The sequence below is a fragment of the Brevibacillus gelatini genome, from assembly GCF_050920745.1.
GTDB lineage: Bacteria > Bacillota > Bacilli > Brevibacillales > Brevibacillaceae > Brevibacillus > Brevibacillus gelatini.
The window spans coordinates 3391403-3449073 of record NZ_CP154342.1 but is presented as its reverse complement, the minus strand read 5'-3'; the positions used below and the strand labels follow the sequence as shown (position 1 = coordinate 3449073).

Sequence of the window (57671 nt, the reverse complement as noted above, 5' to 3'; positions counted from 1 at the left end):
CGTGGCTCTTTTGCGCCAAGAGGCGCAGCCTGTCGTGGTCGTGCCCGACCCGGACGCCCGCTTTGCTCCTTTTCCGCTGACAGATGTGCAGTCCGCTTACCTGCTGGGACGCTATGAGCTGTTTGGCTACGGCGGTGTGGCATGCCACATATACCTGGAGCTGGACTACCCTGAGCTGGACCCGGTACGGACAGAGGAAGCGTGGAATCAGTTGATTGCCCGTCACGACATGCTGCGGGCGACGATTGATTCCGACGGACAGCAGCGCGTTATGGAAACCGTGCCGCGGCTTGCAGTGCCCTACACGGACACGAGCGAACTGGATGCGGCAAAAGCCGAGGCTGTGCTGGAAACCATTCGCGAGGACATGGGCCACCGCATGTACGATACGGCCCAATGGCCGCTGTTCGGGATTGCCGTGACCAAGACAGCAGACCGTGCTGTGCTGCACGTCTCCATGGAGTTTCTGATCGCGGACTGGGCGAGCATTTGGCTGCTTCTGGGTGAATTTGAGGCGCTCTACAAAGAGCCGAACAAAGAGCTGCCGAAGCTGCCGATTACGTTCCGCGATTACGTGCTGGCCGAACGCAGCTTGCGCGAGACGGCTGCTTATTCCCGCGACAAGGCCTACTGGCAGTCGCGAATCGACGATTTGCCGCAAGCACCAGATCTGCCGCTTGCCCGGACAGAAGCCGACAGTGGGCCAGCACGGTTCCGTCGACAGTTCATCCGCTTAAATCCGGCAGAGTGGGAGCTGTTCAAGCAACGGGCGCAGAAGCGCGGGCTGACGCCAACGGCTGCGGTCATGACCGCTTTTGCCGCCGTGATCGAGCGCTGGAGCCAAAACAGCGCGTTTTGCCTGAACTTGACCCTGTTGAATCGCCAGCCGCTGCATGAGCGTGTGCATGATATCGTCGGTGACTTTACCTCCGTCAATTTGCTGGCGGTAGACTGGGGGGCCGAGCGATCCTTCCAGGGTCGGGCCAAGGCAATCCAGAAGCAGTTGTTCGAAGATTTGGACCATCGGCTTTATTCCGGTGTCGAGGTCATGCGCGAGATGGCGCGCAGGCGCGGGCGCGAAGCTGCTTTGATGCCGATTGTGTTTACCAGTGCGATCGGGCTGGTTCAGCCGACCGAAGGCGGACGCCTTTCCGGAAAAATCTCCGGACACGGCATCAGCCAGACGCCGCAAGTGTTTATCGATTGCCAGGCGATGGACAGCGCGGAAGGCTTGCAGGTCAACTGGGATGTGCGCGAGGGCGTCTTCCCTGAAAAAGTGGTCGACGATATGTTTGCGGCCTTTTCGGATTTGCTGCACGCTCTGGTAGACGACGAGCAGGTGTGGACAGAAGGCAGCGAGATTGCCCTGCCGCTCTGGCAGCAGAAGGAGCGCGAGCAAATCAATGACACCAAAGCGCCTTTGCCTGACTACTGCCTGCATCAGCCAATCGTGGCGCAAGCAATGGCGACGCCGGATCGTCCGGCTGTGATCGACAGCGAGGGTCAGCTCACGTATGCGGAGCTGGTGAAACGAGCTGCGGCAGTGGCCGGAGAGCTGAAGCAGCTCGGATGCCGCGAGCAGGATCGCGTGGCAATCGCGATGGAAAAATGCGCCCATCAGGTCACGGCAGTGCTGGGTACGCTGTTTGCCGGGGCGGTTTACGTGCCGATTGATCCCAAGCAGCCGCTTCCGAGGAGGCTGGCGATGGTGGAGCAGGCAGACATCCGCTATGTGTTGAGCTTGTCGACAGTGGCAGCCGAGTGGCCAGAGGGAGTGCAGATCGTGGCTGTCGATCAGGTCGTGCCGCAGCAGACGCCGTTAATTTTGCCTGACCAAAATCCCGACTTGCCAGCCTACATCATCTATACGTCCGGTTCTACTGGACAGCCAAAAGGTGTTGTCGTTAGCCACCGCGCCGCTGCCAACACGATTGCCGACATCAACCGTCGCTTTGCCATCAATGAAAACGACAAGGTGCTTGGGCTTGCCCAGCTCAGCTTTGACTTGTCCGTCTACGACATTTTCGGTCCGCTGGCGGTTGGCGGAGCGCTCGTTCTCCCGCAGGTCGACCGACAGACAGACCCATCCCATTGGGTCGAGCTGGTGCTTACCCACGAGATTACGGTATGGGATTCGGTTCCGGCGATGATGCAGATGCTCGTCACCTATTTGGACGGTATTCCAGAGGTATGCTTGTCCAGCTTGCGTCTGGCGCTGCTCTCGGGCGACTGGATTCCTTTGACGCTGCCCGATCAGATGACAAAACGTCTGCCGTTTGCCCAGACGGTCAGCATGGGTGGGGCCACGGAAGCGGCAATTTGGTCCATTTACCATCTATACAAAGGACTTATGCCAAACTGGTGCAGCATTCCGTACGGACGTCCGCTTGCCAACCAGGGCTTCCGGGTACTCGACTCGCAAATGCGTGATTGCCCCGTGTGGGTAACGGGCGAGCTGTACATTACCGGACACGGTCTGGCTCAAGGGTACGTGGGCGATGAAAAGCTGTCTGCCGAGCGCTTTTTCCTGCATCCGACAGATGGACAGCGACTTTATCGCACCGGAGATTTGGGCCGATACACGCCGGGTGGTGAGATCGAGTTTTTGGGCCGCGAAGACAATCAGGTCAAAGTTCGCGGACACCGCATCGAACTGGGGGAAATCGAATCAGCGCTGCTCAAGCATCCGGCAGTAGCCGCAGCAGGCGTCGTACTGGACGGGTCGAGCGATGAGCCAGTTTTGCTCGGGATCGCGGAGTTGGCCCGTAAAAAAGAACGTAACCGCACAGCTGAAGCAGCTGAATTTGCACAACTGACAAACGGTATCGGCGAGACAGCCGGGGAGATTGCCTCACACATTAGCGCCCGGCAAATCGAAGAAGCGATGGCCAGCCTTGATCGGGCCGTGCTCCATTCAATGCTGCGCGCGCTGCAAACGCTTGGATTTTTCGCAAAAGGAAAGGCGCATTCGCTGGAAGATTTGCTGCAAGCAGATAGCATCCTGCCAAAATACCACTGGCTGGCGCGACGCTGGGTGGCGAAGCTCGCCGAAGCGGGGATGCTGCTCAAGCAGGCGAATGGGCAGTACGAAAGCGGGCTTGTCGCAGACGACGAGCTAGTCCGCAATTACTGGACAGAAGCCGAGACGATTTGGACGAACATGCTGGGGACATCAGGCTTTACGGCATACGTCCGCAAAAACGCCGAAAAGCTGCCAGAACTGCTCGGCGGCCAGGAAGATCCGGTAGCGCTTCTGTTCCCGGAAGGCAAATTCGACCATGTCCATACGCTGTATATCGAGCATATTATGGCGAACTATCTGAACAAATGCATGTGCCTGCTCCTGCAGCGAATCGCCGAAAAGCATGGAAACAAGCCGCTGCGCATTTTGGAGGTCGGTGCCGGAACCGGAGCGACGACAGGACACGTCCTCAAGGCGCTCGAAGGCCACCAGATTGAATACGTCTTTACCGATGTGGCTCCGTTCTTCATTCCGGGAGCCAAACAGCGCTTTGCCCAATATTCGCACGTAAGCTTCGGCGTCTTTGACGTCGACCAGGACTACCGTGCCCAAGGCTTTGCGCCGAACAGCTTCGATGTCGTGCTGGCAGCCGGGGTACTGGAAAATGCCCGCGACATCCCGGCGAGCATGCGCAGGTTGCGGGAGCTGATTCGTCCGGGGGGCTGGTTCGTCTTCACCGAGCCGACGATTGAGCATCTGTGGATTTTGGCCTCGCAGGCGTTCATGATGATGGAGCCAGGAGACGAGTTGCGTCTGGAGACGTCTTATCTGGATCGCCACGATTGGCTGCGTCAGCTTCAGGAAGAAGAAAATGAACCGCTATTGCTGCTGCCGCAAGAGGACGACAAGCTGACCGCGCTCGGGTTCCATCTGTTTGCCAAACGGATGAAGCAAGATCGCCTGGCAGTGGAAGCGGCAGAGCTGGAAGAATTTTTGGCCGGATTGGTTCCTGCGTACATGCTGCCTCAGCATTTGCAGGTAGTCGATGCGCTTCCGCTGACCGGAAATGGCAAAATAGATCGGCGCACCCTGGCACAATGGCGTCCTGCAGCAAATGGGACACAGGTGACGGCAGCTGTGGTCGAAGAAGAGCTGGACCCGCTGGAAGCACAGCTTGCCCAGATGTGGGCGGAGGCGCTCGGTCTCGTGGCTATCGGCAAATTGCAAAGCTTTTACGAACATGGGGCCGACTCGCTCATCATGGCGCAGGTGGCAGGAAAGCTGCGCGACAAGCTGGCAGAAGATCCGGAACTCGAAGCAATTCCATTTGACGCCCTGCTGCGGCAAATGCTGAACTACCCGACTATCGCCGAGTTGGCTGACTTCATCCGCTCGCGCAGACAAGTTACAAAGAGCGAGAGCGAAGCGACGACATGGCCTGGCAAGCAGGATGGCGCAAGCAATGCCGTGCTGATTCCGTACGGCAGCGCTCAGGAGGGCCCGCTCCGCGTCGTGTTCCACGCCGTCTTGGGTACAATGGACATCTTCCGGCCTCTGCTTGCCCGCCTGCAAGCCCAGAAAGTGGGCAGCATCGTAGGTGTAGCCATTGCTGATATGGAAAAATACTGCTCCCTGGAGCCGTCCGAGCTGATCGAGACTGTAGCGGATGACTACGCTGAGTGCCTGATGGCAGGTGGTCACAGGGAAGTGCAGTTGATCGGGTATTCACTGGGTGGACTGATTGCCGTGGAGGTCGCCAGACGACTGATGGAGCGCGGCATTCACATCGTGGACCTCGCCCTGATCGACATTCCGCCGATTTTCACCGAGGTGGACGACGATGTGCTCGTTGAAACGCTGTTTGTGCCGAATTTGAACATTACGCTTGCACAGGCGGGCTTCGGTGAGGTCGATGAAAAAGATTTGGCGCGCGGCGTCATGCAGCTCGTCGAAAAGCATGGGGCGTGCATTCCGCAAGGAGCTGCTGTAACCATTGGCGGAGACGCGGGGCTGGATCGAGTCGGAGAGCTGTTCCGCAACATGGCAGCTGTCAGCAAGCGGGAGCGCTTCGCGGCGTATGTCAACGCCAAAGCCAAGGCAACCGGGGAGCAAATGCCGATCGAGATGGCGGAAGGCTTGTGCCAGGTGTTCCGCCAAAGCTTCAAGGCCGCTCGTTATACGCCGCTGCCGTACATGGGCGACATCCGCTTCCTTTTGGCGACCGAGCCGTTTTTGTTCCTGCCGCGCACCGATGATACGACTCTTGCGTTCTGGCAGGATGTGTGCCTGGGCGAGCTGGAAGTGACGACAATCGAAGGAAACCACTTCAGTTGCATGATCGAGCCTAATGTGAGCAAGCTGGCGCAACTGCTGGCAGCGCCGTTTAAGTCAAAATAAAAAGATGGCCATTACCGTAATGGGAAAACGCGAATGTGTATGGAGAGGGATGACGTAAGAGGGAGCGCATCCCTCTTCTTTTTTTACGGCAGGGCAGACGATACCGGGTAGTATTTCCCATGCTTCGCTCTCTGGGGAAAAAGCTGCATTGTCTTGGCATCCATGTACCCTATTACCAACGAGTCTAACGTATTTGGCCCCAGCAACGATTTTGCCAGCCAAATCGAGCGTATTTGCAAGCCCAATCGGCGTATAAGAAAGGATGTTACCGATGAGCAACAGCACCTCCCCACCACAAGGGCAGTTTCCCCTCTGTCAACGTACCAAGCAAATCAGCAACAAAATCTTCGTCGTGACTTGCCGGGAGTTTCTGGCGGAGCAGGCCGACTTTTTGCTCGATCTGTTTGCGGATGTGGAGCATGAGAACGGGCCACTGCGAAACGGTGCGAAAATCCAAGTAGGCTGGACGATTTTGATTGTAAAGGAACGCGAAGGGCACGAAGGCCAGATGGAAATTGTCGCACCGGACTATGACACGAATCCGTTTACAGAAACAAACCGCGACCTGTCCGTGTCGCTCTATATCCAGATGGCGCAAAACCACTGCCTGCAAACGTTGCAACTGACAGGAGAAGCTGCGCTGTTCCAGGACAAGATCGTGGTGGCCAAAGGGGCACTTGAAGAGGAACATGTCTATTTGCAGCGCGCCGAACAAAGGGAAGCAGGCGACTCCGGCTGGTATCTCGGGCCTGTGCGGGGCGAGGTGGACAGCGACGGGCTGGAATCGTACTACATTTTCCAACTGCTAAAGCACCGTCCGTCTCTTTTGCAGGCGCTGGCACTGCCGCGCGGCTACATCGCTGTGTTCAGAGGCGACCAGATTGAAGCGGTGCTGGACGAGCATGATGAGAACGTCTGGCCGACGTTGCACGAGCAGCGCTCAGGTGAATAGGAGCTGCTGAAAACGCTGATAAGCGATCTGGGGCCTTTGTTGAAGGCAGTTCATGGTGATGGTATCATGGGTGGGAAAAAGCGAGTGCGAAGAGACAGGCCAGTACAATTTAACGAGTGAATGTTTGCCCAACAACAAATTGACAAAAAACAAATCTGAAAAAAATGACACTGACAAAGAACAGGGAGGAGGCAGCAATTGTGAAAATCACAGTAGTAGGCAGCCTCAACATGGATCTCGTCTCCCACGTCCACCATTTGCCCAAGGCAGGTGAAACGATTTTGAGCCATGACTTCCGGCTGATCCCAGGCGGCAAAGGGGCCAATCAGGCGGTTGCCGCTGCGCGTCTGGGCGCACACGTTTCCATGATCGGGATGGTCGGCGAGGACGAGTACGGCAGCAAGCTGCTGAACAGCCTGACAGAGGCGCACGTTCACGTGGAAGGAATCAAGCGCTCGGGGACGACGGGAATGGCTTTTATTAATGTGAGCGACGACGGGGAGAACAACATTGTGCTCGTCCCGGGAGCCAATGCGCAAATGAGCGTAGAGCACATCGAAGAGAACCTGACCATCCTCGAAGAGAGCGACGTCGTGCTGCTGCAACTGGAAATTCCGCTTCCCGTAGTGGAATACACCGTGAAAAAGGTATCCGGACTGGGCAAGCTGGTCATTTTGAACCCGGCTCCGGCTCCGGCGCAGGCGCTTTCACCCGAGCTGCTGCAGCACGCCCACACCTTGACGCCAAACGAGACAGAGCTTGCGAGCTTGAGCGGCATGCCGACTGCAACGCTTTCAGAAGCGGAGACGGCGGCGAAAAAGCTCTTGGCAAGCGGGCCGAAGCGGGTTATCGTGACGCTGGGTGAAAAAGGCGCTCTGCTCGTGACGGCAGAAGGCGCTACACACGTGCCTGCCTGCCGGGTGGAGCCTGTGGATACGACGGCGGCCGGCGATTCGTTTACGGCTGCTTTTGCCGTCGGGATCGCAAAGGGGATGGCGGAAGAGGAAGCGGCGGCATTCGCCAGCAAAGTAGCGGCGATTGTCGTGACCAGACGCGGGGCACAGCCGTCCCTGCCGACGCTTGCAGAAGTAGAGGCATATACGTTTTAGACGACTGCAGATTCCGGCAGGCCAAACGAAAAAGCAAACGGTTTTTGGACAACGGTTCCAAAGACTCGTTTGCTTTTTTGCTTTTCGTTGTTCGTTATTCTATTCGCCCTTTTTGAGCAACTCCAGAACCCACTCGCACCAGGTGATGTCCTCTCTCATGCGCCGCGCTCCCCACGAGAGCAAAAGGTAATCGCCAAACGACGGATGATCCGGGTGGTCGGGAGGATGGGCATGGTCGACAGCATCTGCCTTGTATTCCTGGATGTAGTGCTCGTACATGTCCAAATTCTCGCGGCATTGCTGGATGCGTTCAACAAACAAGGCTGCTGCCGCTTTTCTATCTGCAAGACCAAGGCAGTACGTTTTCAGCACCAGTTCGTCCCGGACGACAGGCTCGGCTGCCGGCTCACTGAGCCAGACTTGCAGCGCGATCTGTCCTTTTTCCGTAATCGAATACACTTTTTTGTCCGGACGATCTGTCTGGTGGATGCGAGTGAACTCCAGATAGCCCTCCTGTTCCAGCTTGGCCAGCAACGGGTAAATCTGGCTGTGTTTGGCCTGCCAAAATGGTTGCAGCTTGAGCATCAGATCATAGCCAGAGCTGGGTGTGCGGGCGACCAGCCCCAGGAGTCCATACGCGAGTGTGTTCAAGTGAGAAGCCCCCTGACTTTTACGAATATCAAGATCATTATAGGAAGGGTTCTTCGGCGAGGCAATAGCGAACCTGCGTCCTGCATAGCTTTTCCCAAACGTATGTGCAAAATCCAAGCAAACCCACTTGAAAGTCAAAGAAGGTCAAACTATAATAAAGTCATCGAAGGTCAGAGAAGGTCAAACAACAATGGAACCTTCCAGGAATCAAAACGTGCACGTCTACATTCCAAAATAAATAAACATTTTGGGGGTATGAAAACATGCAATGCGAAATCTGCAAACAACGTCAAGCAACGGTTTCTGTTCATATCCAAATACAAAACAACCGGCAAGCCTACCAACTCTGCAAGGAGTGCCACGCCAAGCTGGGCAGCAAGTTGGGGATCGGCATGAACATGGGCTTCACGCCATTTTCCTCGTTCTCCGGTCTGGACGAGTTTCTGCAAGGCTTCGCCCAGGCGCAAGCGAAGGGCGGCAAGCCGAAAGCGCAAGAGCCGCAGGCACCGGACCGCGGCGGCATTCTCGACGAGCTGGGCCGCAATTTGAACGATGCGGCGCGCGCCGGGCTGATCGATCCGGTGATCGGGCGCGACCAGGAAATCGAGCGCGTCATCGAGATCTTGAACCGCCGCAACAAAAACAACCCGGTTCTGATCGGGGAGCCGGGAGTAGGGAAGACGGCGATTGCGGAAGGACTGGCGCTGCGCATTACCGAAGGGCAAGTGCCCGCCAAGCTGAAAAACAAGCAGGTGTACGTGCTGGATGTCGCTTCGCTGGTAGCGGGCACAGGAATTCGCGGGCAATTCGAGGAAAAAATGAAGCAAGTCATCGCCGAACTGCAAGCGCGTAAAAACGTCATTTTGTTCGTCGATGAGATTCACCTGCTGGTAGGCGCCGGCTCCGCAGAAGGCTCCATGGATGCAGGCAACATTCTCAAGCCTGCCCTGGCCCGCGGCGAGTTGCAGTTGATCGGGGCAACCACATTGAAAGAGTACCGCATCATTGAAAAAGACGCTGCACTGGAGCGCCGCCTGCAGCCTGTCATGGTCAAAGAGCCGACAGTGGAAGCCGCCATCGAAATCCTGCAAGGGCTGCGTCCGAAGTACGAGGCGTTCCACCAGGTATCCTACTCCGACGACGTAATCCGCGCTTGCGTGGAATATTCGCACCGCTACATTCAGGACCGTTTCCTCCCGGACAAGGCAATTGACCTGATGGATGAAGCGGGCTCGCGCCTGAACCTGCGTTCGTCCGGGGCAGACACCGCCCAGCTGCATGAGCGGCTCGCACAAATCAACCAGGAGAAAAAAGCTGCGACTGAACAGGAAAACTACGAGCAAGCGGCCCGTCTGCGCGACGAGGAAGCCGAAATTCTCGCCAAGCTCGATCAGCTGGATGGAGCGGCCAATCGCGCGCAAGTCGAAGTGGCAGACATTCAGGAGATGATTGAGCAAAAGACAGGCATTCCGGTCCGCAAGCTGCAAAGCGACGAGCAAGAGCGGATGAAAAACCTGGCGGCACGTCTCGAAGCCAAAGTGATCGGCCAGTCAGAGGCGGTCACACAGGTTGCCAAGGCGATTCGCCGCAGCCGCGCCGGATTGAAGCCGAAAAACAGACCGATTGCTTCTTTCCTGTTCGTCGGGCCGACTGGCGTAGGGAAAACCGAGCTGTCCAAGGCACTTGCGGAGGAACTGTTCGGCACCCGCGACTCGATGATTCGTCTCGACATGAGCGAGTACATGGAGAAGCATTCCGTCTCCAAGCTGATCGGTTCGCCTCCAGGCTATGTGGGCCACGAGGAAGCAGGGCAGTTGACCGAGCGCGTGCGCCGCAACCCGTACAGCATCATTTTGCTGGATGAGATTGAAAAAGCGCATCCCGACGTCATGCACATGTTCCTGCAAATTTTGGAGGACGGTCGCTTAACCGACAGCCAGGGCCGCACCGTGAACTTCAAGGAAACCGTCATCATCGCGACGAGCAACGCGGGTGCGACCGAACGCAAAATCTCCGTCGGCTTCGGAGCAGAGTCGCCTAAGCCTGGCACTGTGCTCGACTCGCTTGGCGCGTACTTCAAGCCGGAATTTTTGAACCGTTTCGACTCGATCATTTCCTTTGCTCATCTGGAAAAACAAGATTTGGTCAAAATTGTCGAGCTGCTGCTGCAAGATGTGGTGGCGAATCTGCAAGAGCAAGGCATGGAGCTTGCCGTCACCGATGCAGCCAAGGAAAAGCTGGCGGAGCTGGGCTACAACCCTGCATTCGGGGCGCGTCCACTGCGTCGTGTCATTTCGCAGTATGTAGAGGACGGCATCGCCGATCTGGTGATGGAGGAAGCGGATGTGCGCGCTATCGTGGTCGATGTCGAGGAAGGCGACATCCGTGTAAAAAAAGCATAAGGACCCGCAGGATCGCAGGTCCAAAACATGAGAAGGGGCTGTCTCAAACGTCGAAAACTCGACTTCGAGACGCCCCTTTTGTCTGTCAGAAACGTTGATAGAGCCATGTTTCTGCTTGTGAAACTGCCCTTTTTCGGACAGTCCCTTTCGCTTGGGCAAGCCTTACTCATTGCCCGTTTGCTTGTTTACCGTATGCAGCATCTGCCTTTTAGCCCGGATTTTTCGCACCAGAAGTCCGATCAAAAGAATCGGAATCATGAGCAAAAACACGTACAGGGAGACGTGACCGACCATGTTTTCCGCCATCCGCCCGTAAAAATAAAACAGGAAGCCGACGACGTAAAATTTGACAGCCCTCCCGATGGCTGCGTAGCCAATCAGCTTCCAGAGCGGATAGTTCAGGCAGCCGGACAAAATCGTAAACACTTTAAACGGAATCGGCGTAAACGAGCCGACAAAAATGGCGACTTCCCCGCGTTTTTGGAACAGCTCTGTCGCCGAATCAATCCACTCTTTTTTGAGCAGTTTGTACAAGACGGAGTGGCCCAGGAACCTGCCGAGATAGTAGCCGACCGGTGTTCCAAGCAGACAGGCGATATATCCTGCCGTAGCAATCCATAAAGCAGAGGATGGATCGATCAGGCTAAGTGATACCTGCAGAAAGAACACGGGAATGGGGAAGATGATGGCGTCTGCAAAAGAATGGATGACGACTCCCCAAATGCCGTATTCCATCAAAAAATCTAAAACGTTCTGAACCATTTCATTCTCCTTTATCCATCTCTCAAAATCCGCCTGCCGTAAGCGAAAAAATGGGTAGAGTCATGTTGCAAACCGCCAGTGAAGCTCGCGTCGGATTTTTGCCTTTCTTCATTATAACCGCATCGCATGCAATATCGCCATCAACTGATGAATTCCTTTTTCCAGCACTTCTTCTTTAACGTTGGATACGTTTAGCTTCAATATGTTTTCTTTAGGAAAATCAGGAAGATAATGCTGGTCAATTGCTTCCAGCAGGATCGAACGCTTTTTTGACTGCTGGATGAGACGGGAAACAGGAATCCGCTGATCGAGGACAAGATGCGTGTGAATTCCCGGATACGGTAACGGTTGAAACGTAAACAAAGCGTCCGGGCGCGAGGCATGCGCGACCAGAGCGTCGGTCAGCAGTTTCGACCTTTGCTGGTACGATTGGCGTATTTTTTGCCGATGCCGCTCAAACATTCCACTTTTTAAATAAATTTCCAACGCGGCCTGGGAGAGCATGGAACTGTCGATGTCGTGAAGGCCCTTGTACGCAAGAAATGTCTCGCAGAGCGCATCGGGAACGACAGCTGCGCCCAGGCGCAAGCCGGGAAAAATGATTTTGGAATAGCTTTTCAAATAAATCGTGCGGCCGAAGCGGTCGTAGGCGAACAGCGGGTCTGCCTTGCTGTCATGCTCCAGATCCGCCATATGGTCGTCTTCCACAACGTAAACGTCGTATTGCTGCGCCAACTCGACAATCTGCTGTTTTTCCTTGCGGCTGTACGTCGTTCCAAGCGGGTTGTGGAAGCGCGGCATCGTGTAAAAAAATTTGATTTTTTCGGTCCGAAAGATTAGCTCCAGCTGGTCCAGATCAATTCCTTGAGCCGTTCGCCGGATGCCTTTTACCGGAAGCTTGTGCAACTGCATATATTTGATAAGCAGGTGATAGCTCGGCTGCTCGATCAGCACGGTTTCCCGGCCGTTCGGAAACGGGATCGTACACAAGATGGACAGCGCCTGCTGAACGCCTGCCGTGATGAACATGTTCGCAGGCTTGGCAAACACCTGATGGTTCGCGAGGTGCCTGGCGATCACGGGGATCAGCGTCGGCAAGCCTTTGGGAGTGCCGTACAAAAACAAATCGTTGCGGTACGTCTCAATCGCTTTATTGATACAGTGCTGGAAGTCGAGATAGGGAAACACGTCCGGATCAGGGGCAGAGGTGGCAAAGTCGATGATGTCTGAATCCTTTTGCGTGGCTTCCAGCTCTTTTTTCACGACGTAGAAGCCGCTGCGGTCTACCGAGTAGATGAGGTGGCGCTTTTCCAATTCGTTCAAAGCAGAAATGACAGTGCTTTTGCTGCATTGATACCGGGCAGACAGCTTGCGGATGGAGGGCAGCTTGTCTCCGTCCCGGAGGTTTGCGATCAGCGACTCCAGTTCATTTTGCAACTGCAAGTATTTGTGCATAAAATCCCTCCCCGGCGGTGAATTTTGTATCGGTACAGATCGGCTTTTTTTGCATTGTAGCACGATTGGCACCGCTTTACTATGAAAGCAAAGATAAACAGTTGCATATGCAACGATAGAGGAGAGATTTGTTTGAAAGATCAACCAAAAGCGATACTGGCAGCTCTGCTGAATGCCCTGATTATCGGCCTGTCTTTTCTTTTTGTCAAAATGGCGCTCACGGCAGCAAGTCCGTTTGATACGGTGGCGCATCGTTTTACCGTGGCGTTTGTCACAGCTTCGATTCCGCTTGTGTTCGGCTGGATTCGCTTGTCGATCAAGCCGCGGGAAATGTTGGCCATTCTGCCGCTTGCCTTACTCTACCCGGTGTTCTTTTTCGGACTGCAAACGTTCGGGCTGGTCTACACGACATCGTCGGAGGCGGGCATTATTACGGCAACAGTGCCGATCTTTACCATGATAATGGCCGCCTTCTTCCTGAAAGAGACGTCGACCTGGCTGCAAAAGCTGTCCACACTCCTGTCTGTCGCGGGTGTCGTGTTCATTTTCGCGATGAAAGGAGCAGGGACCTGGACGGGCGACAGCGTCGGGGCGGTTTTGATCCTGCTGTCGGCGCTTTCGATGGCCGGATACGGCGTGCTCGCCAAGAAGATGACAAAAGCCTTCCATTATATAGACGTAACATATATGGTTTCGGTTATCGGTTTTGTATCATTTAATGTGCTGGCTTTGATCCAGCACGGCTCGGAGGGGACGCTGTCCGCCTTTTTCGAGCCATTCACCCAGCCAACGTTCGTCATCGCCATTTTGTACCTGGGAATCCTATCCTCGCTGGTGACGTCATTCATGACCAATTTTGCCCTCTCGAAAATGGAAGCGTCAAAATTAAGTGTATTCAGCAACCTGTCTACAATCGTGACGATTGCGGCTGGCGCGTTTTTCCTGCAGGAACAGATCGCCTACTACCATTTGCTCGGTGCCCTCATGATTATTTTGGGAGTCATCGGGACCAACTTTTTAGGGAAAAAACAGCGTGCAGCACAGGTTGGGCAACCGCCAAAATCGCTTTCGCGGTAGTAGGCTGCCTGACAGGTAACGGAGCAGAGAAGAGTGGTTCTGCTCCGTTTTGTTATTGTCCGGTTTTTTCTGTTGAAACTGTTTACAAAAACCAGCTAACACGATATAGTTACCTAGATTGCTATGAGTTTAATGACATATGGTGAGATGACGGAATGAAAACGATTATTCATCTGGACTCAATTGAAAAAAGCTTTCACGGTTCCATTGTTGTCCCCTCCTTTTCTCTCTCCATTGAAGAAGGGGAGTTTTTGACGTTGCTCGGCCCGAGCGGCTGTGGCAAGACGACGCTTTTGCGAATGATTGCCGGATTTGAGGAGCCGACCTCCGGGGAGATTTTTCTCGACGGAAAGCCACTCACCCATGTGCCGCCTTACCAACGGGACATGAACATGGTGTTCCAGCAGTACGCCTTGTTTCCGCACATGACGGTCGAGCAAAACATTTTATTTGGATTGAAAATGAAAAAGGTAAGTGCAGCCGAGCAGAAGAAGCGGCTGGAGGAAGTGCTGCAGTACGTGCAGTTGACCGAGCTGCGGAAGCGGACGCCAAAGCAGCTTTCTGGCGGACAGCAGCAGCGGGTAGCGATTGCCCGGGCAATTATCAACAATCCGCGCGTCCTGTTGTTGGACGAGCCGCTTGGCGCCTTGGACTACCAGCTGCGCAAAAGCTTGCAGCTTGAACTGAAAAACCTGCAAAAAAATCTCGGGATTACGTTCATCTACGTCACCCATGACCAGGAAGAAGCGATGGCGATGTCCGACCGGATCGCGGTCATGAACAAGGGACGGATCGAGCAGATTGCTTCCCCGGCAGAGATTTACAACCACCCGCAAACGCTGTTTGTCGCAACGTTTATCGGAGAAAACAACATTTTCCGCGAAAACGGCACGAATACGGCGGTCCGTCCGGAAAAGATCAAGCTGTATCAGCCGCAGACGGAGCCTGAGAAGCACAGGAAGCAGGGAACGATTACCGATGCGGTATTCCTTGGCAACCTGCGCAAAGTGTATATTCGCCTGGATGGCCAGGACATGACAGTGATGGCGCATCAGTATGCGGGCGACGGTCTGGACTGGAAGGTGGGAGATCGGGTCGCTCTTGGTTGGGCGCAGACGGACGAGGTGATCCTGACTTGTTGAACAAAAAGCCGGTAAAACTGCTCGCCGTCCCCGCCCTTCTGTGGTTGGGCTTGCTTTTCGTCCTGCCGATGTTGCTGATTGCGCTCTTGTCCTTTTTTAAAAGAGGCACATACGGGCAAGTTGTCTACGAGTTTACGCTGAACAACTACATTCGCATCTGGGACCCGCTGTACGGGCAAATTTTCGGAGACACGCTGGTGGTGGCCATCCTGACGACGCTTTTGTCCATCGTCTGCGGCTATCCGCTCGCGTACTACATCTCCCGCCTGGAAAAGTCTTCGCAGCAAATCTGGCTGCTTCTGGTGATGATTCCGTTCTGGATCAACTTCCTCGTTCGGTCCTACGCCTGGGTTATCATCCTGCGCTCGCAAGGGGTCGTCAATACGATCTTGCAGTCGCTCGGGCTGATTACAGAGCCGTTGCCGCTGCTTTACAATTCCGGCTCGGTGCTGCTCGGCATGGTGTACACGCTGTTGCCGTTCATGGTGCTGCCGATTTACGTGTCGCTGGAGCAGATGGACCGCCGCAAGCTGGAGGCTGCGTACGACCTTGGGGCGACTCCGTGGAAAGCGTTCTGGCATGTGACCTTGCCGATGACCAAAACAGGTGTCGTCACCGGATCGATTCTCGTGTTTGTTTCCTCCATCGGGATGTTCGTCGTCCCGGATGTGATGGGCGGGGCAAAGTCGGCCCTGATCGGAAACGTCATCCAGAACCAGTTCCTTTCGGCGCGTGACTGGCCGTTTGGTTCGGCGCTGTCCATTGTGCTGATGCTTCTGTCGATGCTTCTTATCCTTCTCTACTTCCGCGCGGTCAAAGCGGGCGAAGCGAAGGAGGGAGCAGCATGAAAACATGGCGCAGACATACGCTGACCGGCTACTCCTGGCTGATGCTCGTCTTTTTGTACTTGCCGATCTCGATTCTCATGCTCTACTCGTTCAATGATTCGCGGATCAATGCGACGTGGAGCGGCTTCACCTGGAAGTGGTACGTGTCGCTGTTTGACAACCGACAGGTGATGCAGGCCTTGATGAACAGCCTGTCGATCGGCGTTATCAGCAGCGTGCTGGCGACCGTTCTCGGCACGGCTGCATCGCTTGCCATCAAGCATTATTCCTTGCGCTGGCGCACGATTGTCAACGGGCTGATCTACTTGCCGATCGTCATTCCCGAGATCATGATGGGACTGGCCCTGTTGGTCTTGTTCAGCCAGGCGCACATCGAGCTTGGCAAATGGACCCTGATTATGGCACACGTCACATTTTCCATGCCGTACGTGATGGTCATTATCTCCGGCCGCCTCGCCGATATGGGCAAGGAACTGGAGGAGGCCGCACAGGATTTGGGCGCGACCCCGTGGCGGACGCTGCGCCATGTGACGCTGCCCTTGATTATGCCGGGAATCATCGCCGGATTTTTGATGTCGTTTACGCTATCGCTGGATGATTTCATTATTTCGTTCTTCGTGGCGGGTCCCAATTCGACCACTTTGCCGCTGTACATTTACGGTTTGGTGAAGCGAGGCGTGTCGCCGGAAGTCAATGCGCTTTCGACGCTGTTGATCGTAAGCACAGTGCTTTTGGTCATCATCGCCGAACTGTTCCGCCGCAAGGATTCCAAAAACGGTCAGATTCACTTTTAATCGACCAAAAAACATCAATTACTGATTTGGAGGTTGAGAAGAAAAAATGAAACGTTTCAAGTCCATGATGATCGGCGCCCTGACCGCCGTTCTCGCATTGACAGCAGTCGGCTGTTCATCGTCCGAGCAAGAACAGCAAGTATTGAACATCTACTCCTGGGCCGACAACTTCGACCCCGAGGTCATTAAAGATTTTGAGCAGAAGTACAACGTCAAGGTCAACTACGACATCTACGGCAGCAACGAGGAAATGCTGGCGAAAATCCAGGCGGGCGCATCGGGCTACGACCTGATCCAGCCGTCCGATTACATGGTCGCTACGATGATTCAGCTCGGCCTGTTGGAAGAGCTGAACAAAGAGAACATCCCGAACATGAAAAACATCGTGTCCACGTTCAAGACGCCGCCTTTTGACAAGGAAAACAAATACTCGCTCGTCTACACGTGGGGCATTACCGGGATTGCCTACAACAAGAAATATGTCAAGGAAGCCCCGACAAGCTGGAGCGATCTGTGGAACGAAGAGTACAAAGGCCGCGTCATCCTGCTGAACGACCCGCGTGAAGTCATGGGGATGGCCCTGATTAAAAACGGCTATTCCAACAGCACAACCAACAAGGAAGAGCTGGAAAAATCGTTTGCGGACCTGAAAAAAATGCTGCCGGGCGTCATGGCTTTTGATACGGACAACATCAAGCAAAAAATGATCGCGGAGGAAGCGTGGATCGGTACGGTCTGGTCCGGTGACGCGGCGATCATCAACGGTCAAAACCCGGATGTGGAGTACGTCATTCCAAAAGAGGGCGCGACGATCTGGGCAGACACACTGGCGATTCCAAAAGGAGCCAAGCACAAAGATTTGGCTGAGAAGTTCATCAACTACCTCATGGATCCCGAGGTCAGCGTGAAAAACTACGAATCGATCGGCTACAGCAACCCGAACGAGCAGGCATACTCCCTGCACAGCGAAGAATACCGCTCCAACAAGATGATCTTCCTGGACAAAGCAGACATTGATCGCGCCGAGTGGCTCGTCGATGTCGGCGATACGCTGCAAGAATACGACCGCTACTGGACAGAGATGAAGAGCGGCAGGTAACAAAGAAGACCGAGGCTGGGAGAATCCCGTCTCGGTTTTTTGTTACGAGCGTATGGCTAGCGAATGTTGTGCCTGTGTAAACATTAGCTTTACTAGCAAAATATGGAATAAGATAATGAAGGAAAGGGGGAGTAAAAAATGGGAATTGGACAAGCGGTCGACTCAGGCTTTATCGAAGCGAATGGAACACGGTTTTACTATGAAATGGCAGGCGAAGGTGAGCCGCTTCTGCTGATTCACGGGTTCAATCTGGACTGCAGGATGTGGGACGAGCAAGCAGCGGCTCTCGCGGAATCGTACAAGGTGATTCGTTTTGACCTTCGCGGCTTTGGCAAAACCCCGGCAACAACAGTGCCTTTTACGCTATACGATGATGTCCGTGCCGTATTGGATGGATTGGGCATCGAAAAAGCACATGTGGCAGGTCTTTCCTTTGGGGGAATGGCAGCCCAGGAGTTTGTCCTCGTTTACCCGAAAATGGTGAAGAGTCTGGTTTTGATCTCGTCGGGTTTGGTGGGACATCCAAAGAGTGAGCAGAGGGTGCGGGATGTAGAACAGTTTTCTCAACTACTGGAAGCGAAAAAGATAGAGGAAGCAGTGGAGCAATATACGCGGATGTGGTTTGACGGACCTGGCTGTGCGGCGGATCGCAAGCGGGCAAAAGCGCGTGAGCTGTATAAGACCATGAGTCGCAATGCCTTTTCCTTGCCTGAATACGGAGAAGGACTCGTTGTCCTTACCCCCTCACCACAAGAGCGTCTGGAGGAAATCAAGGCTCCTGCCTTAGTCATTGCAGGAGCGCGAGATTACGTCGACTTTTTGCAAATCGCTGACGAGCTGGCCGAGCGGATCGAGCGTGCGGAGAAGGTCATTTTGCCAGATTCCGCCCATATCCCGCCGATGGACGAGCCAGAGGCGGTAAACGAGCTCATTCTGCGTTTCCTCAAGCAGCATAGCGGCGAGTAACGTAATGAATATCTGTGCCGCAAAAGAAGCGTATCCAAGACACCGCGCGGGAAAAACGACCCGTCGGTGTCTTTTTTGTTCGGATTTTCGGCTGCTTCAAAAATTCGTCACAGCAGATAGCCCGATGTAGCCATACAGATTGACAGACGCATTTGATAGGATTAGTAACGAAAAGGCGAAGGAAGTAGGTGATTGGCTGATGCACAGCATGAAGCGACTATGGACCGTGCTTTCGCTGGCCTTTTTTCTCGTGCTTGCGATTGGAAATCATTCGGCCTATGCCCATGCAGGCATGATGGGCAGCACCCCGAAAGACGGCGAGGTGCTGCAGGCGAATCCGGGACAAATTTCTGTGCGCTTTACCGAGACGTTGGAGCCGGATCTCGTCATGGTTCGCCTGTTTGACTGGAACGGCAGGGAAATACCGCTGCAGCGTCCGACCTTGCAGCCGGGAGATGCTTCGCAGGTGAATGCGCAGTTGCCGCCAGATTTGGCGGAGGGGACGTATTCCGTGATCGTATCGGTCGTATCGGAGGACGGCCATCCGGTGGAGGAGCGCCTGACTTTTTCCATCGGGCAAAAAAGTGCGGTCGTGGTGCCGCCCGGTGAACAGCAGACGGATACGAAGTATATGATCGTCTATCGTTATCTTGCGCAAGGGATTATTCTTCTCGGCGGCGGGCTGTATCTGATTGCCGCTCGGGGACAGCGCTACGGCTTGCCGACGCTGGAGTCGCTGATCGGGATCGGCAGGCAGATCGGCTGGGCGCTCGCGCTCGTGGGACTTGTTTTTCTCTGGTTTTTGTACGACGAATCGTTGCCGGCTGTATCCTTGACGCAAGCTCTGTGGCAGTTTGACAGCGACTTGCTCTTGCAGTCTCCATTTGCGGTCATGCTGATCGTCTCCTTTTTGCTCCTGCTGTTATTGGCGATTCCGAACATGGTATCGGGCTGGTACGCGGGAGTTTGGGTGCTGCTGATTGGTGCGCAAGCTTTTGGCGGGCATGCCTGGGGGATTGCACCTGTCGGGCTGTCGATCGTGCTGCGGCTGCTGCACGTTCTGACCGTGGCGTTATGGCTCGGTGCGCTCGTCTACCTGCTTTTGGTGGCAAAAGAAACAGAGCGGGGCAATGAGTCGTTCAAAGCGTTCTTTTTGCGTCTGGTTGCCGCGGCGGCCGCGCTTGCCATCGTGACGGGAGCGCTTATGCTGATCGTGCAGACCGATCTGACGCTTATCTGGCAAAGCTCCTTTGCCTGGAGTTATCTGCTCTACGTCAAAATCGTCAGCGTCTGCATCATGCTCGCGCTCGCCTATCGGCAAACGAAGCGCTGGCGGGCGAACAACAGCCTGCGCATGAACCTGTTGCGCTGGGAAATCATGCTCGGGATCGTCGCTGTGCTGGCAGGGCTATGGATGAGCCAGAACAACTATCCGACTGAGATGAATGACACGACAAACACGCAAGCCGCAACCCAAACGGCGGCTGACTAGGAGGTTTTTTGCATGAAGATGAAAAAATGGCTGAGCAGTGTACTGGTGGCAGGAGCAGTCTTGACGCTCGCAACAGCGGCGCAAGCGCACGTCAATGTCTATCCGAAAGAAACCACTACCGGCTCTTATGAAAAATATACCGTTCGCGTCCCTGTAGAAAAGGACGTCAATACGGTAAAAGTGAAGCTGGAATTTCCGGCGGGCGTGAAAGTGAACACCGTGCAGCCAGTTCCAGGCTGGAGCTACGAGTTTGAAAAAGACAAGGACGGTGTAAACACAGCACTCGTCTGGACCGCGACAGACGGCGGCATCAAGGCGCATGAGTTCATGGAGTTCGCTTTCGTGGGCGCGAACCCGAAAGAGGAAGGCACACTGGCGTGGAAAGCGTACCAGACATACGCGGACGGCGAAGTAGTGGAGTGGACAGGAGACAAGGATTCCAAGACGCCGGCGTCCGTGACTACGGTGAAAGCAGGTGCTGGTGAAGCAGGTCACGATCACAGCCACGACGCTGCTGCGCCAGCGGCAGCACAAGCTCAGTCCCAGGACCAGGCGGCGGCAAGCGCAGGTGGCAGCAACACGTTGCCACTGGTGCTCTCCGGACTGGCGCTTCTGCTCTCGATTGTAAGCCTGTTCAGAAAAAAAGCGTAAGCACAGCAGAAAAACCGTGCAGCGAATCAGCAAGCTGCACGGTTCTTTATTTTTTCGTCGCAGTCTCTTTATTCAGCCTGTCCCAAAAGGGGAGCCGGATCATGGTATAATGTGAGTGAACACTGTATGGTCTCATACGGACAGAGAGGACGTGGACGCTCATGGATTTTGCTTTTATCTTCATCATTTTACTCGTGATTGCCGTATTTTTCTTTTCGAGCAAGGTCGCAAAAGGCAGAAAAGACAGAAAAGTAAGAAAAGACAGACGTTCTCGTTCTCGCTATGCCGCTTCCTCGAATAGCAACTGGTTTTACATGGACAGCAGCGATTATCACGACGACCATCATCACCACCACGACTCGGATGGACATGATTGCAGCCACGACAGTGACAGCGGAGATTGCGGAGGTGATGACTGAAGCTTTTTTCCACGCCCCCTGATATGTTACAATGATGGGGTAAAAAGTTGATTCCCAACCAGGAATGGTGCGGGCTTGAAAAAGGAGAGATGTATTATGGCAAACATCAAATTTGCAGAGATTGTAGGAACGTCCGTCGCAGGAATCCTCCTTTCAAGCGAACAGTAGCACCGTTCAAAAAAATGAGGATTCGACTGCGACTGGTTTTGGCGTAGGGCCAATCAAACAACCATTTGCAGGAGGAATCCGTTTTGAATCACACAACCAATCAAGCTGTTTTGCAATCATTGGGCTGGAATGAGCATTTTGCCAATCTTTTTGTTCCTTATGCCGAGCAAGGCTACAGCGTGGGCAGAATCACGCTGGAACATAAACGCATCTATCGTCTGTTGAGCGAGCACGGCGAGCTTCTGGGCGAAGTCACGGGCAAGCTGCGCTATGAGGCGACAGGCCGCGAGGATTATCCGGCGGTAGGAGACTGGGTCGTCATCACGGCGCGTCCCGAAGAAAGGAAAGCTTCGATCCATGCGGTGTTGCCGCGCAAAAGCAAGTTTTCCCGCAAGGTTGCGGGAGACAGCATCGAAGAGCAGATTGTGGCTGCCAACGTCGATACCGTATTTTTGGTGAATGCTTTAAACAACGATTTTAATATACGCAGGATGGAGCGCTACCTCATCCTCGCCTGGGAAAGCGGAGCCAATCCGGTGATCGTGCTCTCCAAAGCCGACTTGTGCGACAATCTGGAGCAGCGCATCGCGGAGGTGGAAAGCGTCGCGATTGGCGTGCCTGTGCACGTAGTCAGCGCTGAGCGGGGAGAAGGGCTGGAGCAGCTTGCTCCGTACCTGGGGCGCGGCCAGACAGTGGCGCTCATGGGCTCCTCTGGTGTCGGCAAGTCTACCTTAATCAACAAGCTGAGCAAAGAAGAGCGGCAGCGTGTAAGCGGAGTGCGCGAGGGAGACGATCGCGGCCGCCATACGACTACCCACCGCGAGCTGTTTCAGCTTCCGGACGGCGCTCTCATGATTGACACGCCGGGCATGCGCGAACTGCAGCTGTGGGAAGCGGATGAGGGATTCCGCGGAGCTTTTGACGACATCGAGCAGCTGGCAGCAGCATGCCGTTTCAACGATTGCCAGCATGGACGGGAGCCAGGGTGCGCCGTTTTGGCGGCGATTGAAGACGGTTCGCTGGAAAAGGCTCGCTTCGACAGCTATTTGAAGCTTCAGCGCGAACTGGCTCACCTGGCCCGCAAGGAAAATGCGCGGCTGGCAGCAGCAGAGAAGGACAAGTGGAAAAAAATCAACATGCAAATGCGAAGCAAAAAACCGAAGCGATAAAACGCAAGAGTCCTTGGACAACCAAGGGCTCTTTTCATTTGGAGGCAGGCAAGTGTGCACCGCGACTTTCATAAAATTACGCTTGATTCCAGCAAGCCAGTTGTGATAGATTGGGTCAAGACCCGGCAATCGTGCCGGATAAAGTGCATACGGAGTGCTCGTATAATTTTGGGAATAAGGCCCAACAGTTTCTACCAGGTGACCGTAAATCACCTGACTACGAGTGAAATTGCGTTCGATCGACTGCGCTGTTCGCTGCTCCCTGTTTCTCGTGACAGGAAGCGGATAATCTGCTAGCAAGAACGCTGACACGCTTTTTTGGCGTGTGATTCCCGAGGGAGAAAAGCCCCGAGGGACAGTTTCACTTGGCGTTGGTTTTATGACATGAGCCTGCCTGTGAGCTGTCCGTTCGGGGCTTTATTTTTTTTCGTCGATGCCATTTAATCCCCATGGCTGTCGACAAAAAGAACAACGCAGGCTCGCCAAGCAAATAGACGATGCGAAGTGTTCTCATACAGTTGGACTAGCGTCGTCTTCTGGCAGCGCTAGAGTTGATGGAGGAGGAAGAAACGATGAAAGAATTGCAGGAGCGCATCGTACAGGACGGGAAGGTGCTGTCGGAATCCGTGTTGAAGGTGGATGCGTTTTTGAACCATCAGGTAGACCCGCAATTGACGATGAAGATCGGCGAGCGTTTCGCCCAGCTTTTTGCCGACGAGAAAATTACGAAAGTGTTGACGATCGAGGCGAGCGGCATTCATTTTGCACTGGCGACAGCGGTTGCATTGGGAGTGCCTTTTGTCTACGCGAAAAAGAAAAAGGCAGTGACGCTGTCAGAAGAGGTGTACTCGGCTCCTGTCCACTCTTTTACCCGTCAGGAAACGTATCAGATCAGTGTGTCCAAACAGTATTTGTCGCCGGATGACCGCGTGCTGATCGTGGACGATTTTCTCGCGACCGGAGCGGCGCTGATCGGATTGACCCAGATTATCAAAGACGCGAATGCGCACCTGGTCGGCATCGGAGCTGTTATTGAAAAAAGCTTCCAGGAAGGCCGTGGACTGCTGGAACAAGCGGGTGTCCGCATTGAGTCTTTGGCCCGCATCGCGTCCATGTCTCCGGAAGGCATTCAGTTTATCCAGGCGGAATCGGTCCGTGTCTAAATACTATGACGAGAGGAGAGTAGAATACTTCATGCTATCCAAACAGAAAATCGTTACGTTAGGTTTGCAGCACGTTCTTGCGATGTATGCGGGTGCTGTCGTCGTACCGCTCATCATTGGCGGGGCCCTGAACCTGACTCCGGCGCAGATTGCCTACCTGATCGCGGCCGATTTGTTTACGTGCGGGATCGCTACCTTGCTGCAAGTCATCGGGACGCGCTACACAGGGATTCGTCTTCCGGTGGTGCTGGGCTGTACGTTTACGGCTGTAGGTCCGATTATCGCGATTGCTTCCACCAGCAATCTGGCCACGGCCTACGGTGCGATTATCGTCTCCGGTGTGTTCGTCGTACTGGCTGCGCCGTTGTTTGGCAAGCTGCTGCGCTTTTTCCCGACCGTGGTGCAAGGCTCTGTCGTGACCATCATCGGTCTGTCGCTCATTCCGGTGGCGATGAACAATGCCGCTGGCGGCCAGGGAATGCCGGACTTCGGTTCGCCGCGCAACCTGCTGCTCGCTCTCGGAACATTGGCGATCATTTTGTTTATCAATCGCTTCTTTAGCGGATTTATTCGCGCGATCTCCGTCTTGCTCGGCCTTGTCGCAGGAACAGTGATCGCCTACATGATGGGGATGGTCAGCTTCGCCAACGTGGCGGAAGCTTCCTGGTTCAGCGTAGTCGAGCCGTTTTACTTCGGCACGCCGCAATTTTCCATCGTGGCCATCGTGACCATGATTTTGGTCAACATCATTAGTATGGCGGAGTCGACTGGCGTTTATTTTGCCCTCGGCAAAGTAACCGAGACAAACGTAACGGACAAAGATGTGGTCAAAGGCTTGCGCGGCGAAGGCGTTGCGATTGTCCTGGGAGGCATTTTCAATGCGTTCCCGTATACGGCCTTTTCGCAAAACGTTGGGCTGGTTTCCCTGACAGGCATCAAAACCCGCGACGTCATGATCGGCGCTGGCGGTCTGCTGGTTGTCCTTGGCCTTTTGCCCAAGCTGGCGGCGCTGACGACAGTGATTCCCAACGCCGTATTGGGCGGTGCGATGATCGCCATGTTCGGAATGGTTGTCGCTTCCGGGATCAATATTTTGTCGCAGGTCGACCTTCGCCAAAATGAAAATCTGTTGATCGCCGCTTGCAGTATCGCCGTTGGCCTTGGCTCTGCGGCTGTGCCCAGCATGTTTGACCAGTTGCCGACCATGGTGAAAATGCTGCTGCAAAACGGCATCGTGACAGGCTCGCTGACAGCGGTCGTCCTGAACATTTTGCTGGTGCATACGAATAAAAAAGTCAACCAGGCTGCCGTTCCAAGCCCGATTTCGGAAGCATCCTGATTGACCTGAAAACCGCCATTCTCTCGCGAAATGCAGAGGATGGCGGTTTTTTCCTTGCTGATAAAAAAGGCTCGCCCAAGGTTGGCAAGCGTCCAGTGGTCTTGGCCAAGTCGGACATAGGATGCTATGTACGAAATCACTTGGGGAGGACAGATGCGTGTATGGCTACCTTTCAGGAAGCGTTGCGAGCCAAGAATCACCTGGTGAAGCGCTGGAAGCGCATGCCCGACGTCATGGGGATCGGGGTTGGATATGTAAACGGCAGGAACAACAAAAAAGGGGCCTGTGTCGTATTGTACACGCTGGACGCCAGTGCGGCCGCGAAAAAAGGCTGTCCGAGCTGCGTTGCGTTAAAACGCAAAAAAGGCGGGAAAAATCCCAAAATCACCTCGCGCGTCGCCGTTCCCGTGAGGACGATCACCTCCGGCAGATGCAGCAGCCATCAAAAGCTGAAGTCAGCTGCCAACTATCGCCGGAGAATCCGTCCGGTCGTAGCGGGCGTAAGCGTCGGATACCCCGGAGCTGCGGGGACGGCGGGCCTGATCGTTACAGGAGCGATCCGCCGCGCCCAGCGCTTTTTGTTGAGCAACAACCACGTCCTGAACCGGAACAACTCTGCTGGCTACTCCGAAACGATCCAGCCGGGAGGGGCGGACGGCGGGCGTTCCGGGCGCGATCGGATTGGACAACTATACCGATTCGTCCGGCTGCGAAAAAATGCACTGAATGAGATGGATGCCGCGCTCAGCATTCCCACCTCGAATGATTTGCTCGCTCCGCGCTATGCGAAAATCGGCACCATTCCGGGTTACGTCCGTTCCTACGCAATCGGGAGCAGGATGAAAAAGGTCGGCCGCACGACGGGCTTTGTCACGGGGGTCGTGGAATCGACACATACGGACATCAAGGTCGATTACGGCGACTACGGCGGTCTGGGAACGATCCGCTTCCGCAACCAGACGGTCATCCGCAGCGACACCCCGATTTCGTTGCCGGGCGACTCCGGCTCTGTCTGGCTGACGGCAAACAATTACGCTGCCGCCGTCAATTTTGCAGGCTCCGCCGATGGCAAGCTGTCGATTGCGTTTCCAATCCACCGGGCGATGCGCGCCTTTGGGGTGCGTGTAGCACAGCCGACTACGTCCCTTTCCAAAAAACGGGGCAAGCGCCGCAGACGGCGAAACGCCAGGAAGTGATCGGCAGCTCGGAAGCGAGGTCGTCCAGACAGGCGAGCACTTCGTCCGCTGCGTTCTCAATCGAAAAACGTCATATGCGTTTTCTCTTCCCGGTAGTAAGCCAGGCGATCCTGCAGTGTGCCCGTGTGCAGCTCGAACTTGTGCCCGTCGGGGTCTGTAAAATAGATCGAGCGTTTGTCCCGCTCGTCGCGCTCGCGGCCGGGGAGGATGTAAACGCCGTGCTGCTCCAGATGGCGCTTCCAGTCGTCAAAGTCTTCTTCGGCAACGGAGAAGGCGAGGTGCGTGTAGGACAAGGCGATTTCGTTGCGAGGGATGTCGCGCTCTTCGTTCAAGGCCAGCCAATAGCCGTTCCAGTCGAAGTAGGCCAGCTTTCTGCCGCGAACCAGCGGCTTTGCGCCGAGGACATCCCGGTAAAAACAAAAAGAACGCTCCAGATCGGAAACGGAAAACAGCATGTGATTCAGCCCTTTCAGCGGCTGCATGGCCATTGCCCCTTTCGCTTTTTTCTGACGTGACGAGATTATTGTACGTCATCGGTGCGACCGGCTGCCATGGCAAAACAGCCGCAAAAAAACAGGCATCCCGCAGGAAACGGTTTGCCTGTTTTTCATTTTCGCGGATCCGTTTCGTATTGTTACGACTGGCCTTGCTGCTGCGATTGCGCCTGTGTTTGCAGTGTGGACTGAACCTGCGACACCATCGTTTGCGCCTGGGCAATTTCCTGCGAAGCCTGCTTCAGCGCTTCTTCGGCGAGCTGCGGATTGGCAGCCGACTGCTCGATGGCTTGCGTAATCATATTTTTCGCGAGTGTGGTTGCCACTTCGGCTTTTTTCAGCGTATCGGTGTTGATCTGTGTTGGCATATCGTTTTCCTCCTTGCGAAAAAAATTGGTTTGACACACACCGTCATAATTTCTCCCGTTTTGCCGCGATTATGCATGCAAAGTCATCGGCCCAACCGTTTGCGGCGAGGGCTGCATACTTTTGTAGGAGGGGAGGAATGCGTGATGAAGAAAAAGTGGGTAGGGGTCGTCAGGCAGGTAGAGCAGGCGTTCTGGACCATTGTTTTTTCGGCGCAGCGGCGTGTAGGGGAACGGGGAAAAATTTTACCCAGGCGGTTCAATTCAAAAGCGAAAATTCGCCGTTTTTTGACCAGGTTCATGACGCCTTGCCTCGCGAGTCGTGTCATCGGCAACCTCGATCTGAGACGGGTCAACGGGAGGCTGGCTGTTCCGGTAGGAGACGGAATCGGTGCGCCGCCAATCGTCAAGGCGCAAATCCTGAAAAAAAGCGGAAAATGCGTGACGCTTGCTGTCTGGTTTCAATTTGACCGGAGCGATCGCTTTTTTAACGTCTACCAGTTAAAAAAGCTGCCGGATGGACGCTGGATCGTGGCGGGACGGCATCCGTTGGACTATCCGTTCAGTCGGCCTGGACACCTCTTTCGGACCGTGCCCGGCTGTTGCTCGCCTTGTGTGCGGGGCTGCAAGCAGGTGAGCAGGAGAGTCCGACGCAGGTGAACGGGGGAGAATTTTTTGACGGGAAATGGTAACATTTTGCGCCTGACTTCGTTTGTAGGTATGGGAGGTGGGAGATGAAGGCACAACTTTGGAGCGAATGGTTCGCCGAATATCAGCAGCCGTTGTACCGCTATTTGTACCGGATGTGCGGTTCGCGCGAAGTAGCCGAGGAGCTGTTGCAGGAGACGTTTTACCGTGCCATGCTCTCCCTCTCGATTCGCGATGCCCGGCAGGCGCGGGCGTGGCTTTACAAAGTGGCGCGGCATCTGTACATCGACTGGCTGCGCAAAAAAACGTCGGAAAAAAGTATGCTGGAAAACATCCGCCGTCTGTTCAGCGCGTCCTCGCGTACGTATGAACCGGAAACGATTTATCGCCAAAAAGAGGACAAGGAGCGGGCAGAGTGGATTTTGCAGCAACTGCCGGAGCGGATGCGAACGATCCTCTACTTGCGCGAGGTCGAGGAATTTTCCTATCTGGAGCTGGCGGAGACGCTGTCCTTGAGCATCGAGCAGGTAAAAGTCACCCTGCACCGGGCACGGAAAAAGTTTCGCGAGTGGGAGAAGCGAACGGAAGGAGGAATGGACGATGGAGGATGACAAGTTGCGCGACAGGCTAGACGTGTCCGAGGTTGCCTGGGACGAGAAAAAGGCACGTCGCCTGATCTGGCGGTCGCGGTTTGCTCTGTGGAAAAATATCGCACAAACTTTGCTTGCGATCTGGTTTTTTTACACGCTTTACATGATCGTCATTCAAATCGGCTATGCGAAGCTGAACAAAGAGGACGACCTGGTCCGCTACGCTTCGACCTTGATCGAAACGCATTACGCGGGCTTGATGGTGGACAAGTCAGGGCATACTCCGGTGTCGCTGTCTCCCTGGCTGACGCAAGAGACGACATTGACGCTGTACAAGCAGCTTGGCAAGTGGGAGGAAATTGTCGGCACGGTGACGGTCAAAAAACCGCTTTGGGGCAAGCTGGAGTACGAAATCCACTACCAAAAAAAGCAGCTCGACGACCGGGACGGGACTTTTCGCTTTGCCCTGCCTTTGTCGCTGCTCGGCCAAAAGCCGCTTGACGAGCGCAAGGAGCAGGACGAGCTGTGGGAGCAGCTTGCCCATATGGAGGACGGCTACGTGGCGGAGATGGCCTTTTCTACGCTTCAGCCGTATGAGCCGATGCAACTCTACAAACTGCTGGAAAAATACGATCTGTACCTGCTGCAGATGGCGGTGTACGGAGGCGAGCTGAAAACGTTCAAGCCGACGCATACGCGCAGTGAAAGCACGGTTTACGTCCCGAACCTGGTGCTGAGGCCGGCAGTTCACTATAGCGAGGGCGGAAGCATGAGCTTGGAAAAGGCGATGAGTTTGCCCGAATCGGTAGAGGACGCCAAAAACCAGCTCATCCCTGATTTGGAGTGGATGCAGTCTTACGCGCCAGATACATTCGATGCCTATGATGAAAAACGGCTCACCTATTTGCGCGAAAAAGGAATCGTCGTCTATGGCGCCGTAGTCACAGGCCCGGTTCGCGAGCTGGAGAAGCTGCGTGCCGAGACTGGGCTTCACGAGTTTCAACTGGGCAGAATCGCTGTGTGGAACTGGTAGCTGATTTTTTGCTAATCCGATCTTGATTTTGAAGCGACTTGTCTGTATAATATTTAAGTGTTGCGGCACCTTGCAGATTTTGTCGAACAAAGTGAAGCAACAGTGTGTGAGCAAATCGGGAAGTAGCTCAGCTTGGTAGAGTACTTGGCTTGGGACCAAGGGGTCGCAGGTTCGAATCCTGTCTTCCCGACCATTTGCACACAAACGGGCCGGTATGGCGGAATTGGCAGACGCGCGCGACTCAAAATCGTGAGGGAAACCGTGGGGGTTCAAGTCCCTCTACCGGCACCAGCAATCCATACATATGGTTTTTGTTTCAAGGTGGGAAACAGCGAGCAAATCCTGTTTCTCACTTTTTTCATTTTCGGGTGCGTCTCGGAGAATAATTTACTGAAAATGGCAAAAGAAAAAGTCAACGATGAGAGTTGACTTTCTTTAGGAACCAACTATCTTCTATTGAAGCCTCATAACGATCAAAGCGATTGTAATCAGCAGAAAGAGGACAAACAAAACTCCAAACACGATTGAGGTGTTTGCAGCCTTGTTAAATCGAGCAAGATCATCCCTCCCTTTTTGATTATAGCACTAGCAAAGCTTTCGGACTAAATTTACCGGAATTTTCTTCCATTCCTTCTTCAGAAAAGCGTCAACGCGCAAACAAAAACGACACGCTCACGGCAAAAAACAGCCAGGCGTGCCTTCCTTGTTTTATGAACTTGGCTTTTTGTTGTTTTTCCAGGGCGGGTCGCCCCATTCGTGGATTTTGTTGCTGACCTTGTAAAACAGAAACGGGATCAAAAAGGCAAGCAGCGCGCCGGCAAAGGTGAGAAACGGTGGCAGTGTACCGAAAAATTTCATCATGCTGGTCACCTTCCTTCATCTAATTCCGAGCGGTTGATGGAACCGATATTTCGCAAGTACACTTTGGCTTTTACCCGGATCTCGCTCTTTTCGTACAGGCGTTGTCCGTCTTCCCAGTCGTGCTGGATCTTCTTCCAGAGCGGGTAATTTTTCTGGCGGATATGGCTGCCCAATTTGATGACATCGACTTTCATTTCCTTGTGTACTTTCTGGAGCGTATCCTGGCACATTCGCTCGATTTCTTTCGCGAACGCTCGCTCCAGTTTTTTCGTTTCTTCCTTGCTGAGAAAATCCATAAGCGAGTAGGCTTCTGCCAAAATGCCCTCGCACTCGATATGGATCGTGAAAACAAAGCGCTGCTTGTCGCGCAAATCTTGTTTGATGGTATGTTTCGTTCCCTGGATGTTCATGACGACCAAATCGTTTTTGACCTTGGCTTTTAGCAGTCCCCCGCTAATATTCCCCGTCAAAAAATTCAAGCCCTCGGTTTCCTCTTCGCCGAGAAAGCCAACTAATTGGTTGTTATTGGAAAAAACAGCGCTGCCCGCCATTTTGATTTCGTTTTTTTCGGCGCGCACCCTTGGAATGACGAAGCCGAAGGGGCTGAGCAGCTCCTCGTGAACGTCACCCATCCTGACCTGGTGAAGCATGCGCGCGTTTCGATCAATGTGTTCGCCAATCTGATTGATGTAGAGCGCAGGCAGCTTTTCCGTTTTCGGCGTGACCTCGATAATGCTTTTGGCGGGTCCTTTGGAGATCAAGACTTTGCTGCCGCGTCTGGAATCGGGATCGCGCAACAGAAAATCCATGGCGTTGGCAAAGCCGTTCTCGGAACGGGCGACATCTTCCGAGATGACGATAATCTTGAGATGCTGGTAAAACGGAGCGCGACTGGTTCGCGTAGCCAACTCGCGGGAAACTTCAAAAAGCGAATCGCCCTCCGAAGTGAGGTTGAGAAACGCCTCGTTTGCCGTGTTTTGTCCGTCGCCTGCCTGGCTGCCTGCGATCAGTCCGCCGGGGATGACAAGTTGGTGGGTGACGAGAAAGCGTTCCTTGACCTTCGGTTTTCCCGGCGACTCCTTTGTTGCCCGCTTTTCCGCCTCGTTGGTGCGGGGGACATCAATGGCGACACCAAGGACAAAGCCGCGTTCTTCAATCTGTACCTGATCCCAGCAGCCTGTGACCAGCGCTGACAGGAGAGCGATCAGACAGGGCAGAACAAAGCGTCTATTCATGGCCTTTCACCCCGCGGAATACAGCGATCACCAACAACAGGATGGGACACAGGTAAACGATAATCATCCCGTAGTACGTCACATAGTCGGCAAAGGTAAAGAAGTCAACCAGATTTTGCGGGAGCATGGCGATGAAGTAAATAATCGGCGACAGAAGCAGGATCCAGACCATTTTTTTTACGTTGCGGAACATCGACGTCAAATTGATGATCGCAATATCGAACCACACCATGCACGTATCGAAAATCGTCATGATCCAGATGGCAAAAAAGATGGATTCGACTCGTTCAAAAAACCCGCCGGGAATTTCCACTTCCTTCGCGAGATCAATTGTCGGGTACGTCAAGTTTTTCACAACCTCCGCAGAAAATACGCCGATGACGAAAATGTAGATGGTCAGGTACAGGACCACCGGGATGAACAGCCCGAGTGCCATCGCCTTTGTTCCCTCTTTCGGCCTTTTCATCAGCATGGTATAGAAAAGGATGATTTCGAACCCGGAGTAAGAAAGCCCCACCGCTTGCGAGCCGTTCAGCAAGGATTGCCAGTCGGACGAGAAAAAGGGGCGGACGTTTTCGAATTCGATCAATTGCGAGGTGAACAGCAAGACGAGAAACAGCACGACAAGGACGACTGGCGAAAACAGCAAATTAAGCCGCAACATGGAGATGCGCGATCCTGCCATGGCGTATTGGACAACAAAGAGAAAGCTCAGGGTAATCATTTCGACAGGGGTATTGTAAAACAAATACTGCTTGGCAATGTTGCCGATCGCGCGAATCTCAAAAGAGACGAACAGCATCGAGTACACACAGACAAGAAAGGTAAGGACGTAACCGACCGGCTTGCTGGCGATCTGCGAGGTGTACTCAAAAAAAGTTTGCCGGGGGAAGCGGGCGGCGAGCTTGGCGAGCAGCCAGCCGATCAGAAAGGCGACCAGGCCGCTGAGGACGATGGAAATCCAGCCGTCGATTCCGCCGGTCTCTTTGGCGAGTGCGCGCGGGAAGGTCAGGATACCTACACCGATCATGACAGAGGTGATGTTGATGCCCATATGGTTTGTGCTGAGCATTTTATCCGACAAGGTTCGTGCACTCATTTGGAGTCCCCTGTTCTCATTCGAATTTCATCTTCCGCATGTAACATTTCGGGGCGGTCTTTCAGAAAAGTGACAGGCGCGCGCAAAATCAGATCTTTCCAGTCTCTGGCCATGTGCGGGGCAAACGGAGCCAGATACGGATGACCGATGCTGGTCAGATTGGACAGGTGTATCAGGATCGCGATCAGGCTTAACACGACGCCGTACACCCCGAAGATCGCGGCGGCAAACATGGCGAAAAACCGGATCATGCGAAAGGCGATCGCCAGGTGGTACGCTGGAATGGCAAACGACGAAATGGCTGTCAACGCTACCACAATAACCATGACCGGGCTGACGAGTCCGGCTGATACAGCGGCGTCGCCGATCACAAGACCGCCGACGATGCCGACTGTCTGGCCGATCGGTTTGGGGAGCCGCAGTCCCGCTTCCTGCAGCAGCTCCATCGTCGTAATCATCATGATCGATTCCACGAAAGCCGGAAAAGGAACGCCGTCCCGCGTGGCAGCGATGGAGAAAGCGAGATCGGACGGAATCAGGCCAGGGTGAAACGTAACCAGGGCGATGTAGAGCGAAGGCGAAAAGACAGCGAAAAAAGCGGCCAAATAGCGCAAAAGACGTGTCAGGGTGCCGACGATCCAACGCTCGTAGTAGTCCTCGGGAGAATGCATGAGCAGACCGAGCGTGACGGGGAGGATCAACACCATCGGGGTACCGTCCAGCAAGATCGCGACACGTCCCTGAAAGAGGGCGGCACTGACCTTGTCCGGACGCTCGGTATTGTTCGACTGGGGAAAAGGCGAGAGAAAATCGTCCTCGATCCACTGCTCGATAAACCCTGACTCTTCGACCTCGTCAACGTCGATGGTGGCGATTCTGCGCTGGACTTCCTTGACCAGATCGGGATCTGCGATATTCTCGATGTAGGCGACGAGCAGCTCGGTTTTGCTGCGCTTTCCTACCACCATGCTCTCAAAGCGCAGGTTCGGGTCTTTGACCCTTCTGCGAATGAGCACAGTGTTGTCCCGAAGGTTCTCGGTAAAGCCGTCGCGGGGACCGCGCACCAGCCCTTCGGAGACAGGTTCCTCGATGGCCCGGGACTTCCAGCCTTTGCTGTCAATGAGAATGATCTGGCTTGTGCCGTCGACAATCAGGGCGGTATCGCCGGACAAAATACAGTCGACGGCAGCTGCAAGCGACGTCTCTTTTTTTATTTCGACAACGGACAAGACCTCGTCAAAAAGCAGGCTGAGGATCTCATCCGGTTCAACAGGAACTGTCTTTTCTGCTATGGAGAGCATAAGCTGGATACGGCCCAGCACTTGTGTATGGAGCATAGCCGAATCGACCAGACCATCAATGGCGATGACGGCGCACAGATGGTTGCTGTTGCCGATGAGAAAGCTGCGAATCAACAAATCGTTCGGATTGCCAAGCAAGGTGCGAAACAGCTCCAGGTTTTCCTTAACACTGCTTGACAGTTCCTGGTCAGGTATTTGTGACTGTTGCATGCGTTGCATGAGGGGAGAGGTTTTCTTTTTGTTTCGGTGGGCGAAAAATTTTCGCATCATGGCATTCCCTCCCATTCCAATGGCAAAAAGCATGTTAGTGCGATTTTTTCCAGAACAAAGGGAATTTATGCGGATGAAAGTTCCACGACAAACTTTCACACAAAGAATTGAACAACCCTATGAGGTATGATACATTCGGCATGGTAGAATAGAGAGTTGAGAGAGTAGGAAAGACGGAGAAGGGTGGAATCGTAGTGCTTGACAGTCAAGTTTTGGTTCGGGAAACAGACTTTTCGAAACTCGCGCATACATGGGAAGAGCTGGCGCAAGCAATGGCAGAGCAGGGAGATACAACAACGCCAGCCAAACTGAAGCAACTGGCTGAAAAAACGCGGAGAGCAGAGCTGAACATCGCTTTCTGCGGACACTTTTCCGCAGGGAAATCCACGATGATAAATACGCTTTTGGGGGTCAGCCTTCTGCCCTCCAATCCGATTCCGACCAGTGCCAACGTCGTGAAGATTCGCGGGGGCGAAAAAGCCGCTCGCGTCTATACAATGAATGGCGACGTCGTGACGTTTGATCCGGATACAGAGATGGAGAAGCTCAAGCAGTTTGCCGTTGACGGAGATACCGTGGAGTCGGTTGAGGTGACGTATCCGGGGACGCTTCTTGATGAGCATTCCAGCCTGCTCGACACGCCGGGGATCGACTCGACGGACGCCGCGCACAAAATTGCCACGGAATCGGCGCTGCACCTGGCTGATGTCGTCATTTACATGATGGATTACAACCACGTCCAGGCAGAAGAGAACTTCAACTTTACGAAAACGCTGAAGGATCGCGGCAAGCCGGTCTATCTGGTTGTGAACATGATTGACAAGCACATTGACTTTGAGCTTGATTTTGAGAGCTACAAGGAAAGTGTCGAAGAAGCATTTGCGAACTGGAACATTCATCCGGACGGCATTTTTTACACCTCGCTCGCGGAGCCGGACCATCCGGAAAACCAGTACGCGGAGTTTCGGCAAAAGCTGCTTGAACTGATCGCCGGACGCGAACAGCTGGTAGGCAAAAGCGTGCGCAGCGCAGCGGAGCATTTGATCGAGGAGCACGTCCAGTCGCTCAAGCGAAGCCACGCAGGCAAGCGTCAAGAGCTGGAGAGCAAGCTGGACAGCCTGGAGCTGGCAGAACTGGACAGCCGCGATGCCCAAGCGGTATCCGCAGCGCTTGCACAGGCAGAGGCGCAGATGGAAGCGCTGAAAAGCAGCACAGCACAAGCGCGCGCCCAGATGGAAAAAGATTTGGGCTCTTTGCTCGACAATGCCCGGTTGACCTACTACAGCACGAACGAAGCAGCAGCGAGCTATCTGGAGAGCCGCAAGCCCGGCTTCAAGATGGGCTTTTTGTTCGCGGGGAAAAAGACAGAGGAAGAGCGCAAGCGCCGCGAGGAAGCACTGCTGGCCGAGTTCCGCGAAAAAGTGGCGGGCAATCTCGACTTTCATTTCAAGGAACTGATGAGCAAGCAATTGCAAGCGCATGACATCCGTGACGAGGAGTACCACGCGCGCGTGCATGCGACGCAGATCGAGATTACGGGCGAGTTTCTGGCGAAGCACATCAAGGACGGGGCGGCTTCCCGCGAGTATGTGATGAACTACTGTACAGACGTCGCAAACGCGATCAAGCTGGAGTACAGACGCGCGGGCCTCGCGTTCATCGAGGAGGTCGTCGGACGCCTGGCGAGCCGGATGGAACAGGAGAGCGCAGCGCAGCTTGAACGCATCGGCATCCTGCGCGAGATGGCCTCGCTGCATGAACAGCTCGCAAGCCTCACTGCCAGCGAAGAAAACACGAGAGAACGACTGCAGGCAATTATGCGTGAAGGAGAATAGGGATCATGAATCAGCTTCGAGACAAACTTGTCGCGGCGGCAGAGCGTCTGCGCCGCACAAGCCACGAAATCGTTACCGTACCAGGGATGCAAGCACAGGCGCAGGCGATGCTGGAGCGGGCAGATCGCCTGACAGCCAATCGCTTCACAGTCGCTTTGTTTGGCGCATTCAGTGCGGGGAAATCATCTTTTGCCAATGCGTTGATGGGCGATCTCGTCCTGCCTGTGTCGCCTAACCCGACGACAGCGGCGATCAACAAAATCATGCCGCCAAGCGCAGAACACCCGCACGGTACGGTGCGCGTGGTGCTGAAGGAAAGAGACGCAGTCGAGCAGGATGTGCTGCGCTCGCTGGCTGTATTTGGACTGCATGCCTCCAGTCTGGAAGGCGGGCTGTCCGAACTGAACAAAATTGACGTGGCGCAAATTCCGCCGACAGCCAAGCCGCACTACACGTTTTTGAAAGCCGTCACAAAAGGTCTTCCCGAGATGGACACTCACCTGGGCGGAGAGCTGATCGTGGACATGCAAGCATTCAAAAGCTTCGTCGCCAAGGAAGAAAAGGCGTGCTTTGCGGAATACATCGAGCTGTTTTACTCGTGCCCGCTCACCGATCAGGGCATCGTGCTCGTCGACACGCCAGGAGCGGATTCCATCAATGCCCGCCATACGGGTGTGGCCTTTGAATACATGAAAAATGCGGACGCTGTCCTGTTCGTCACGTACTACAATCACGCGTTTTCCCAGGCTGACCGCGAGTTTTTGCTGCAGATGGGCCGGGTCAAGGACACGTTCGAGATGGACAAGATGTTTTTCATCGTCAATGCGGCTGACCTCGCTGCTTCGGAGGAGGAACTGCAGGGCGTCATCGCGCATGTGGAGAAAAACCTGCTCTCCTGCGGCATTCGCCTGCCGCGCATTTATCCGGTATCGAGCCAGACAGCGCTTTTGGCACGCATGCACGAAAAAGGCAAGCTGGCTGCTTCCGCAGAAAAAGTATACCGCCAACGCACCCAAACGGCAGAGGGCGCTCCGCTCATGCCGGCAGAGGAAGCGTTCAAGCTGTCGGGTATGGCCGCTTTTGAAACAGCGTTTCTCCGCTTCACCATCGACGAACTGACACAGATTGCGGTGAACGCAGCGATGAGCGAAATTCGCCGTGCGCACGACACGCTGACCGAATTCATGCGTATGGCCCAGTCCGGCGAAGACGAACGTCTTGCCCGCAAGGAAGCGGCAAGCAAGGCCCAGTCAGACGCGTTGGCTGCGGTGGCGGCTCTGTCTACCGCTTCGTACGAGCGCGACCTGGCCAAAGAGCGCGAGGAGTTGCTCTACTACGTCAAGCAGCGGCTGTTTTTCCGCTTTAGCGAGCTGTTCAACTTCGCGTTTAACCCGGCGGTTCTCAAGGATGACGGACGCAGCATGAAGCAGGCGCTCCAGGGCTGCCTGACCGATCTTCTGCGCTCGGTCAGCTACGATCTGGCACAGGAGCTGCGCGCTACCACATTGCGCCTGGAAAAGTTCCTGGGCAAGCAGGGAGCGGCGCTCGTCTCCGCGTGGCAAAAGGACGTGCACGCCTACGCAGCAGGTTTGACGCTGGCTCCGTTCCAGCAGCGTCAGGTAGAGACGCTCGCCTTTGCCGAAGAGCTGCCTGTGTCTGCTGAGGCATTCTACCCGGCGCTCGGACTGTTCAAAAACACGAAGGACTTTTTTGAACAGGACGGCAAGACGAAGCTGCGCGAAGAGCTGGAAAAGCGCATGCAGGAGCCGGTAGCGGCATACGTTGCGGCCGGAAGCGAGCAGCTTGGCGAGCAGTTCAGCACGCTGTTCCACGAGCTGATAGAGACAGAGCGGAACCGCGTCGTCGAGCAGATTAACGAATACTTCACAGGGCTGTTTGCCGCACTCGACATGACGGTGGATCTGGAAGAGCTGGGAGCGAAGGTAAGCCGTGTGGCAGCGGAGCTGGAGTAACCGCTTGTGAAGCGATAGAAAAAACGCCCAGGCATTTGCACGAGAGGCAAAGCCTGGGCGTTCATTTTTTCAAGCGTTATTCGGATACTTTTTTGTACTTGTCAAACTGGTCGGCAACTTCCTTGGAAGGCCCGTTTGTCAATTTGCTGACGATCACGATCGCGAGCAAGCTTGCGGCGAAGCCCGGAACCATTTCGTACAGGAAGTCTTTCAGCACATCGAAGCTTGTCCAGATGATAACGGTGGCGGCTCCGGCGATCATGCCAGCGAGTGCGCCCCATTTGTTCATCTGCTTCCAGTAGAGGGACAGCAGGATGACTGGACCAAACGATGCACCAAATCCGGCCCATGCGTATCCGACGAGATCGAGGATCGTATCGTTTTTGTTCAACGCCAGCAAAAAGGCGATGACGGCGACGATCAGGACGGAGAGACGGCCAACGGCGACAAGCTCTTTGTCCGTCGCAGAGCGCTTGAGGAACGTTTTGAAAATGTCTTCTGTCAGCGAGCTGGAGGTCACGAGCAGTTGGGAAGAAATCGTACTCATGATGGCAGCCAGAATCGCAGCGAGCAAAAAGCCAGTGATGAGCGGATGGAACAGCACCGTGCCGAGCTGGATAAAGATTGTTTCCGGGTCGGCAATCGTCCAGCCTTGCTTCGCGTACAGCGCAATACCGACCAGTCCGGTAAACATGGCGCCTGCTACAGAGAAAATCATCCAGCCCATACCAATTGTACGCGCTTTCTTAATTTCCCTTGTGGAAGTAATCGCCATAAAGCGGACGATAATGTGCGGTTGTCCGAAGTAACCGAGCCCCCAGGCAAACAGGGAGATAATGCCCATCACGCTTGTCCCTTTGAAAATATCGAGCAGGGTCGGATCAACCGAGTGAATGGTCGTAAACGATTCGCCTACACCGCCAACAGTCAGGATGGTGACGAGCGGCACCATAATGAGTGCGATAACCATAATCAAACCTTGTACGGCATCCGTCCAGCTTACGGCGAGGAAGCCGCCAAACAGCGTGTACGCAATCGTAACGAGGCCAACTACCCACAAGCCGGTCTGGTAGTCCAGGTTAAACGTGTTTTCAAACAGGACACCTCCGGATACGAGACCGGAAGAGACGTAAAACGTGAAGAAAATCATAATGACGAGTGCAGAGACGAGACGCAGCATCCGGGAGACATCACCGAAGCGGTTTTCCAGATAGGCCGGAATCGTAATGGAGTTGTTCGCTACTTCTGTATACGTGCGCAGACGCGGAGCCACATACAGCCAGTTTGCATACGCACCGAGCGTCAAGCCGATCGCGATCCAGGATGCGCTAAGACCTGTGGCATACATCGCACCTGGCAATCCCATCATCAGCCAGCCGCTCATGTCGGATGCGCCGGCACTCAAGGCCGTTACGGTTGGGCCGAGTGACCTGCCGCCGAGCATGTAGTCAGTCAGATTGGAGGTACGTTTGTAGGCATAATAACCGATGAGCAGCATGCCTACCATGTACACAACAATGGATGCAAGCAGCATGTTCATGAAAAGCACCCCTTCTTTTGTTTCATATTCATAAAAATATTAGTGACGTCTTACACAATATCATGCCCCGAAATGAAAATCTATAATAAAACACAGAAAATTTTGTAGAGAAGCAATAAAAAGTTTTTAATTTGTATGAAAAAACCTGCAATTTTACCTATTGCAGGCCTGTTTTCTAGGTATTGTCTGCGCTTTCTTGTAAAATAATTCCTTTTTGCTGTACTTGGATCTGTCCACTGCTGTCGAGTGTCACCTTGAACTCCTTCACCACGGCAGGTTCTGCCCCCGGGTTGTTCAAATCGTGCTTCAGCACTTGAAAAGTACCGTCGCCCATAAGTTTGCCCGTGTATTCTACCCCGAACAAGTCGGACTTGTAAAAGCTGAAGTTGGCCAGCTCGGTCTTTTGCAACTGGTCGACGAGCAACTGGCCGTCACCGCTGAACATGGCGTTGCGCAGAGGCTCGGAGGATTCATATTTTTGCTGGAGATACGTCTTCAATTGCTGGGCAATTTCAGATTCCGCGAGCTGCTTGCCCGCTTCTACCGCCTGTTTGCCTACCTCGATTGCCTGTTTGCCCGTTTCCACAGCCTGTTGCGCTGTCTGTACGCCTTCGGAAATTTCCGAGCAGGCTGTCAAGAGCAGCGCGCAGCCAAGAATCCATGCTTTTTTCATCATCTGTGTTCCACTCCTTTCTTGCACGCTTGAATGATGCTTTATTTATTTTACTGTATATCCACTTTCGGCGCATCCGCATATGATGAGGTAAGCGTAAGAGCTGCACTGATTACAGGGAGGAAGCGCAATGATTCAAGGGAAAGTAAAATGGTTCAGCAAGGAAAAAGGGTATGGATTTATCGAGCGGGATGGAGGCCCTGACGTGTTCGTGCACTATTCGGCGATCACAGGCACAGGGTACCGGAATTTGGAGGAAGGCGAGTACGTTGAGTTTGAGATTGTGAATGGACAGCGGGGATTGCAAGCGGCAAATGTCGCGCGCAAAATCGTCTAGTTTGGCCTGAAAAAAAAGCAGCAGATGACCGATCCGTCATCTTTTTGATTCCAGACGCCGTCACACCCGAAAGGGCTGGCGGCGTCTTGTTGTTGGCGGAAATCTCTTCCAGAGGGAGTCTCCCCGTATGGAGTGCAAGTCCTACAGGTTGTAGAGATAGACGCACAGGGCGATGGCGAGCATCGACGTAATACATGCGTATATGAGCAGCAGGTTGCGCGAACGTTGCTTGAAGCTGCGCTGCTTGGCTTCCGCCGGCTTCAGACCGATGAGAAACGTCCCGACGAACGCACAGACAACGAGAATGATGACGGCCACAATAAAGGGAAAAATAGGCATGACAAACCAATCGTCCTTTCTGTATCACACAGTCATCCTGTGAGGCACACACAAGGATGCAGAGGGTTGGCAGGGCAACTGATTCGATCATATACCGTCCTTTGCAAAAAGTGGCCATCCACTTTGCCGTTTTTTTGCTCATCCACTTGCGAAAAATGCTTCGGCAAAACGTTCGACTGCGGCAGGAATTTGGCTGAGGGCAGCTCTTCCGAACGTAAAGCGCACGTGCCCCGGCGTTGCTCCGAACAAATGGCCAGGCACGAAGACGACACCCCGCTTGACGGATTCGGTCAGGAGCTGCTGCTCGCTCCATGTTCCGGCAAAGCGGCACCAGAGATGGATGCCTCCTTGTGCTCCCGCCATGTCCACCTGCTCGCCGAATGTTTCTTGCAGCGAAAAAAATAGCTGGTCGTGACGGAGGGCAAGCTGCGTGCGCAGCTGATCGACGTGCCGGGCAAACTCGGCGGAAGCCAGGAAGCGGTCGGCCAGCCACTGTGGGAAAATGCTGTGTCCGAAGTCAAACTGCTGCTTCGCGTCTGCCAGCCGCTCGATGACGGTCTGCGGGCCGACAATCCAGCCGATGCGCAGGCCGGACGCGACGATTTTGGTCAGCGAGCTGATGTACAGGACGGTACCGTGTTCGTCCAATGATTTGAGCGTAGGGATCGGTTCTTTGGAAAAGGCGGTCAGGCTGTAAGGATCGTCTTCGATGATCGGAATGCCGTTTTCAGCAGAAAAAGCGAGCAGTTGCTTCCGACGCTCAAGCGACAGGAGCGTCCCGGTCGGATTTTGGAAGTTCGGGTTGAGAAACACCATCTTGATCCGGTGCTTGCGGTGCAAGTCGGCGAGCTTGTCCGGGTCAATCCCATGCCGTTCGACCGGAAGCGAAAAGATGCGCAAGCCAGCCGAGTGAAACAGCGGCAGGGAATGGCAGTACGAAGGCGTTTCAAGCGCTACGGCGTCGCCCGGTTTGAGCAGGCATTGCACGACGAGGTGCAGCGCTTGCTGCGCCCCGGAAGTAATCATGATCGAAGTGGCGGGCGCTTTGATGCCGCGCCATTCTTGCATATGGCGGCCGAGCGTTTCGCGCAGTGACCAGTTGCCTTGCGGATGCTCGTAGCCAAGGTGAGCGGGGAAGTCATCCGGGTTTGTCAACTGTCGCAGTGTATCATGGGGAACGAGATCAGGGGAAAGCTCACCGCTTGCCAGGTCGATCAGTTCGTTTTCCTGTGTTTCCCTGCGAATTTTCCGGATGAGCGGCAGATTGGGGCGAAACGATCCGCTTTCGGTTAAATGCCGCCAGTTCGGGACACGCGTGCGTGCCAGGCCCCAAATATCCTGACTGACGAGCGTTCCGCTTCCTTGCTTGCGCTCCACGATTCCGGCAGCCTGCAACTCGTCGTAGGCCGCGACAATCGTCGAACGGTTGACGCCCAGCTCTCTTGCCAGCGAACGCTCCGAGGGCAGACTGCTGCCAGGCCCGAATTCGCCGCTGCTGATGCGCTGCTCGATTTGCTCGGCAATTTGCTTGTATAAAGGCTTTGGTTTTGTCCCTGTCGTCTTGTCGTCCATGTTCATCCTGCTTTCTGTACGTGCTCATTTTCCGTGACAAAAGTAAATATCATCCAGTCCATTATACCACGCAAATGCTTTCTTTCCTTTTGGACAAGCTTTGTTTAGTATAGAGAACGGAAGGGAGAGATGGGGATGAAACAATACCTGGAGCTGTGCCGACGCATTTTGGCAGAAGGCGTCACGAAGGAAGACCGGACAGGCACAGGAACGATGAGCGTTTTCGGGCATCAGATGCGTTTTGACTTGAGCGAAGGCTTCCCTTTGCTCACGACGAAAAAGCTGCATATGAAATCGATTATCCACGAGCTTTTGTGGTTTTTGTCTGGGGATACAAACATTCGCTACCTGCAGGAAAACGGGGTGCGAATCTGGAACGAGTGGGCCGATGAGAACGGGGATTTGGGTCCGGTGTACGGCAAGCAGTGGCGTTCCTTCACCGGGCGCGACGGCAAGACCGTAGACCAGATTCAATGGGTAGTAGAAGAAATCAAAAGAAATCCGGACTCCCGCCGTCTGGTCGTGAGCGCGTGGAATCCGGCCGACCTGGACGAGATGGCACTGCCGCCGTGCCATTTGCTGTTCCAGTTTTACGTGGCGGACGGCAAGCTGTCGTGCCAGCTGTACCAGCGCAGTGCCGACACGTTTTTGGGCGTACCGTTCAACATCGCTTCCTACGCACTGTTGACCCATATGGTCGCGCATGTCACAGGGCTCAAGGTCGGCGATTTTGTCCACACACTGGGCGATGCGCACCTGTATTTGAATCACATCGAACAGGTGAAGCTGCAAATTACCCGCGAGCCAAAGCCGTTGCCCAAGCTGAAGCTCAATCCGGCTGTCACGTCCATTTTTGACTTTACGTACGACGATATTGAAATTGTCGATTACGAGGCGCATCCGCACATCAAGGGCGAGGTGTCCGTATGATTAGTCTGATCGTGGCCTACGCGAAAAATCAGGTGATCGGCAAAGACGGCAACATGCCGTGGAGCCTGCCTGCCGACTTGAAACACGTCAAGGAAATCACGACGGGCAAAACGATTGTCATGGGCAGAAAGACGTTCGAGTCAATCGGCAAGCCGCTTCCAAACAGGCGAAACGTCGTGCTGACGCGCAGTCGGGACTTTCACCCGGAGGGCGTCGACGTCGTGCACTCAAAAGAAGAAGTGCTAGCGCTGGGCGACGTCATCATTTTTGGCGGTGCCGAGATTTACCGCCAGTTTCTGGATGTCGTGGATCGGCTGTACATTACGGAAATCGATCTGGAAACGGAAGGCGACACGTTTTTCCCCGCCTGGGACCGCGACGCGTTTGTGCTTTTGGACAAGCGCGAGGGCGTAGTGGACGAGAAAAACGTGCATCCGCATACGTTTTACGTGTACGAGCGCAAAAAATAGGTGAAGTACGATCCAGAGAAAAATGCTTCCTGTCAGTCGGAGAGCACTGCAAAAGTGCTCTCTCGGTTTTTAATAATGGGTTCATGTCAATAATTGATGCCGACGGCATCAAAAAGAATGCAGCCTTACTTCTTACGAAGCTGGCTGCATTTGCTTTATTAGCTTTACCATTCGCTTTACGTTTACAACGAATGCCGTTAAGTATGCTTGTATCCGCATACCAAATAAACCACGGTATTTTGCCCTGGTCAATCCATGAAATCTTTTTAATTCAGCATTTTTGTGCTCAATGATCCGGCGACGCTTCGATCGCTCTTTGAAGGTGGTGCTTGCCTCAAACCTCATGTGCTCTTGATAGTGCTCCGCCACCATACGAATGGAATAAGTCTTTGCTTTGGCACCAGGCTTGTAGCATCCTTCGCGAAGTGGACATGTCTTGCACTTCTCCACATCAAAGTAAAAGACAAGAGAACGGCTGCGCCCGGATTTTTTCTTCCCTTGTACCGCTTTTCGTATACTGTGCTCTCCGGTTGGGCAAATGACAAAGTCGGCGTCTTTGTTGTATGTAAAGCCTTCCTGTTTCATTCCTCCGGAATGGACAATTGGGTTTAAGGGGACTATCGGTTGAATGTCTTTTGAGGCAAGGAGATTTAAATTGTCTTTTCCAGAGTAAGCAGTGTCTCCGATGACTTCCTCAATCTTCATACCTGTCTTTTCTGTTTGCTCTAATAGCTTTGGCAGTTGTTTGCCATCATCTTCACTTCCACCCGTAACTTCAATCGCAGTGATGATCTCTTCTTCTGTCATCGCTACATGCTCTTTGTAGCCAAAAAAGGAGAGGGTATTGCTTTTCCAGCCAAAACGCGCGTCTGGGTCAATCGCAGACATGATGCCTTTGTTTGCTAGTAACCGTTCATCTTCCACGATTTGCTTTGCGTGCTTGAGTTTTTCGGAGATGGCCCCTTCATGATCAGGAAGGAGATTTTCTACCGTTTCTCCCAGTTCAGCGAGGTAATGTAGCATCACTTTTGCCGCATCGACATCGCCTTGCATACACTTCGGAGGACGAGGAAGTTTCTTCTCCAGCTTTGGATGCTTTTTAAGTACGGCTCGTACGAGCCGTTTGGCGGCTTCCTGCAACACGTCCAAAGGCCGTTTCTTTTGAGTGGAAGCAACAGTATGTGTTGCATCGACAATGAGTGTTTTTGACTTAATCAAGCCTTCTTCTACGCACTGTTTTACAAGCACTTGTAAGATTTCGTTAATCTGGCTTGCACCTAAGCGATGATTCCGAAATCGGGATAATTGTGACGGATCGGGCAAAGTATCCTCAGGATTCAACCCCAAGAACCATTTATACGCGAGGTTTACTTGTGCTTCTTGAATCATTCGCTCATCGGATAAGCCATAAAGATACTGCAGAAATAAAAGACGAAACAGAAGTTCCGGTTCATTCGCTGGTCTTCCGTAATATTCACAATAAGATGGACGAACTAACTCGTAAATGAACGAAAAGTCCACAGCTTCGTTGATTTTTCGAAGAAGATGGTCTTCGGGAATTAAATTGTAAAGTTCTGAATGAAATGAGGCTTTCAATTGTCTGTCAGCAGATAGCATGGCAACATGTCCTTTGAACATTTTCTTAATATTGATTATAGCGAAAAACCAGCACCGCGAGGTGCTGGCAATCATTCAAAGCCAAAAAGCTGATGGAGTTTGGAATAGGAGGCGTTTTATTTGCGGAGCGCCTTTGCCAGCCTTCCAGCGTAGAGACGTGGACACGGGGATGAAGGGGGCGTTAGTCTCACTTCATTGTGAAACCCAGATGTTGAGCCCCCGCCCCGTGAAACGTCTCGGAACGGACAGATAAGCCCCATAGTGGGCTGGCAACGAAGCGAAGCAAAGAAACGCCTTCACTTTCCATATAAAGGAAGTGTTTTGCAGTGCTCTCCAGTCGGGAGGCATTTTTTTCTTGCAGTGCCCAGAGCATATGGGCATTCTTTTTCCCCGCAAACATAACACTAGCGCCTTCTTGTTGGACTGGTTGATTGGACAGACTTGTGCGCTCCGGCGGCTTTGGACGAATAAGGAGACATGAGGAGATAATACCACCGCGCTAGGCGGAGTCTTTCTTTTCGTGTGTCAATGGGGATATAGAAAATGTTTGAAAAAATGGTAATATATTGTGTAATCGATTTATCAAATATATTCTCTTATGAAAGGTGTGTATTTGAAATGAAAAAAAGCAGCATTTTCAAAAAAACAGCGTTGAGCCTTTTACTTCAACGGCTTTACATGGAGGGGCGGGCATGATAGGCTCGTTAGCCATGCGATGCAGTGATTTACAGGCATCGCCTATGACGAAGGAAACGGTGTACTCATCACCGTTACATGGCCATCAATTGTTTCAGGCATAGAACCTCAGTAATTGCATTTATTAATATAAAAAACCGTTCTTTGGGAACGGTTTTTTCCACTAGCTAAAGGAGACGGGATGCATTGATTAAAAAGGAGTTTCTTTTTGACGTTTTGAATGTATGTGCCATCGTAGTCTTGGTCGTCTGCTTGTTTACCAAAAGTCCATCACAGTACAGCTTTGCAGCGCTGGGTGCGATATTTTTCATCTCGGGAATGGAGCAAATATATAAAAAACATACTGTTAAAATGATTATCAACCTGCTGCTTGCTGCAATTACCTTTTACTATAGTTTTACCGGCTGGCAATAAGCAAAAGCAAAAGCGTTTCTGCCGTGCAAAATTTTTTGCGACTGAGAAACGCTTTATTTGCGCGCTAAACAATGCAATCTGCTCCATCTTCTTCAAAAAAGGAACCTCTCCGCTACAGGCGCATTTTTGCTATGATAAAGACAGACATAAAAAAGCGCACCCAGTGGGAGGAGAGAAACAGATGTCCTTGCAGGAACAATTGAAATCGCTGCTCAAAGAGATGGAGCCGCAAATCATTTCGTGGCGACGCCATCTTCACCAATATCCAGAGCTTTCCTTTCAGGAGGAAAAGACGCCGGCGATGATTGCGGAAATCTTGCGCAGTCTGAATTTTGACGAAGTGCGGACGGGAGTAGGCGGCCGCGGGGTGATCGGGGTGCTCAAGGGCAGCCGTCCGGGCAAGGTCGTGGCGTTGCGCGCCGATTTTGACGCGTTGCCGATTCAGGATCAAAAAGACGTGCCGTACAAATCAACCGTTCCTGGGGTCATGCACGCCTGCGGTCACGACGCCCATACCTCCCAGTTGCTGGGGCTGGCAAGCGTACTCGCTGCACACCGCGATCAGTTTGCCGGAGAAATTCGCTTTTTGTTCCAGCATGCGGAGGAAGAATCTCCGGGCGGCGCGATTCAAATGACGGAGGACGGGGCAGTCGACGGCGTCGATGCGGTGTTTGGCGTCCATCTCTGGTCCATGCTGCCAGTGGGCAAAGTGTTCATCAGCAGCGGCCCGATCATGGCCAACACGGACGACTTTGTGATCGAGATCAAAGGGCGGGGCGGCCACGGCGCAGTTCCCGAGGAAACGGTCGACTCCATCGTGATCGGCTCGCAAATCGTTGGAAATTTGCAGACAATCGCCAGCCGCAACGTCAGCCCGCTGGAAAGCGTCGTCGTGACGGTCGGCACTTTCCATGGCGGCGACAACAACAACATTATCGCGGACAGTTGTCGCCTGACGGGAACCGTGCGGACGTTTTTGCCTGACGTGCGGGATCGCGCGGAGCAGCGGCTCGGCGAAATTGCCGTCGGGACGGCGAAGATGATGGGCGGCGAGGCGAAAGTATCGTACGAGCGCGGCTACCCGGCTGTCATCAATCATGAGCGGGAAACGCAGATCGCCCGCGAGGCGGCAGTAGCGGCGTTTGGTCCCGAGCGCGTGGAGCCGATGAAGCCGCTGATGGGCGGCGAGGACTTTTCTTACTATTTGGAAAAGGTCCCTGGCGCGTACCTGTTTGTCGGGGCAGGCAATCCGGATAAGCTGGCGAAATATCCGCACCACCATCCGCGCTTTGACATCGACGAAGATGCGATGCTCATTGCCGGAGAGCTGTTGGGACGAACAGCCCTGCTCTATCTGGAAAAACATCAGGGGTAAACAGGAAGACTTGCAAAGATGCGCTTTTGCCTAGCGGTGGCAAAGGCGCTTTTTATTGGATGCGGCCATAAACTGATGAAATGAGGCGTCGTACACCACACACGGCATGCGGGTGAACAAAGGAGGGACGGCCTCAGTGAGAAAACGGATCGGCATACTGACCTATCGGGGAGAAACCGGATTTGTCGAACCAGGCTTTCTGCGCCTCCTGGTCAAGGAAGGCAGCAGCATGGGGGCGGATGTTTTCGTATTCGGGCCGCAAGATGTGAAGTTTTTCGAACGCAGGATCAAAGGCTTCGTCCCTGCCGAAAAAGGCTGGAAGAGTGCGTGGTTCGATTGGCCGGACATTGTCATCGACCGCTATCGCTATTATCCGTTGGCGAAGCATAGCCTCTATCTGCCGTTCCGAAAGCAAAACTGGTTTCGCTATGCCAATAACCGTTTCACCAATAAGTTCAAACTGCATCAAATTTTGCAGGCAGATCCGCTTTTGAAAAGGTGGCTGCCGGAAACGTTCGCCTACTCCCGAAACACCCTCGTTTCCATGCTGGGGCGTCATCGGCTGGTCTATCTCAAGCCGACAAACGGCTCGGGCGGGAGGAGCATCCTGCGCGTGGAAAAAACAAAACAGGGCTACTTGCTGCACGGCCGCACCAAGCAACAGGCGAAAAGCAGCGAGAAGCTCTCGTCCATCACCAAAGTATGCGAGCGGCTGGAGGTGTGGATGGATCGCGAGAAAAACGGAAAGGAAGACTTTTTTCTGCAACAAGGACTGCAACTGTCGCTGGTGCCGGGACGAACTGTCGATGCCAGGGTGCTGGTGCAAAAGGACGGGGAAGGCATCTGGCGGCTGACGGGCATGGGCATACGCATCGGTTCGACGCGATCCTCGACCTCGAACCTGCACGGGGGAGGCACGGCGATGGCTGCCATTCCGTTTTTGGCAGGTCGCTTTGGGCAGGAAGAAGCAAGGCGCATCGTGCTGGAATGCAAGGAGCTCGTCCTGCAAACGGTGGCGCGCATCGAGCAGCACTTCGGGCAGATGATGGAGTTTGGCTTCGATCTCGGCATTGATGTGCACGGCCGGGTGTGGATTATCGAAATCAATCCGAAGCCGGGCCGGGAAATTTTCAAGCAGTTGGGAGAGCAGCGCCGCTACCTTCAGGCGGTGCGCCGCCCGCTGGAATACGCTTTGTACCTGATCGAACAGGATGCACAGCGAAAAGACCAGTTATTCGGTTGAAAAGACCCTTCCGCCGCTTGAAGGGTCTTTTTCATTCCCAGGCACATATGCCCAAAAGAAAAAAGACCTGGACGCACGCAAGCGTACCAGTTCTTCCGGATGTTGTGATCTCATTTACCAGATTTTTTGTTCGCGGTGATTTGATACTGCACAATATATTCGTCCAGACGTTGGCTTAACACTAAAACTTCACTGTGGGAAATCCCCTTTTCCTGAACCAGTTTCACTAATTGGTCTCGCATTTCCTCGATGATTGCTGATATGTTCTCTATTTTTCGATGATCTTCTGTCATATCAGGAGATGGAATGCCTGTTTTTTTCCCCGTGTCTACCATCATCAGCTCCCTGTTTTTACAATATAAGGGTATATATAACTATACGGCATTCTGCAAAAAACAAGCAGTTGGGGAAAATTGCAGAGCGTATGCAGTTAACCACGAAGCAAGCATCCTGCGCCATTCTGCCCAAGCAGCAACAGGCGAAAAAAGAAAGAGCCCAGGGAAAAGACGCGTACAATGCGCTCCTGTGGGCTTGCGTTTTCCTGCCGAACCATAAGACAAAAACAGGGAGGTCACTTAAGCCTCCCTGTTTTGTACCAACTGCGGATTTGCGATTTTATCAGCCGCCTACACCGTGATCGTACTGAATGATGGAAGGTTTTATCGTGATGATGTTCCCATTTGTGTCATGGATGTTGATACCGAATCCCAAGCCCACTACCAAGAAGCATAATGAGAATACAAGCCTTTTCACACTTTTCTTCATCGTTCCTCGCTCCTTTCGTCTACTACACGCTGAAAGATCGTTTTCTGCACATCCGATGCGTGTTGAAGATGGGACCAAAACAAACCAATACAGCTTTTGAAATAATCAAAGTCCTTGGAGGCATTCGTTAAAGCAAGGCAGCGCAAGATTTCATCCAAGCCCTCTGAATATTTCCCTTTTTTAAACAAGTATACCGCTAAATGGTATCGAAAGTGAAGATGATGAGTTTGTTCAATAACTCCCTGAGTGTTTCCAAATCCTTCTATATCTTCTGAAAACCGCTCTAATACGGATTCAATTGGAAAATCAAACTCATTTGCAGCTTTGATGATCGTGACCAGTCCGGGAAGTATCTCTTTTGGATTTTGGGAAAGGAACGCCAGGTAATCTGGCAGAACCTCTATGTTTCCCATCGACATAGACAAAGTGTATGAGTTCGCCAAAGCCCATAATCGATATTTCTCCACTTCTGCTTCGCTTTCCGGATCGCGAATTTCAAACCAGCTTAAATCGGCATAGCCATTCGTGTACAATTTTGCTTCTTCATACTTGCCCATGTTTTTCAGGGCTACCGCTTTTAAAAGATACCCCTGTCCATAGTACAGAATCAAAGGGCGCTCCGTTTTTGGCAATTCACTTGGCTTGTTGATTCTTCTTCTGCGAAGCTCATCTTCGTAGACAATGGTTGCCAATTCCCTTAACTCATCTGCGTATTTCCCGACATCCTCCCACCTGCGCAGGGTGTAACAAATCTTTGCCAGGTGCAATAGCGCATCGAGCTGATGATTTTCCGGCAACCGCCTTCTGTATGGTTCAAAGCGGATAACAGCCTTAAACTTTTCTTCAGCGTTCATCCCTTCGGCAACTCGGAACAGTCGGTACTGGCTCATCACAAAGTGATTGGCATAGCTATCCTTTTCGTTATCGATGACGAGCAGGTAAAAAGGGAGGGATTCTTTCCATTTCCCTTTTTCAAAAAGCTGTTCCGCTACTGAAAACAGGATTTTGATATTTTTCGGATTCTCCAGCAGCCTTGAGGCAGTCTCGCGAATACAATCCTGGCGGCCAAGCTCAGCACAGCGAGTCAGATAGGGGATAACACGGGGACGGGAAAATTTGTCCTCGGTTATACATTCTTCCGGATACAGTTCGTATAACCATCCTGGCTCGTGCCCAAATGCAATGGCCAGTTGATCCAGTTGCCGTATCGTCATGGGACGAGGAGGCTTCCCATTGAAAATCGTGCTGAGCGTCCCTGAATTAATGCCGGTTAATTCGCTGAGCTTACTAATTGTAAACCCTTTCAATTTCATGTTTTTTTCGATCTCTGATCGCAATGACCGCCGGATCATTCCCCCCATAAGTAACACTCCTCAAATACACGAATGGCTGCTTTATTTTGCCAAATTCTTTGCTCGATAGAAAACTTTCTGGCACTTAAACTATTATTATATTAACGCGACAGTCAATGAAAGTAAATGAAAGGTCGTTTTTGGAAAAATTTGTTCAGTCAAAACAAGTCACACTGCCCCCATGCAAAAAATCCCCCATTTGCCCAACGGATGCGGCATAATAAAAGTGTCTGTCGCCGCAAGCGGCGATCATCACGTAACCGAGGAAGGAGAGCGAGCATGGGACAGGAAGCGTTTTCCATTGATCTGGGAGAAGGTTTGACACTGCGAGGAAACATACATACGGAGGAAGCAGCCGGGTCTTCTCAGCCGCTGCTTTTGTTTTGCCACGGCTTCAAAGGCTTCAAGGACTGGGGCAGCTTTCCGTACGTCGCAGATGAGCTGGCGAAGCGAGGGATTGCGACGATCCGCTTCAATTTCAGCTGCAACGGCGTAGGGGAGAGCCTGACCGAATTTGATGAGCTGGAAAAGTTCGGGATAAACACGTATGCCCGCGAACTTGCCGACCTGCATGCACTTGTCGAGCGGATCGTGTCTGGCGAGCTTTCTTTGCCCGCCTGCGTGGACAAAACCAAGCTGTACGTGCTCGGACACAGCAAAGGCGGTGGAGATGCCATCCTGTTTGGGGCGAAAAACCCGCATGTGACAGGCATCGTGACGTGGAACGGCATCGGTGACGTCAACCTGTTCGACGCAGCGCTGCGCAAGCAGATCGAGGAAAACGGCGTCGGATACATTGCGAATGCGCGCACTGGACAACATATGCCGATCACGCGGGTCGTCATTGAGGATGTGGACCAGAACCGGGACGAATATGACATTTTGGCCAAAGCAGCGGCCATGGAAAAGCCGTTGTGCATCATTAGTGGAACAAACGATTTTGTCCGTCTGGTAGAGGCTGCCAAACGTATCCACCAGACTGCGAAAAACAGTGAGCTGCACTGGATAGAAGGCGGCGATCATACATTTAACACGCGTCATCCGTTTGCGGGCACTTCGGCTCCGCTGGAAGAAGCGATCGAGCGGACAGCCGCTTTTGTCCTCACCCCGCGGACATAGAAAAAGCCGCGATTTTCCTGCGTTTTCAATCCATTTGGGCTATGGTATACTGGGGAACATCGAAAGATTTAAATGATGTGATTATTCAGAAAAATATCAGGAACAGGTGGAGAAGAAACATGAAAAGCAAGGTGTATCTGTACGATACCACCCTGCGAGATGGGACGCAGGGAGAAGGGATCAGCCTGTCGGTGGAAGACAAGATAAAGATCGCACTGCGGCTGGATCAGTTCGGCATTGATTTTATCGAAGGCGGCTGGCCTGGGAGCAATCCGAAGGACATGGCGTTTTTTGAGCGCATCCGCGAGATTCCGCTCCAGCATGCCAAGGTGACCGCGTTTGGCAGCACCTGTCGTCCGAATGTGGCGGCTGCCGAGGACGACAACCTGCAAGCTCTCATCGCAAGCGGCGTGCAGGCGGCGGCAATTTTCGGCAAGTCGTGGGACTTGCATGTCACAGACGCGTTGAAAACAACACTGGAAGAAAATGTACGCATGGTCGCCGATTCGGTGGCTTTTCTGAAACAAAAAGGCTTGACGACGCTCTTTTTGGCGGAGCATTTTTTCGACGGCTACAAGGCAAATGCAAGCTATGCGCTAGAGGTGCTGAAAGCAGCGGAAGAAGCCGGAGCCGACTGGATCGTCCTCTGCGATACGAATGGCGGAAGCTTGCCGCACGAGGTGTACGAGATCGTCAAGGCAACTGTGGGACAACTGCGTACGCCGCTCGGGATTCACCCGCACAACGACAGCGGTGTGGCCGTAGCGAACGCACTCGCGGCCGTGCAAGCCGGGGCCAAGCAGGTGCAAGGGACCATCAACGGGATCGGGGAGCGCTGTGGAAACGTCAACCTCGTTTCTGTCGTGCCCAACCTGCAGCTTAAGCTCGGATACGACTGTGTGAGCGGCGAGCAGCTGCAAGGGCTGACGCAGCTGTCGCGCTACGTGGCGGAGATCGCCAACATGACGCTGCCCAACAACCAGCCGTTTGTCGGGCACAGCGCCTTCGCGCACAAGGGCGGCATCCACGTCAGCGCTGTCCTGCGCGATCCGAAGACATATGAACACATCGAGCCGGAAAACATCGGCAACAAGCGCCGCGTACTCGTCTCCGAGCTGGCAGGCCAGAGCAATCTGCTCGCCAAAATGGAAGAACTGGAAATCGATCTGTCGCTGGATCGGGAAAAGACCCGCGAGATCATCACGCGCATCAAAGAGCGCGAGTTCCAGGGCTATCAGTACGAAGGCGCGGAGGCTTCGCTTACGCTCATGCTGCTTGAGGCGTCCGGTAAGCTGAAAAACTGGTTCACGCTTGATTCCTTCAAGATTTTGATGGAAAAGGCAGCCGTCCAGTCGATCACGTCCGAGGCGATGGTCAAGCTGCGCGTCAATAGCGAGAGCGTCCATACGGCAGCAGACGGAAACGGCCCTGTCAACGCGCTGGACAACGCCATGCGCAAAGCGCTGGAGAGCTACTACCCCTGTATCGCCAACATGCACCTCGCCGATTACAAGGTGCGTGTGCTGGATGAAAACGGAGCGACAGCGGCCAAGGTCCGCGTCCTGATCGAATCAGCGAGCAATGGCGAAAAGTGGAGCACAGTCGGCGTCTCTACCAACGTGATCGAAGCGAGTTGGGAAGCACTTGCGGACAGTATTCGCTACTTTTTGTGGAAGGAAGGCTGCGAGGAAGCGGGCAACCTGTCGTCTGCGGAAGCGCGGGTCGGAATCGTCAATCATTGAAGCGGCAGGCTTGTTGACTGGCGCGTGAGCAGCAATAGCATGTGTAAGCACAATACCTGATTTACTCGTTAAAAAAAGACCAGCAAAGCTCCTGGGAGCTGCCCTCTTTCTGCATCGGACAGGGGAGGGCTGCTCGGGTGAGAGCAAGCTGGTCTTTTTGTTTGGCTTTTTTCCTGCTCAGTCGTCCTCCGAAGCAGGTCGATCAATCAACTGGCGCAGCTTTGTTTCCGTCGAGGACTGGGGATCTGGCGTGTAGATGCTGCAACGCAGGTCAGCGCTGCCCTGCACTTGCAGGGAGGTCAGATGAAACTGCATTTTCCCGGCCTTGGCGTGGCGAAATTCAAGCAGCACTTCGGGGGCGGAGCTGACGTGACTCTGCTCCCAGAGCCGTTGGAAATCGGGGTGCACTTTTTTCATTTCGCTTAAAAAATGCGCGTACCATTCATCTTCGACGTACTGCCCGTAGTACGCCCGGAAAATCGCGAGAAAACCGCTGACGAAATGCTCCCAGTTGACGGCCAGCCGCCGCAGTTCTTTTCGCGTGAACAAGAGCCGGATCAGGTTGCGTTCCTCGAACGGAATTTGCTCGAAGTCGAGAAAGACGTGCGCAGCGGCGTTGTTCCAGCCGACGATGTGAAGCCGTCTGTCGGAGACGATCGTCGGACAGGAGCGCAGCTCGTGCAATATTCTTTCCAGGGCGGGGCTGATCTGGGGCGGTTCTTCTTTTTGCAGGCTGGTGCCCACTCCCGTCCCGCTTTCCAGAGCCAGCGCGTACAAATATTTGCGCTCGTCGACGGTCAGCTGTAGCGCTTTGGAAACGGCGTCCAGCACAGAGGGCGAGACTTTGATGTCTCTGCCTTGCTCCAGCCACGTGTACCAGGTGGGGCTGACTCCTGCCAGTTGCGCGACTTCCTCGCGGCGCAATCCGGGTGTCCGGCGGCGGGTGCCAGGGGCAAGGCCGACGGATTGGGGAAGAATTTTGGCGCGCTGTGCTTTTAAAAACGACGACAGGGCCTGCAATCGTGTCTGGTTGTTCATAGCCGACTCCTTTTCTGGTCTTTTAGCCAAAACTGTTACTTGTTATACTAGGATAAATAATAACTTGTAATAGGATAACACGTGTGACAATATGGTTTCCATAAGGACTTGCAAAGGAGGATAACCATGGAAAAAGTAGTAGTTACAGGTATGGGTGTCATTTCGCCTGTAGGCAGCAACGTACAGCAGTTTTGGAGCAGCTTGACACAAGGAAAATCAGGCATATCGCAAATTGATAGATTCGATACATCCCGCTATAAAACCAAAATTGCCGGACTCGTCCGCGACTTTGATCCGGAGGCTCGCTTCGGACGCAAAGAGGCGCGGCGCATGGACCGCTTTTGCCAGTTTGCCATGGCGGCAGCGGATGAAGCGCTGGAAGATGCGGGACTGCGGCTGGAGGAATGCGACCGCGAGAGAGTAGGCGTCTACGTCGGTTCGGGGATTGGCGGCGTGCAGACGCTTCTGGAGCAGCATGACTTGCTGCGCGCGCGAGGACCGGAGCGGATCAGCCCGACGCTCGTGCCGATGCTCATCGCAAACATCGCGCCAGCCATGATTAGCATCAAGTACGGCATCTACGGCCCGACCCTGTCGCCTGTCACCGCCTGCTCGATCGGCAATACGGCAATCGGCGAAGCGTATCGGCTGATCCGTTCCGGCCGGGCAGACGTCGTCATCGCCGGGGGAACCGAGGCCGCGGTCAACGAGGTGTCGCTGGCGAGCTTCAGCAACGCGATGGCTCTGTCCACGCGAAACGACGATCCGACAGCCGCAAGCCGGCCGTTCGATGCGAAGCGGGATGGATTTGTCATGGCAGAAGGCGCAGGCATCCTGATTCTGGAGTCGCATTCGCATGCGCTGAAACGCAACGCCCGCATCTACGCAGAGGTCATCGGCTACGGTGCCAGCTCGGACGCCTACCACATGGTCGCGACCCATCCGGAAGGAATCGGGCCGTACCGGGCGATGAAGTGGGCGCTGGAGGAAGCAGGCATTCAGCCGAATGAGGTAGACGTCATCAGCGCCCACGCCACCAGCACCGAAATCGGGGACCGCTCGGAGACGCTGGCGATCAAGCGATTGTTCGGCGAGCATGCCAAGCGTATCCCGATCACCGCGAACAAGTCGATGACAGGCCATATGCTCGGAGCGTCAGGCGGTGCAGAAGCCATCGCCCTGGTTAAAAGTCTCCAGGAGGGAATCGTCCCGCCGACGATCAACCAGGAGGAACGCGACCCTGTCTGCGACCTCGACTACGTGCCGAATACGGCCCGCCAGCTGCCGCTGAACATCGGGATGTCCAACTCCTTTGGCTTTGGCGGACATAATGCGGTGATTGTTTTGCGGAAGTACGAGGGGTAAGATTCAGTGTTTTGGAACCTTTCCGAATGGTTTGGGAAGGTTTCGGATTCTCCCGTAAAAAATCTGCGAAACAGACACGCCCAATACAAAAAGCGTCACTTCCCAAACGGGAGGCGACGCTTTTTGCCTTCTGCAACCGATCTCTCTGCTAGGACTGCTTGCGCATGGCACCCAATTCTTCGACGATCGCCGTCATCTCATTGATGCCGAACGACGTTTTTTTCTGCACCATGTTGTACAGGTACAGCAGGTCCTCGTAATGAGCGAGGTCAAAATCTTCCGCACGCATGACGGCGGTGTTCGCCATGTTCAGCTTCGCTTTGATGCCCTCGATCAGCACCGCCAGATTTTCCTTTGTCGCCTCTTTCAAGTCTGCCATCGTTGTTCTCCCCTCCAAAAAGCAGTTATTTGGTCAACTGTCCCCGCGTGACACCAAGTTGATTGCTTGCTTTCAGCGTGCGCCATACGTGTGTGCCGCTCACTTCTCCGCGTAAAGCCTGACGGTACAGGCTGATGACTTCGCGCACGCGCTCCGGTTCTTCCTCCAAAAACTCGATGCGGTAGCTGCCGACATGAAGGGAGCGGAACTCGTTCAAATACTCCGCACCCGACTGGTCGATGGCGTTGTACACCGTGTTGCGGCAGCCGGTGTCTACCCGCACCGGGTGCGAGAAGCCGACGCGGTCCTTGAGCGAAATGCGAGAGGCTTCGCACGGGGTTCCGCAGTTGGTATGGTCGGTCCCCTCACTCAAAAACGTGCAGTACACGCAATGCTCGGTATGGAACATCGGCAAATGCTGATGGATGACCAGCTCCATTTTGGCGGCGTTGGAGCGGCTGAGCAAGTCGACCATTTGCTGGATGTTCAAGTCGTACGAAGGCGTAACCCGTGTCAAGCCCGCTTCGAGAAACAACTCGACAGCTTTATGGTTGGCCACATTCAGGGAGAAATCGCCGATCAGCGGAATGTCGATTTCATCCTTGCGGGACAGGTAGTAGTAGAGTGCCCCGGTGTTGCGCACGAGAATCGCGTCCGGCTTGCTTTTGGCGATCAGGGCCAGCACGCCGTTTTCGTCCGGCATGTGAATGCGCATCGTCGCGATCCCGATTTTTTTGCCGTACTTGTGCGCCAGCTTGACGCCTTCCGGGTACTGCTTGACGAACTCG

50 protein-coding genes, 2 tRNA genes and 1 riboswitch (2 of these 53 running past the window's edge) are annotated in these 57671 nt (G+C 53.7%); of the genes, 33 read left to right on the top strand and 19 right to left on the bottom strand.

From position 1 onward, the window contains the following. The 3 genes from AAFJ72_RS16635 to rbsK all read left to right on the top strand — a co-directional run. Window positions 1-5359, top strand: the 3' portion of a protein-coding gene (locus AAFJ72_RS16635) for an amino acid adenylation domain-containing protein (RefSeq protein WP_432774811.1). 161 nt of this gene lie to the left of the window's left edge; only the last 5359 of its 5520 coding nucleotides appear in the window; its start codon lies beyond the left edge, outside the window; its stop codon occupies window positions 5357-5359. Window positions 5360-5630: 271 nt separating this feature from the next. Beyond that, on the top strand, window positions 5631-6311 hold the full coding sequence (locus tag AAFJ72_RS16630) for an immunity protein Imm33 domain-containing protein (protein WP_122906814.1): 681 nt from the start codon (window positions 5631-5633) through the stop codon (window positions 6309-6311). A 200-nt stretch (window positions 6312-6511) separates the two neighbouring features. Beyond that, window positions 6512-7420, top strand: coding sequence for a ribokinase (rbsK, locus tag AAFJ72_RS16625; RefSeq protein ID WP_432774810.1), 909 nt, complete (start codon window positions 6512-6514; stop codon window positions 7418-7420). 99 nt (window positions 7421-7519) lie between these two features. Here the strand turns inward: rbsK and AAFJ72_RS16620 are convergent, their stop codons facing one another. Continuing rightward, a complete protein-coding gene (locus AAFJ72_RS16620; protein ID WP_432774809.1) occupies window positions 7520-8071 on the bottom strand; it encodes a PadR family transcriptional regulator in 552 nt (183 codons plus the stop codon). Window positions 8072-8334: 263 nt separating this feature from the next. Between AAFJ72_RS16620 and AAFJ72_RS16615 the strand changes: the two genes are divergently transcribed. After that, window positions 8335-10473, top strand: a complete 2139-nt coding sequence (locus tag AAFJ72_RS16615; protein ID WP_432774808.1) for an AAA family ATPase — start codon at window positions 8335-8337, stop codon at window positions 10471-10473. A gap of 162 nt (window positions 10474-10635) precedes the next feature. Here AAFJ72_RS16615 and AAFJ72_RS16610 read toward each other — a convergent pair whose 3' ends face one another. Then, window positions 10636-11235, bottom strand: coding sequence for a YqaA family protein (locus AAFJ72_RS16610; RefSeq protein ID WP_122906810.1), 600 nt, complete (start codon window positions 11233-11235; stop codon window positions 10636-10638). 111 nt (window positions 11236-11346) lie between these two features. Further along, window positions 11347-12690: a PLP-dependent aminotransferase family protein gene (locus AAFJ72_RS16605; protein ID WP_432774807.1), complete on the bottom strand. Its 1344-nt coding sequence runs from the start codon at window positions 12688-12690 to the stop codon at window positions 11347-11349. A gap of 132 nt (window positions 12691-12822) precedes the next feature. Between AAFJ72_RS16605 and AAFJ72_RS16600 the strand changes: the two genes are divergently transcribed. The 13 genes from AAFJ72_RS16600 (at window position 12823) to AAFJ72_RS16540 (ending at window position 26213) form a co-directional block, all read left to right on the top strand. Continuing rightward, on the top strand, window positions 12823-13767 hold the full coding sequence (locus AAFJ72_RS16600; protein ID WP_432774806.1) for a DMT family transporter: 945 nt from the start codon (window positions 12823-12825) through the stop codon (window positions 13765-13767). Between the two features lie 155 nt (window positions 13768-13922). After that, window positions 13923-14909, top strand: a complete 987-nt coding sequence (locus tag AAFJ72_RS16595; protein ID WP_432774805.1) for an ABC transporter ATP-binding protein — start codon at window positions 13923-13925, stop codon at window positions 14907-14909. Further along, window positions 14903-15757, top strand: a complete 855-nt coding sequence (locus AAFJ72_RS16590; protein ID WP_122906411.1) for an ABC transporter permease — start codon at window positions 14903-14905, stop codon at window positions 15755-15757. The genes AAFJ72_RS16595 and AAFJ72_RS16590 overlap by 7 nt, the downstream gene beginning before the upstream one ends. Continuing rightward, the gene (locus tag AAFJ72_RS16585; protein ID WP_432774804.1) at window positions 15754-16551 is read left to right on the top strand and encodes an ABC transporter permease; all 798 of its coding nucleotides are present in this window, start codon (window positions 15754-15756) and stop codon (window positions 16549-16551) included. The genes AAFJ72_RS16590 and AAFJ72_RS16585 overlap by 4 nt, the downstream gene beginning before the upstream one ends. A 46-nt stretch (window positions 16552-16597) precedes the next feature. Continuing rightward, window positions 16598-17650 (top strand): ABC transporter substrate-binding protein, encoded by a 1053-nt coding sequence (locus AAFJ72_RS16580; protein WP_122906413.1) that lies wholly within the window; start codon window positions 16598-16600, stop codon window positions 17648-17650. A 138-nt stretch (window positions 17651-17788) separates the two neighbouring features. Beyond that, on the top strand, window positions 17789-18616 hold the full coding sequence (locus AAFJ72_RS16575; protein WP_122906414.1) for an alpha/beta fold hydrolase: 828 nt from the start codon (window positions 17789-17791) through the stop codon (window positions 18614-18616). A 208-nt stretch (window positions 18617-18824) separates the two neighbouring features. After that, entirely contained in the window at window positions 18825-20108 is a 1284-nt protein-coding gene (locus AAFJ72_RS16570) for a copper resistance protein CopC (protein WP_432774803.1), read from the top strand. 12 nt (window positions 20109-20120) lie between these two features. Beyond that, window positions 20121-20759, top strand: coding sequence for a YcnI family copper-binding membrane protein (locus tag AAFJ72_RS16565; protein ID WP_432774802.1), 639 nt, complete (start codon window positions 20121-20123; stop codon window positions 20757-20759). 161 nt (window positions 20760-20920) lie between these two features. Then, a complete protein-coding gene (locus AAFJ72_RS16560) occupies window positions 20921-21178 on the top strand; it encodes a hypothetical protein (RefSeq protein ID WP_432774800.1) in 258 nt (85 codons plus the stop codon). Between the two features lie 251 nt (window positions 21179-21429). Beyond that, window positions 21430-22515 (top strand): ribosome small subunit-dependent GTPase A, encoded by a 1086-nt coding sequence (rsgA, locus tag AAFJ72_RS16555; protein WP_122906418.1) that lies wholly within the window; start codon window positions 21430-21432, stop codon window positions 22513-22515. Window positions 22516-22653: 138 nt separating this feature from the next. Continuing rightward, window positions 22654-22755: riboswitch (purine riboswitch) on the top strand. Between the two features lie 332 nt (window positions 22756-23087). Beyond that, window positions 23088-23678 (top strand): xanthine phosphoribosyltransferase, encoded by a 591-nt coding sequence (locus AAFJ72_RS16550; protein WP_122906419.1) that lies wholly within the window; start codon window positions 23088-23090, stop codon window positions 23676-23678. Between the two features lie 31 nt (window positions 23679-23709). Continuing rightward, entirely contained in the window at window positions 23710-25017 is a 1308-nt protein-coding gene (locus AAFJ72_RS16545; RefSeq protein WP_432774798.1) for a nucleobase:cation symporter-2 family protein, read from the top strand. 161 nt (window positions 25018-25178) lie between these two features. Continuing rightward, window positions 25179-26213, top strand: coding sequence for a hypothetical protein (locus AAFJ72_RS16540; RefSeq protein ID WP_432774797.1), 1035 nt, complete (start codon window positions 25179-25181; stop codon window positions 26211-26213). A 56-nt stretch (window positions 26214-26269) separates the two neighbouring features. Here AAFJ72_RS16540 and fosB read toward each other — a convergent pair whose 3' ends face one another. Further along, a complete protein-coding gene (fosB, locus tag AAFJ72_RS16535) occupies window positions 26270-26695 on the bottom strand; it encodes a metallothiol transferase FosB (RefSeq protein ID WP_432774796.1) in 426 nt (141 codons plus the stop codon). Between the two features lie 152 nt (window positions 26696-26847). Further along, a complete protein-coding gene (locus AAFJ72_RS16530) occupies window positions 26848-27075 on the bottom strand; it encodes a hypothetical protein (protein ID WP_122906422.1) in 228 nt (75 codons plus the stop codon). Window positions 27076-27219: 144 nt separating this feature from the next. Between AAFJ72_RS16530 and AAFJ72_RS16525 the strand changes: the two genes are divergently transcribed. The 5 genes from AAFJ72_RS16525 (at window position 27220) to AAFJ72_RS16505 (ending at window position 29634) form a co-directional block, all read left to right on the top strand. Then, window positions 27220-27732, top strand: coding sequence for a hypothetical protein (locus AAFJ72_RS16525; protein WP_432774795.1), 513 nt, complete (start codon window positions 27220-27222; stop codon window positions 27730-27732). 74 nt (window positions 27733-27806) lie between these two features. After that, on the top strand, window positions 27807-28331 hold the full coding sequence (locus AAFJ72_RS16520; RefSeq protein WP_432774794.1) for an RNA polymerase sigma factor: 525 nt from the start codon (window positions 27807-27809) through the stop codon (window positions 28329-28331). Continuing rightward, the gene (locus tag AAFJ72_RS16515; protein ID WP_432774793.1) at window positions 28321-29343 is read left to right on the top strand and encodes an anti sigma factor C-terminal domain-containing protein; all 1023 of its coding nucleotides are present in this window, start codon (window positions 28321-28323) and stop codon (window positions 29341-29343) included. Before AAFJ72_RS16520 ends, AAFJ72_RS16515 begins: the two co-directional genes overlap by 11 nt. Window positions 29344-29459: 116 nt before the next feature. Then, a tRNA-Pro gene (locus AAFJ72_RS16510) sits at window positions 29460-29536 on the top strand. Window positions 29537-29551: 15 nt separating this feature from the next. Continuing rightward, window positions 29552-29634 (top strand) — tRNA-Leu (locus AAFJ72_RS16505). A gap of 417 nt (window positions 29635-30051) precedes the next feature. On the opposite strand, the gene AAFJ72_RS16500 is transcribed toward AAFJ72_RS16505, so the two are convergent. Genes AAFJ72_RS16500 through AAFJ72_RS16485 form a run of 4 tightly spaced genes read right to left on the bottom strand, consistent with a single transcriptional unit; the run spans window position 30052 to window position 34109 of the window. After that, window positions 30052-30204: a hypothetical protein gene (locus AAFJ72_RS16500; protein ID WP_432774792.1), complete on the bottom strand. Its 153-nt coding sequence runs from the start codon at window positions 30202-30204 to the stop codon at window positions 30052-30054. A gap of 5 nt (window positions 30205-30209) precedes the next feature. Further along, window positions 30210-31439 (bottom strand): Ger(x)C family spore germination protein, encoded by a 1230-nt coding sequence (locus AAFJ72_RS16495; RefSeq protein ID WP_432774791.1) that lies wholly within the window; start codon window positions 31437-31439, stop codon window positions 30210-30212. Then, the gene (locus AAFJ72_RS16490) at window positions 31432-32538 is read right to left on the bottom strand and encodes a GerAB/ArcD/ProY family transporter (RefSeq protein WP_432774790.1); all 1107 of its coding nucleotides are present in this window, start codon (window positions 32536-32538) and stop codon (window positions 31432-31434) included. Before AAFJ72_RS16490 ends, AAFJ72_RS16495 begins: the two co-directional genes overlap by 8 nt. Further along, window positions 32535-34109: a spore germination protein gene (locus AAFJ72_RS16485; RefSeq protein WP_432774789.1), complete on the bottom strand. Its 1575-nt coding sequence runs from the start codon at window positions 34107-34109 to the stop codon at window positions 32535-32537. Before AAFJ72_RS16485 ends, AAFJ72_RS16490 begins: the two co-directional genes overlap by 4 nt. 194 nt (window positions 34110-34303) lie before the next feature. Here AAFJ72_RS16485 and AAFJ72_RS16480 point away from each other — a divergent pair, with 194 nt between their 5' ends. Together AAFJ72_RS16480 and AAFJ72_RS16475 are read left to right on the top strand one after the other, a co-directional pair. After that, window positions 34304-35944: a dynamin family protein gene (locus tag AAFJ72_RS16480; RefSeq protein ID WP_122906429.1), complete on the top strand. Its 1641-nt coding sequence runs from the start codon at window positions 34304-34306 to the stop codon at window positions 35942-35944. Between the two features lie 5 nt (window positions 35945-35949). Continuing rightward, window positions 35950-37917, top strand: coding sequence for a dynamin family protein (locus AAFJ72_RS16475; protein WP_432774788.1), 1968 nt, complete (start codon window positions 35950-35952; stop codon window positions 37915-37917). Window positions 37918-37993: 76 nt separating this feature from the next. Here AAFJ72_RS16475 and putP read toward each other — a convergent pair whose 3' ends face one another. Both putP and AAFJ72_RS16465 read right to left on the bottom strand, forming a co-directional pair. Then, window positions 37994-39457 carry a sodium/proline symporter PutP gene (putP, locus tag AAFJ72_RS16470; protein WP_432774787.1) on the bottom strand — a complete coding sequence of 488 codons (1464 nt, stop codon included), beginning with the start codon at window positions 39455-39457 and terminating at the stop codon, window positions 37994-37996. 175 nt (window positions 39458-39632) lie between these two features. Further along, window positions 39633-40133, bottom strand: coding sequence for a hypothetical protein (locus AAFJ72_RS16465; RefSeq protein WP_432774785.1), 501 nt, complete (start codon window positions 40131-40133; stop codon window positions 39633-39635). 127 nt (window positions 40134-40260) lie between these two features. Between AAFJ72_RS16465 and AAFJ72_RS16460 the strand changes: the two genes are divergently transcribed. Beyond that, window positions 40261-40467, top strand: coding sequence for a cold-shock protein (locus tag AAFJ72_RS16460; RefSeq protein ID WP_122906432.1), 207 nt, complete (start codon window positions 40261-40263; stop codon window positions 40465-40467). A gap of 141 nt (window positions 40468-40608) precedes the next feature. Here the strand turns inward: AAFJ72_RS16460 and AAFJ72_RS16455 are convergent, their stop codons facing one another. Together AAFJ72_RS16455 and AAFJ72_RS16450 are read right to left on the bottom strand one after the other, a co-directional pair. Beyond that, window positions 40609-40806 carry a hypothetical protein gene (locus AAFJ72_RS16455; RefSeq protein WP_432774784.1) on the bottom strand — a complete coding sequence of 66 codons (198 nt, stop codon included), beginning with the start codon at window positions 40804-40806 and terminating at the stop codon, window positions 40609-40611. Between the two features lie 138 nt (window positions 40807-40944). Next, window positions 40945-42378, bottom strand: coding sequence for a PLP-dependent aminotransferase family protein (locus AAFJ72_RS16450; protein ID WP_432774783.1), 1434 nt, complete (start codon window positions 42376-42378; stop codon window positions 40945-40947). Window positions 42379-42513: 135 nt separating this feature from the next. Here AAFJ72_RS16450 and AAFJ72_RS16445 point away from each other — a divergent pair, with 135 nt between their 5' ends. Then, window positions 42514-43308 carry a thymidylate synthase gene (locus AAFJ72_RS16445; RefSeq protein ID WP_432774782.1) on the top strand — a complete coding sequence of 265 codons (795 nt, stop codon included), beginning with the start codon at window positions 42514-42516 and terminating at the stop codon, window positions 43306-43308. After that, on the top strand, window positions 43305-43778 hold the full coding sequence (locus AAFJ72_RS16440; protein WP_432774781.1) for a dihydrofolate reductase: 474 nt from the start codon (window positions 43305-43307) through the stop codon (window positions 43776-43778). Before AAFJ72_RS16445 ends, AAFJ72_RS16440 begins: the two co-directional genes overlap by 4 nt. A gap of 132 nt (window positions 43779-43910) precedes the next feature. Here the strand turns inward: AAFJ72_RS16440 and AAFJ72_RS16435 are convergent, their stop codons facing one another. Further along, window positions 43911-45395 (bottom strand): IS1182 family transposase, encoded by a 1485-nt coding sequence (locus AAFJ72_RS16435; protein WP_432774196.1) that lies wholly within the window; start codon window positions 45393-45395, stop codon window positions 43911-43913. Between the two features lie 882 nt (window positions 45396-46277). On the opposite strand from AAFJ72_RS16435, the gene AAFJ72_RS16430 reads away from it, so the two are divergent. The 3 genes from AAFJ72_RS16430 (at window position 46278) to AAFJ72_RS16420 (ending at window position 49123) form a co-directional block, all read left to right on the top strand. Next, complete coding sequence (locus tag AAFJ72_RS16430) at window positions 46278-46505, top strand: hypothetical protein (protein ID WP_432774780.1); 228 nt, start codon at window positions 46278-46280, stop codon at window positions 46503-46505. 181 nt (window positions 46506-46686) lie between these two features. Then, window positions 46687-47880, top strand: coding sequence for a M20 metallopeptidase family protein (locus tag AAFJ72_RS16425; protein ID WP_432774779.1), 1194 nt, complete (start codon window positions 46687-46689; stop codon window positions 47878-47880). Between the two features lie 136 nt (window positions 47881-48016). After that, a complete protein-coding gene (locus AAFJ72_RS16420) occupies window positions 48017-49123 on the top strand; it encodes a YheC/YheD family protein (protein WP_432774778.1) in 1107 nt (368 codons plus the stop codon). 110 nt (window positions 49124-49233) lie between these two features. Here AAFJ72_RS16420 and AAFJ72_RS16415 read toward each other — a convergent pair whose 3' ends face one another. Continuing rightward, window positions 49234-49461, bottom strand: a complete 228-nt coding sequence (locus tag AAFJ72_RS16415; protein WP_432774776.1) for an aspartyl-phosphate phosphatase Spo0E family protein — start codon at window positions 49459-49461, stop codon at window positions 49234-49236. A gap of 423 nt (window positions 49462-49884) precedes the next feature. Continuing rightward, a complete protein-coding gene (locus AAFJ72_RS16410; protein WP_432774775.1) occupies window positions 49885-51249 on the bottom strand; it encodes a helix-turn-helix domain-containing protein in 1365 nt (454 codons plus the stop codon). Window positions 51250-51519: 270 nt separating this feature from the next. Here AAFJ72_RS16410 and AAFJ72_RS16405 point away from each other — a divergent pair, with 270 nt between their 5' ends. After that, entirely contained in the window at window positions 51520-52359 is an 840-nt protein-coding gene (locus AAFJ72_RS16405) for an alpha/beta hydrolase (RefSeq protein WP_432774773.1), read from the top strand. A 119-nt stretch (window positions 52360-52478) separates the two neighbouring features. Then, entirely contained in the window at window positions 52479-54101 is a 1623-nt protein-coding gene (cimA, locus tag AAFJ72_RS16400; RefSeq protein WP_432774772.1) for a citramalate synthase, read from the top strand. Between the two features lie 177 nt (window positions 54102-54278). Here the strand turns inward: cimA and AAFJ72_RS16395 are convergent, their stop codons facing one another. Next, complete coding sequence (locus AAFJ72_RS16395; protein ID WP_432774771.1) at window positions 54279-55139, bottom strand: helix-turn-helix transcriptional regulator; 861 nt, start codon at window positions 55137-55139, stop codon at window positions 54279-54281. Between the two features lie 126 nt (window positions 55140-55265). Between AAFJ72_RS16395 and fabF the strand changes: the two genes are divergently transcribed. Then, on the top strand, window positions 55266-56504 hold the full coding sequence (fabF, locus tag AAFJ72_RS16390; protein ID WP_432774770.1) for a beta-ketoacyl-ACP synthase II: 1239 nt from the start codon (window positions 55266-55268) through the stop codon (window positions 56502-56504). A gap of 148 nt (window positions 56505-56652) precedes the next feature. On the opposite strand, the gene AAFJ72_RS16385 is transcribed toward fabF, so the two are convergent. Together AAFJ72_RS16385 and AAFJ72_RS16380 are read right to left on the bottom strand one after the other, a co-directional pair. Then, the gene (locus tag AAFJ72_RS16385; protein ID WP_432774769.1) at window positions 56653-56883 is read right to left on the bottom strand and encodes a DUF1128 domain-containing protein; all 231 of its coding nucleotides are present in this window, start codon (window positions 56881-56883) and stop codon (window positions 56653-56655) included. A 25-nt stretch (window positions 56884-56908) separates the two neighbouring features. Beyond that, window positions 56909-57671: the 3' end of a DUF3656 domain-containing U32 family peptidase gene (locus AAFJ72_RS16380; protein WP_432774767.1), read on the bottom strand. It continues 1730 nt past the right edge of the window; only the last 763 of its 2493 coding nucleotides appear in the window; its start codon lies off the right edge, out of view — the gene reads right to left on this strand; it ends in the stop codon at window positions 56909-56911.

Excerpts from the sequence above, each read along its gene's own strand:
- AAFJ72_RS16495 (WP_432774791.1), bottom strand. The coding sequence starts at position 31,439 with ATGAATAGACGCTTTGTTCTGCCCTGTCTGATCGCTCTCCTGTCAGCG.
- AAFJ72_RS16580 (WP_122906413.1), top strand. The coding sequence starts at position 16,598 with ATGAAACGTTTCAAGTCCATGATGATCGGCGCCCTGACCGCCGTTCTC.
- AAFJ72_RS16545 (WP_432774798.1), top strand. The coding sequence starts at position 23,710 with ATGCTATCCAAACAGAAAATCGTTACGTTAGGTTTGCAGCACGTTCTT.
- AAFJ72_RS16485 (WP_432774789.1), bottom strand. The coding sequence starts at position 34,109 with ATGATGCGAAAATTTTTCGCCCACCGAAACAAAAAGAAAACCTCTCCC.
- AAFJ72_RS16440 (WP_432774781.1), top strand. The coding sequence starts at position 43,305 with ATGATTAGTCTGATCGTGGCCTACGCGAAAAATCAGGTGATCGGCAAA.
- AAFJ72_RS16435 (WP_432774196.1), bottom strand. The coding sequence starts at position 45,395 with ATGCTATCTGCTGACAGACAATTGAAAGCCTCATTTCATTCAGAACTT.
- AAFJ72_RS16405 (WP_432774773.1), top strand. The coding sequence starts at position 51,520 with ATGGGACAGGAAGCGTTTTCCATTGATCTGGGAGAAGGTTTGACACTG.
- putP (WP_432774787.1), bottom strand. The coding sequence starts at position 39,457 with ATGAACATGCTGCTTGCATCCATTGTTGTGTACATGGTAGGCATGCTG.
- AAFJ72_RS16540 (WP_432774797.1), top strand. The coding sequence starts at position 25,179 with ATGGCTACCTTTCAGGAAGCGTTGCGAGCCAAGAATCACCTGGTGAAG.
- AAFJ72_RS16570 (WP_432774803.1), top strand. The coding sequence starts at position 18,825 with ATGAAGCGACTATGGACCGTGCTTTCGCTGGCCTTTTTTCTCGTGCTT.
- AAFJ72_RS16500 (WP_432774792.1), bottom strand. The coding sequence starts at position 30,204 with ATGATGAAATTTTTCGGTACACTGCCACCGTTTCTCACCTTTGCCGGC.
- AAFJ72_RS16465 (WP_432774785.1), bottom strand. The coding sequence starts at position 40,133 with ATGATGAAAAAAGCATGGATTCTTGGCTGCGCGCTGCTCTTGACAGCC.
- AAFJ72_RS16585 (WP_432774804.1), top strand. The coding sequence starts at position 15,754 with ATGAAAACATGGCGCAGACATACGCTGACCGGCTACTCCTGGCTGATG.
- AAFJ72_RS16455 (WP_432774784.1), bottom strand. The coding sequence starts at position 40,806 with ATGCCTATTTTTCCCTTTATTGTGGCCGTCATCATTCTCGTTGTCTGT.
- AAFJ72_RS16385 (WP_432774769.1), bottom strand. The coding sequence starts at position 56,883 with ATGGCAGACTTGAAAGAGGCGACAAAGGAAAATCTGGCGGTGCTGATC.
- AAFJ72_RS16475 (WP_432774788.1), top strand. The coding sequence starts at position 35,950 with ATGAATCAGCTTCGAGACAAACTTGTCGCGGCGGCAGAGCGTCTGCGC.
- AAFJ72_RS16565 (WP_432774802.1), top strand. The coding sequence starts at position 20,121 with ATGAAGATGAAAAAATGGCTGAGCAGTGTACTGGTGGCAGGAGCAGTC.
- AAFJ72_RS16515 (WP_432774793.1), top strand. The coding sequence starts at position 28,321 with ATGGAGGATGACAAGTTGCGCGACAGGCTAGACGTGTCCGAGGTTGCC.
- AAFJ72_RS16575 (WP_122906414.1), top strand. The coding sequence starts at position 17,789 with ATGGGAATTGGACAAGCGGTCGACTCAGGCTTTATCGAAGCGAATGGA.
- AAFJ72_RS16605 (WP_432774807.1), bottom strand. The coding sequence starts at position 12,690 with ATGCACAAATACTTGCAGTTGCAAAATGAACTGGAGTCGCTGATCGCA.
- AAFJ72_RS16595 (WP_432774805.1), top strand. The coding sequence starts at position 13,923 with ATGAAAACGATTATTCATCTGGACTCAATTGAAAAAAGCTTTCACGGT.
- AAFJ72_RS16560 (WP_432774800.1), top strand. The coding sequence starts at position 20,921 with ATGGATTTTGCTTTTATCTTCATCATTTTACTCGTGATTGCCGTATTT.
- AAFJ72_RS16425 (WP_432774779.1), top strand. The coding sequence starts at position 46,687 with ATGTCCTTGCAGGAACAATTGAAATCGCTGCTCAAAGAGATGGAGCCG.
- AAFJ72_RS16460 (WP_122906432.1), top strand. The coding sequence starts at position 40,261 with ATGATTCAAGGGAAAGTAAAATGGTTCAGCAAGGAAAAAGGGTATGGA.
- AAFJ72_RS16490 (WP_432774790.1), bottom strand. The coding sequence starts at position 32,538 with ATGAGTGCACGAACCTTGTCGGATAAAATGCTCAGCACAAACCATATG.
- AAFJ72_RS16610 (WP_122906810.1), bottom strand. The coding sequence starts at position 11,235 with ATGGTTCAGAACGTTTTAGATTTTTTGATGGAATACGGCATTTGGGGA.
- fabF (WP_432774770.1), top strand. The coding sequence starts at position 55,266 with ATGGAAAAAGTAGTAGTTACAGGTATGGGTGTCATTTCGCCTGTAGGC.
- fosB (WP_432774796.1), bottom strand. The coding sequence starts at position 26,695 with ATGCAGCCGCTGAAAGGGCTGAATCACATGCTGTTTTCCGTTTCCGAT.
- AAFJ72_RS16530 (WP_122906422.1), bottom strand. The coding sequence starts at position 27,075 with ATGCCAACACAGATCAACACCGATACGCTGAAAAAAGCCGAAGTGGCA.
- AAFJ72_RS16550 (WP_122906419.1), top strand. The coding sequence starts at position 23,088 with ATGAAAGAATTGCAGGAGCGCATCGTACAGGACGGGAAGGTGCTGTCG.
- AAFJ72_RS16525 (WP_432774795.1), top strand. The coding sequence starts at position 27,220 with ATGAAGAAAAAGTGGGTAGGGGTCGTCAGGCAGGTAGAGCAGGCGTTC.
- AAFJ72_RS16450 (WP_432774783.1), bottom strand. The coding sequence starts at position 42,378 with ATGGACGACAAGACGACAGGGACAAAACCAAAGCCTTTATACAAGCAA.
- AAFJ72_RS16410 (WP_432774775.1), bottom strand. The coding sequence starts at position 51,249 with ATGGGGGGAATGATCCGGCGGTCATTGCGATCAGAGATCGAAAAAAAC.
- AAFJ72_RS16445 (WP_432774782.1), top strand. The coding sequence starts at position 42,514 with ATGAAACAATACCTGGAGCTGTGCCGACGCATTTTGGCAGAAGGCGTC.
- AAFJ72_RS16415 (WP_432774776.1), bottom strand. The coding sequence starts at position 49,461 with ATGATGGTAGACACGGGGAAAAAAACAGGCATTCCATCTCCTGATATG.
- AAFJ72_RS16520 (WP_432774794.1), top strand. The coding sequence starts at position 27,807 with ATGAAGGCACAACTTTGGAGCGAATGGTTCGCCGAATATCAGCAGCCG.
- cimA (WP_432774772.1), top strand. The coding sequence starts at position 52,479 with ATGAAAAGCAAGGTGTATCTGTACGATACCACCCTGCGAGATGGGACG.
- AAFJ72_RS16630 (WP_122906814.1), top strand. The coding sequence starts at position 5,631 with ATGAGCAACAGCACCTCCCCACCACAAGGGCAGTTTCCCCTCTGTCAA.
- AAFJ72_RS16395 (WP_432774771.1), bottom strand. The coding sequence starts at position 55,139 with ATGAACAACCAGACACGATTGCAGGCCCTGTCGTCGTTTTTAAAAGCA.
- AAFJ72_RS16615 (WP_432774808.1), top strand. The coding sequence starts at position 8,335 with ATGCAATGCGAAATCTGCAAACAACGTCAAGCAACGGTTTCTGTTCAT.